The sequence below is a fragment of the Paenibacillus sp. JJ-100 genome, assembly GCF_948329825.1.
In the GTDB taxonomy this organism is placed as follows: Bacteria; Bacillota; Bacilli; order Paenibacillales; family Paenibacillaceae; genus Paenibacillus.
Genome location: NZ_CAOJCM010000002.1, coordinates 865,074 through 922,744, shown reverse-complemented (window position 1 = coordinate 922,744; position 57,671 = coordinate 865,074). Strand labels below are relative to the sequence as shown.

The following is a 57,671-nucleotide window of genomic DNA, read 5'->3' as shown; positions in this document are numbered from 1 at the left end:
TATCTCGTTCACCGGGATCTTGGCGGAATCGAATTACGATTTCATTCTCATAAAAATGACTGGCATTAGCGTTGTCATGTCCTGTTTTTACTGTAATTTTGTTTAGGGTATCAGGGTGAACGGATTCAATCTTGAATTTTCCTTCACGCGGATAAGGGATCATTCGCAAGTTTTTACGTTGATGTTCCTCAACAGCATTTAATACGCTTTGACTAAACAAAGCGATGATTGCTCGTTTGCCATCCGTAGAAGGCTGACCCACCACAAAGTATTTTTCTGTGCCAAGAGGAAACGAAGCGGATTCAAAAGTCTGACGTTTATTCACCGCTTTTTTCGCTAAATTCAGAGTGTAATTTAATTTTTGCTGCTCCAGTTTATTACCTTGTTTGAATGCACGGTCAAATCTTTTGCTCGAAGACCCGTCAACATTCAGAAGTTGAATGGACCGAATGTGTCCGTGTGAATCTTGAAGTGAATTGATATACCGAGTTAGCTGTGCATCGGTCATCGTATTCGTTTTATCCAGTATAATCCCAAGGTGCTGTTTGGCATCTACGCGTGTAAGCAAATCAGTTGCTTTAATATCTTGAACCTTTAACCGCTGTTTACTTGCGTGTTCCTGATGAGGATTGTCCTGCATTGCACTAGGCTTAGGTTCGGTACGGTTGGATGTTGGAAGCAATAAAGTCAGCGCTAAAGCGCCTGCTCCTGCTGCAAGAGCCCAGTTTATCCATCGTGGTCTGGACATGGACAGAAACCTCCTCGTTCAATTTTAGACCATAATCTACGGCGTGCTGCTCGCATCATCGTAGTCACGAATTGTACTTAGCGTTAGGAGAAGCACCGTTTTTTATGCAAATGAGTCTGAAGTCTTTCGGCAAATCTGCTTTAGATTTTTTGCATGGACCAACAACACGGAAAGCGCAATCAAGGGATACCGCTCGTCAACTTTTTATGATAGGATTATATCTGAGAATTCAAATGTCAAAAAGTGAGCTATATTAACCGAACTATACGTGAATATGTAAGGACTTATCTAAGGGGGAGCTACCTTTATGTCAGCAGCCAATGTACAAAAAATATGTGAGTCAACCAGGGAAAAATTAAAACCGGCAATCGATCGAATCGAGAAGTTTTTGAATGAAAATACTTTACCTGAATTGGATCAGAACCAGACAGATGAATCAACTGCCTTTTACAAAGGATTTCTTTCTGATCTACGTCATTTGCTCGTTTTTTCTGAAGTTTCTTACGAAAAACTTGGCGTTGTGCTGCGTCGTGCCAACTTTGATGTCGAATTTGCCGAAAAGGCTCTTTATAATACGTATCACCAAAGTGTAAACAGCTTTTTCTATCCCAAAAATGAGTGTTATTCCGAAGACGGAAGATATGCTTACACAGGTCAGGATGCAATTCGTTTCCGTGACAAACCAATTCGTTCCGTTCGTGATGTGATTCTAGAGATATCCAAAACGTATGAAGAACTGCGCGATGATCTGGCATACTACGAGAGTGATTACCTTACTCAGCGCCGTATGCAAAACCAACGTAATCATGCTTAATTATACGTAAAACATTAACCGCCCAAGTGGCGGTTTTTTTTATCTTAAAATCAGAATGACCGTTGTACAGGGGTTCAAAAGGGACATGTTATCATCTGGCATTTAAGCGGAGAATATCGGATTTGTGCAGGGGTAACAATAGGTATCGAGGTGATAAAAAATGAGCCATGACAAACCAATTGTCAAATGCAGCATCTCCAACTGTCACTTTTGGGGAGAAAACAACTTTTGCCAAGCCGATGCTATCATGATTGACATTGACCAACACGCTACCCGTCGTTTGCATGAGGAGTTTGCCGGTGAGACGTTTGACTCCGATCATCGTGATCATGCCCGCACCTCTTCTGCCACTTGCTGCCACACATTTAGACCTAAATAAGCAGTCATCCAATTATTAACGGAGGTGCTTTCACATGAAAAATGATGATATTCAAGACAAAGGGTTGGACCGTTATAACACAGAGGCCAAGGAAGATCACCAACGCCAGCGTGTAGATTATCCGAGAAAAGCATACCGTGAAGAGTATGGAGCTGAGGTGGCGCCACAAGCAACTGTTCGGAGCAGGGAGACGGAGCGTACAAGTTCCCGGGAAATTCCTGAGAAACACGAGGCAGATAGTGTAATGGGCTCTACAGGTCGTGTTGCAGGTTATACGGGGCTTGCTTTTGGTATCGCTTCCTTGTTCATGTGGTCCATCGTGCTTGGTCCGGCTGCGGCAGTGCTAGGTTATTATGCTTATGTAAATGGCCGTAAAACGGCAGGGGCCTGGGCGATTGGTCTTGGTATTGTTGCTACACTTAGTTACTTTTTTATGCTCCCCTTTGCACGTTAAAAATAAAAGAATGTAAAATGATGTGAAACCCTTCTCATTTTGATGCAACCTTCTGTGCTCACCAGACCGTGGTGATAACAGGAGGTTTTTTTTCGCATTAACGAATATTGGAATGTCTATTCAGCTATTTTTTATGAAAATGATGGAACCTGCGTGTAAAACAATGTAGAATAAAGTCATCAAGGTTGAATGAAACGGGAGTGAGCGTAGCACATGCAGATAGATCCAAATAGTTCGCGGCAGTTACTGGAGCTGCAGTTATCCAATATTAACAACCAAACGAGTGGTTCGAGTGTACAAGCTGGCTCGACGACTGGCTTTTCAGAAGTCATTGATGGGCTGTTAAACAGCAACGGTACATCAAGTCCAAATGAAGCAGTAAATCAATATCCTATCTCCAAAAGATCAAACGATGGCTTATTGTGGTTACAGCTCGGTAGTACCTACAGCCCGGATTTGACTTCGGTGAGCTCTTCTGAAGCAGATCGTCTGACATCTTTGCAGTCTCTGACAAGTACGGTACAAGCTGATTCGGGCACGACGTTACCTACGGATTATGATTCATTAATCTCGCAAGCCAGCATTAAATATGGCGTACCGGAATCTTTAATCAAAGCGGTTATTGATACCGAATCCGGTTTTAATCCCAAAGTTGTCTCTTCAGCAGGAGCCAAGGGTCTGATGCAGTTAATGGATGGTACAGCGGCAGGACTTGGTGTGAGCGATTCTTTTGACCCAGCTCAGAATATTGACGCAGGAACCAAATATTTGGCGCTCCAACTCCAGCGTTTTGGTGGACAGGAAAAGATGGCTTTGGCTGCATATAATGCCGGCCCAGGACGGGTATCCAGACTCGGTGTAACAAGTGATCATGAGCTGATGAGCATGCTGCATCTGCTACCTGTTGAAACACAGAACTATATTGCTAAAGTGGAACGTGCTCGTTCCAAATATGCAATTTAAGAAGATAGCTGATATAGCCACTTCATAATAATGTGTTTATTAGGTCAAGTATAAGCATTCTTTAGTTTCATTCCGTTAAAAAGTTCATATCTATTAGTGGGCAAAGAGATCCAATGCAAATGCAGGGTATGTACGTACTGCTTTTGATTGGTCTTTTTGTGTTGTACATAGATCGTGGTACAATGCTCTTTATAGTGTTAATGAACGAACAGATAAGGAAGGTGCACCTCGTTTTGAAATATTTTGATTATGCAGCAACGACACCTCCGTATCCGGATGTGATTCGCACAATGGCAGAGATTATGGAAACCCAATTCGGAAATGCTTCGTCCATTCATGGATATGGTGAACGTGCGAATCAGTTACTTCGCCGGGCCCGAGCAGGCTGTGCTACTGCCATCGGTGTGAAGCCGGATGAGATCGTATTCACATCCGGTGCAACAGAGAGTAACAATCTTGCGATTAAGGGGACCGTACTCCGATATTGCTCACGAGGGAAACACATCATAACCACGGCGGCAGAGCATGCTTCTGTGTATGAAAGTGTATTGCAGCTACAACAGTGGGGATGGGATGTAACCTGGATCCCTGTCGATTCGAGAGGTGTTGTTTCTGTTGATCAGGTAATCAGTGCTGTCCGCTCGGATACCGTGCTTGTCAGTCTAATGCATGTAAACAACGAGACTGGGGCTGTCAATCCGGTAGGTGAGATTGGCAAGCAGCTTAAACAAAAGGCACCGCGTGTCCTTTTCCACGTTGATGGTGTTCAGGGTTTCGGAAAATTACCCGTCTCACCAGCTCAATGGAGAGCGGATTTATACAGTTTGTCTGCTCATAAGATCAGGGGACCTAAAGGAGCAGGGTTACTTTATGTACGAAGCGGCGTAGAGATTACCCCGCTTCTGTCAGGAGGTTCGCAAGAACACAATTTTAGGGCGGGTACCGAGAATGTGGCTTTGATCGTTGGCATGGCTAAGGCGATGCGCATTGCGGGAGAGAGACAGAGTGATTTTACAAAGAGTATACGTATACTCCGAGACCGAGTCATGGATACAATTTCTTCTATTCCTGAGCTACAACTTAACAGCACCAAAGAAGGAGCACCACATATTGTGCATTTTTCCTATCCAGGCATGAAAGCTGAAGTGGCACTGCATACACTGGAACAACTTGGGTGTACCGTATCAACCCAGTCTGCTTGTTCTTCGCGTTCGGCTGAACCCAGCCGGGTGTTACTAGCCATGGGGAGAGATGAAGCTTGTGCTGCTGGAGGTTTGCGAATAAGTTTTGGTGATGAACATACAGAAGAAGACGTAGCGATATTGGAAAAAGCGCTTCAACAGATGGTGGCACAGCTACGGCCACTCGAAAGGCGGATGTAAACTAAATGTTGAAATATGATATGCTTCTGCTCCGTTTCGGAGAGTTTATGTTAAAAGGAAAAAACCGAGCACGTTTTGAGAAAACCATTATTACTCAAGTTAAAGCGCTGATTAAGCCCTATCCAGGGGCAAGCTTGCGTAAAGAATATGGCCGGGTCTACGTAGATCTTGGTGGTGAATCCCATACACAGCTGATTCCCGTATTGAAACGTGTATTTGGTGTAATGTCTATCAGTCCAGTAAAAGTAACGCCGTCCGAGATAGATGAGATTGTACAAACAGCGGTTGCGTTCATGGATGAACGTGCCGGCGAATTTGGTGAGATGACGACCTTCAAGGTTAATGCACGCCGGGTCTGGAAGGCGTTTCCGCATTCCTCTCATGAAACGAATCATTTGGTCGGCTCACCTATACTGCGCAAGTTCCAACAACTGAAAGTAGACGTGCGTGAGCCTGATATCGAATTGCGTGTAGAAATACGCGAACAAGGCACTTATATTTTTAGTGAGGTTATTCCTGCCGTAGGTGGATTCCCACTGGGGACAAATGGCAAGGCGATGGTACTCTTATCTGGAGGGATAGACAGTCCGGTAGCCGCATGGTCCTCCATGCGCCGCGGATTGGAAGTAGAGTGTGTTCATTTTTACAGTTATCCGTTTACAAGTCAGCGTGCAAAAGAGAAGGTGATTGATCTAGCCCGTGCTCTTGCTGATCATGCGGGTACCATTAAGTTACATCTTGTTCCATTTACAGAGATTCAGACTGCATTCACTCAGTTAGGGCAAGACAATCTGATCATTACACTGATGCGGCGTTCCATGTTACGGATAGCGACCAAACTGGCAGAACGCGAGCGTGCACTTGCACTGATTACGGGAGATAGTTTGGGTCAGGTCGCAAGTCAGACCCTGCCAAGTATGAATGTCATTGGGAGAGCCACAGATCTACCGTTGCTCAGACCATTGGTGATGATGGACAAGCAGGAAATTATTTCGATTTCCAAGCAGATTGGTACGTATGATATCTCCATTTTGCCTTATGAAGACTGTTGTACTTTGTTTGTTCCCAAATCACCGTCAACCAACCCAAATCTGCGAATTGTAGATAAAATTGAAGCGACGATGAGTCATCTGCCGGTATGGCTGGAGAAGGCGGTAGAGCAAACTGAAACGATCATATTGCACGCTGGAGAAGCATCCATCCGGACAGGACAGTCAGAAGATAGTGTGATGAAGGATGATTGGTTCTAACTTGCAATTGCAGTGGTAGACATAACAAATGGAATGTTAATAAAACATAAAAACAGGACTGACCGCTGTAAAGGCGGCCAGTCCTGTTCTTTTTGTATTTACATGTGAAAGATGGCTATGTCCGAATTCATTACGAATAGGAGTGTTGCGGTTTATTCTGCTTTTTACTACTAGAACGTTTACGATAACCCGCAAAGACAATACCGCAAATCACCACAGCGATAAAAAGAATGCGCACGGCTGGATGCTCATTGAAAAAGGGCATGATCCGTTGTTCTTCGGTAATCATGTTCGAAGCGGTGTAACCTAGTACAATCGCTCCAATATAGATAATCCAGGGAAACCGATTAATGAGTTTGATAAACAAGGTGCTGCCCCAGACAATAATAGGGACGCTAATCAATAGGCCGAGAATGACAAGTACCAAATGTTGCTGCGCAGCTCCGGCTACGGCAATTACATTATCGAGCCCCATGGCTGCATCTGCGATGATGATCGTGCGGACGGCGGTCCACAGCGACGATCCAGCCTGAATATCATTATGCTCATCTTCCTGATCAGCTAACAGTTTGTAGGCAATCCAGATCAGGAGTAGACCGCCTGCAAGTAGGAGCCAAGGTACTTTTAGCAGCCATAATACAATGATGGTAGCCACAATTCGAATGAGAAGAGCACCGCCTGTACCATATAGAATAGCTTTTTTTTGTACAGCAGGGTGTAAGTTTCTGGCGGCAAGGCCAATGACAATTGCGTTATCTCCAGCCAGGATCAGATCGATAAAAACAATGTTCAATAAAGCCAGCCAAAATGTGGGACTAAACGGCTCCATGGCGTTATGTCACTCCTTATATATTCTTCAATCATTAAGAATAGCATGTACATCTTTTACATACAAGTTAGAATGAGGGGGATGAGGAGATGGATACGCTATGGCTATTAACGCAAATTTTAATGATTAATCTGGTACTAAGTGGGGATAATGCCGTCGTTATCGCATTGGCGAGCAAGGATCTACCTCCGGCTCAACGTCAAAAGGCAGTCTGGTGGGGCGCTTTCGGTGCAGTGATTTTACGCTGTATCCTTACTTTTGTGGCGGTGTTACTACTGGGTATTCCGTATATTCAAGCGGCGGGTGGACTTTTATTATTCTGGATCGCAATGAAATTACTGCTTCAAAATGACGATGAAGTACAAGTTCGAAATGCGTCTACCACCTGGAGAGCGATTCAAACGATATTGGTTGCGGACTTTGTAATGAGTCTGGACAATGTGTTAGCGATTGCTGCGTTGGCGGATGGAGATTTGGCTTTGATTGTCATTGGTATTGCAATTAGTATACCCATCGTTGTATGGGGCAGTGGCCTTATTGTAGGTCTGCTGAAGCGTTTTCCCATTCTGGTGTTTGTTGGATCAGGCATCCTGGCTTTTACCGCAGGAGAGATGTTAATGAAAGATCCCAAGCTCGGGGAATGGCTGGGAGGAATGGCAACGGAAGCGCACGTGATGCTACCCATAGCTATGGCTGGCTTGGTCATTGCAGCAGGAGGAGCGCACAGGTTCGTTCGCCGGAATGCTTAAATGAGATGTGAACTCTGCGATATAAAATAATCGAGGGGTGTCATTAAGGCACCCTATCTCACAATTGGTTTTGCAGCGTTCCACCGATCGGTGCGGACTTTTTTGACATATGAAAATCCATTGTGGGATCCATCTGCTATTGCCTCAATTATATCTATTCTCATTCATGGAAATACAGGATAATGCAGGAGGTGAGGTATTGTTCTACTCGAGTAAAGAAGCGCTGATTTTCGACATCAAGTATAGTTTTTTGGAGGAACATCAGATACACTAGAAGAAATAGTAGTAAAAGCTCGATTTTGTATCAAAAATTCGTATAATGCTTGAGTCAGCACATACTTTGGAAGTTACATAGCTGAGAAAACAAGAGGTGACTAGGATGAAAAATGAGAGAGCTATCGGACTATTTATTGTAGTTGCAGGTTTTGTGATTTTACTTGGAAAATCAGGGGTTTTTGGATTTATTGGCCGGAACTTCTGGCCGCTTCTGCTTTTGCTACCGGGTATTGCTCTTTATGCACTGTTTTATGCTCGGACTGCCCCGTCCTGGTCTTTAGTACCGGCGGGCATACTCACCGTATATGGGGTGTTGTTCAGCATAACGAACATATGGGGAGCTGGACTCATGAGGAACTTGTGGCCACTTCTTCTGTTAGGTATCGCCGCAGGTTTATTAGGGTATGGTATGGTTGAGCGCCGAAGACCGGAATTTGTCTATCCTGCCGCACTCATCCTGGGGGCTGTGTCCATCGTATTGTTGGCGTTTACTCTGCTCCAGACAGGAATCATCTACGTGCTCGCTGTACTCCTCATTCTGGGTGGCATCTGGTTGCTTACCGGGCAAGCTCGTCCAGGCCGAGGAAAGAGATGGTAAATATCTCTGCAACTGGCTTGAGCTATTTCGAACGAAATATCTTGATTTTTACCTATGATAAACTATAATATAGGGGATATAGACATGCGTCGGGATATCACCGACGCTTATTTTGTGAGTAAACTGCGAAATTGCGGGATGTTCAGTAGATATGAATTTTGAAATTGGAAAGGATATGGATACAAACCATGCATTCAAGAGAACACATTCGCAATATTGCGATTATTGCCCACGTCGACCACGGTAAAACAACACTCGTCGACAAGTTGCTCCAGCAATCCGGTACTTACCGTGATCACGAAACGGTACAGGAGCGCGTAATGGACTCGAACGATTTAGAACGTGAACGCGGTATTACAATTTTGGCCAAAAACACGGCTATAACTTATAAAGACTATTTGATTAACATCGTGGATACACCAGGACACGCCGACTTCGGTGGAGAAGTAGAACGTATCATGAAAATGGTTGACGGCGTAGTTCTCGTAGTTGATGCTTATGAAGGCTGTATGCCACAAACGAAGTTCGTACTTCGTAAAGCGCTAGAGTATAATCTGACACCAATTGTTGTTGTAAATAAGATCGACCGTCCTTCGGCTCGTCCGGCTGAGGTTATTGACGAAGTGCTTGATCTTTTCATCGAACTGGGTGCAAATGATGAACAACTTGACTTCCCAGTCGTTTATGCTTCCGCATTAAATGGTACGTCCAGCATGGAAGATGACCCGGCTAAACAAGATGACAACATGATGGCAATCTACGATACAATTGTAAGTCACATTCCTCATCCAACAGAGAACGTGGAAGAGCCACTTCAGTTCCTCGTTACCCTGATGGACTACAATGAATACCTCGGACGTATCGCAATCGGTCGTGTGAACCGTGGCGTAATTCGTCAAGGCCAATCCGTTACTGTTATTATGCGTGATGGCAAAAGCAAAACTGCTCGTATCGAGAAACTGTTTGGTTTCCAAGGTCTGAAACGTATCGAGACCGAAGAAGCTGGAGCAGGTGACATCGTTGCGATTGCAGGGATTAAGGATATCAACATCGGTGAAACGATCGCTGATCCGAACAATCCTGAAGCTTTGCCGGTTCTGAAAATTGATGAGCCAACACTGCAAATGACATTCCTCGTAAACAATAGTCCATTCGCAGGTCGTGAAGGTAAATGGGTTACTTCCCGTAAAATTCGTGAGCGTCTGATGAAAGAGCTTGAAACAGATGTATCTCTTCGTGTAGATGAAACGGATAGTCCAGATGCATTTATCGTTTCTGGTCGTGGTGAGCTTCACCTTAGTATCTTGATCGAGAACATGCGTCGTGAAGGATATGAGCTTCAAGTATCCAAACCTGAAGTTATCGTAAAAGAGATTGACGGTAAAAGAATGGAACCCGTTGAGCGTTTGATGATCGATATCCCGGAAGAGAGCATGGGCGCAGTTATGGAAAGCTTGGGCGCGCGCAAAGCAGAAATGGTGAACATGGTTAACTCAGGTAGCGGACAAGTGCGCTTGGAGTTCCTGATCCCTGCACGCGGTCTCATCGGTTACAGTACAAACTTCCTGACATTGACTCGTGGATACGGTACAATGAACCACGCTTTCGACAGCTATGCTCCAGTCGTATCCGGTCAAGTAGGTGGACGTCACCAAGGGGTACTGATCTCAACTGAAACGGGTACATCTACGTTTTATGGAATGATGGGTGTTGAAGATCGTGGCACGCTCTTCCTTGAGCCTGGAACAGAAATTTACGAAGGTATGATCGTGGGTGAGCATACACGAGACAATGATATTGTTGTCAACATCTGTAAAGAAAAGCAACTCTCTAACGTTCGTTCTTCAGGTAAAGATGATACGGTTAAAATCAAAACGCCGATTATCTTCTCGCTGGAACAGGCCCTTGAATATCTGAACGACGATGAATACTGTGAGATCACGCCGAAATCTATTCGTCTTCGTAAGAAGCTCCTGAATAAATCCGAGCGTGAGCGTGCAGAAAAGCAACGCAAAATGGCTCAGAATAACGCGTAAAAACTCACTACCCTAAGAACTACAACAGTTAATGTTTGAAGGGGATGTATTTGCACGATTGAACGATTCCGCTCTCTCGCCAGAGGTAGTGGAGGGAGAGGAATCGATTCTGCAGAAGCGAAGCGCTCGCCTTTGTCACCGAATTTCAACACTTGATAGAGTGTTCACAGAAATTCGGGGATAACAGCGATCAAAAGAATGATCCGAACCCGGAACGGTCGAACGAGCGACTTAGAATCTCATTGTGCATAATTGATTCCCATCAATGAATTAAATGTTGTACAGCATGATCATGAAAGGAGATGCCTTAACATGCAAGCATGGTTTGCATCACACCCGATCATCGCCTATATCGTCATCTTTGTACTCATTACTTACGTGTATAACAAGGTCTTCCGGGTACGTCAGAAATTGCCGATCGGTAAGGAAATTGTGTTGTATATTTTGATGGCGATGGGCACGTTCATGCTTCTTATTTTTCAGATCGACAAGCTGCCTATCATTCAATGTTTGTTAGTAGCTGTAGGTCTGATGTTGTTAGTGCGCGTTCGTTATTATGTTGAAGGTCGTCAAAAGAAAAAAGCGGAAGCTGCCGCTCGGAATTCATGATGCAGTCTATGCACCCACACATCCGTTTTCCTTTGGGAAAGCGGTTGTGTTATATATAGACTAAACAGAAGTGATAAAGGTGTTGAGAACATGAGCTCAAATTCAAACGGATTGCCTCCACGCAGACAAGTTTCTAATTCATCCATCCATTCAGGCAAAAAGAGTAGCAAGGGAAAGCAGCCGAAGAAAAAGAAACGTATGCGTGGGTTGGTTAAAATGTTCCTTAGTCTGCTTGTGATTGGTATTCTGGTAGGTGGAGGATATTTGTACTGGATATATAATCAAGTCGCGAATACGGGAATAGACAAGCCTGTTCCTCCAGGTATGTCGGCTTCAACCAAACCACTTACAATGTTGCTGCTCGGTACGGATAATCGTCCCGAAACAGGTACATTTCTATCGGATGTCGTGATGGTTGCGGCACTTAATCCGAACACAAAGACTGCAACAGTGGTATCATTGCCACGTGACACACGTATTCAACTAGATGGATATAAGTCGAATAAATTAAATGCGTATTATCCACGATTCAAAACACAAGAAAAGACTTCTGGCAAAAAGGCAGAGGACCAGATGAAGGAAATGATGGGCAAGTATCTGGGTGTAGATATCAATTATACTACAGTGATCAACTTCCAAGCCTTTCGTGACGCAATTAATGCCGTGGGCGGAGTTGACGTTACGGTGGATAAGAACATGTGTTACCGAGATACGGCTGACAATACAGATATCAATCTGAAGGCGGGTCCACAACATCTGGACGGGAAAGAAGCCCTTGATTTTGTTCGTTATCGCAAGTCCAATTGTAAACCCAAAACGGATGAGTCCAACGATTTCGATCGAAATAAAAGGCAGAGCCAAGTGATGAATGCAATGCTGGATCAGATGAAATCGCTCGGTGGAATTACCAAGATTGGCAAAGTAATAAGTGCGGTAGATAAAAACATGATCACAGATGTGGAATCCGAGCAAATGAAAAATTTTATCGCAACCTATTGGAATATTTCCACGGAAGATGTTCACTTTACTCCGGTTACAGGGGAGTGGAGAAGTCCTTATGTATATATTAATGAGACAGAGCTTGCTAATGCCAAGCAAGCGTTGCAAGATACACTGGCAGGCAAGGTAACAGCTTCGTCCCCGACACCGTGAAGTTTATTTTGGGGATTGGATGCAGGCATGACAGTATGATATAATCACATCGACTAGAATCACATAAAGTAGGTTAGGGGGCTCGTTGAATGTCCGAAGCCGTCATACAATTAACAGAAACTCTCCTACAACAATTCAAAAGGCAGATGAAGATTGAAGCGTTTAAGAATGCGTTGCTATATGGCGCTCAATTGTCTTTCGTGCCTCAATTTGTCAAAATATATGATCAACGTGCTGCGGAGAAGCTCGATGAGCAAGTCTTTTCAGCCATGAAAAAAAGCCTAGTGAGAGATCACTGGGCTTTTTGTTGTCTTTTTTCGGATGTATGTTGTTGCATGTATTGATCCTGAGCTGGTTCATTCGGGTTCTGGCGAACTTTGACGTCTTTCGGAAGCTGTGGAATGATTCTGCCTACCATGTCTGCGAGTTCTGAAGCGAATCCGGATATTGGGTGTCCTTGGCGAATATGCTCACCAATTTCTTTAATACGTTCGGAGACGTCTGCATCAGCGGTAACGATGGAATCTACGCCCTCAGGATCTTTGCGTAAGGCTTCTGCAACGGAGTATTTAATGATGCCAACACGTGCCCGTTCCAGATTTCCATCTACATCGATACCAACGATAGCAGTGTTTCCGAGGATGATGCAATTAGCATCTTCTACACCTTCAACATGCTTAGCAAGGGCTTTGAGATGACTCACTCGTTTTTCATTGGACATTCTACCGTGATCCGTACCATTCGCAACATCCTGTACTTCGCCCGTATTTTCGTTGAATTGGTCGATACGCGAAGCATTCATTCGATCATCTTGCTGAGTTGCCATGTTTCCTCCGTAACTTCTAGGATGCATCTGATGCGGTTCCTGTGAAGCGTTACGTGTAGAGGTATTACAGCCAGTAAGTATGCAGATTAGAAGCAATGTACATATCATCTTTTTCAAAAGTATTCATCCTTTCTTGGGGTTTTTCAGAATGGTTGACAATTATTTTGCCCTAGTCGAATACATTTATGTATGGGAGCATGATTGTCCATGCCACTGCTGAACATTGCACGATTTAGATGAACTCGGGAATGGTAGGAAACGGAATGCTTACACAGAGCACCTTCGTCATTCCCGAGACCACGTTCCAGCCCATGCCTTTAACGACGCCGCTTTGGAGGGGATTGAATGAAAAAGATTTTTGTATTGGATACCAACGTGCTTCTGCATGACCCCAATGCCATATTTGCCTTTGAAGAACATGAGGTGATCATTCCCGCGGTTGTACTGGAGGAAATTGACTCTAAAAAAAGAAATGCCGATGAGATCGGCCGAAACGCGCGTAATGTTTCTAGGTTGCTAGATGGACTCAGAGAACTGGGGCATCTGCACAGTGGTGTCCCCCTTGCCAATGGAGGTAATCTGAAAGTTGAACTCAATCACCGTAGCTTTGTTAAGGTTCAGGAGATGTTTGGAGAAGTATCTAACGACAATCGTATTCTGGCGGTCGCCCTGAACTACCAAATTGAAGAGAACGAAAAAGAAGTGGTGAATCGGCAAGTTGTTCTTGTTAGTAAAGACGTTCTCGTACGAATTAAGGCGGATGTACTCGGACTGAACACACAGGATTACTTATCGGATCGCACGGCAGGACTCAGTGAGCTATACCCTGGATATACTGCGCTGAAAGTTCATCCGTCAGTCATCGATGAGTTTTACACATATCGTTTTTTACCGATCAAACCTTTACAGCTGTCCTACTCGCTCTATCCCAATGAGTTTGTCATTCTAAAAGACGAAATGGGTACGAACAAATCGGCTTTGCTCAAAGTGAATATGGAAGGTACGAAGCTGGAGCCGCTGTTCCTCAGTAATGATAATGTCTGGGGGATAAGCGCCCGTAATGCACAACAACGAATGGCGCTGGAACTTTTGCTGAACGATGATATTCCGCTTGTAACGATAACAGGCAAGGCAGGCACAGGCAAAACACTTCTTGCTCTCGCAGCAGGACTGTTGAAAGTTGAAGACGACCACAAATATAAAAAGCTATTGATTGCGCGGCCTGTTGTACCAATGGGCAAGGATATCGGGTATTTGCCGGGTGAGAAGGAAGAAAAGCTTCGACCATGGATGCAACCCATCTATGATAATCTTGAATTTTTATTCGATACAAAAAAGGCTGGAGATATTGATAAAATATTAATGGGTCTTGGTAGCATTCAAGTGGAAGCACTGACCTATATCCGTGGAAGATCCATCCCAGGTCAATTCATCATTATTGACGAAGCTCAAAACTTGTCGCGTCATGAAGTGAAAACGATCGTATCCCGAGTAGGGGAAGGCAGTAAAATTATTCTGATGGGAGATCCCGAACAGATTGACCACCCGTATCTGGACTCTGCAAGTAATGGATTAACGTATATTGTGGAGCGTTTCAAACGGGAGGGAATCAGTGGACACATTATGCTTGAAAAAGGAGAACGATCCAAGTTGGCACAGCTTGCAGCAGACTTGTTGTAATAAGGCTTTTAACCTGATGATGCAAGACTTATTTCCCGGAAAATGATTGTATGAAAGCCGACTGAAAAAGTCGGCTTTTTTTGCTGAAAAAATAAAAACACGTTATTATACATAACTAGATATGCTCTTAGTATGCAAAATACAAGAAAAGTGTTTTTTAGCAAGGTAGGACAGGAGCACTATATATTTGTTACAATGATTGCTACGGGAAAATACCATTTCATAGTCATAGGAGGAGTGTGAATGAAGCGTAGACATCAGATTGTTCTATTTGCAGTGCTGCTGCTTTCGCTAACGATCCTTTCTCCCAGTTTTGATTTTAGAGGTTCGCAGTATACTCAAGAGCGGAATCCAGAAAAAGATACATATCCCGGAGCCTCTTCTCTTAGCCATGAGAGACGGGCTCCTTTAGATGTGACAGTGTCTATGTCAAAAGAGGAGTTTGATTCGTTCCATAAATTAGCCGAAGAAGTGGCCGCATCCCGTTATATTCAAGTGAAGTTGCGAAATGTAGAATCAGAAGAGTACAAAAAGGTGTTGGATCAGGAGTTTGCATTGGGAGAGAATGGCGATATTATTTTATTGAATAGTGATGACGTGCAGTATTATGCCAAAAAGGGATATTTGGTACCTTTGAATGGCACCGCGCTCTCTAAGTCGTTGGGAGATACAATAATTGAACTGCGTGGCATGACAGAATGGAATGGATACCAATGGGGTATGCCCTTTGATTTTGATCCTTATATTATGGGGGCAACAGCTTCCTTTTTGAATAAGGCAGATTTGCAAGGTTTGCCTCAAAATAAAGATCAATGGTCTAAAGTGATCAAGGTATCCCAAATGGAGGGTCTCTCACTTATTTCGATGAATATAGAGGATATATTCGGAGCAAGTGCATGGATGGGTAGTCTACCTTTAGGAATGAGTCCCGACCAGATTATAACATTACAGCCCACATCGCTGGTTAACGAACTTCAGCAAGGGATCACTTTGCTGAACCAGCTTCAACCTCAGATCAAGACATTGTCTGAAGATCCCGTTGGGTTTGCATCCAATGTTAAAATGAGCACCCCAATGTTTGTATCCACGTTGTCTCGTATCCTTCAAGAAGATGAGGCTGCTGGGGATCAGAGGAATCAGAATAGGTTTGTATCGGACAACCTTATGGAGCCACTGCATGCAGTAGAGTCCAGAAGTCTTGTCATTACATCAGGATCTGTGGAGGCAGATGCGGCAAGTCGATGGATTGAGGGAATGCTGTCTGCTTCAACTCGAAAAAAATGGTTTGACGAGACGAAGCGCTTGTCTGCAAGGAAAGCGGAAACGAAGCAGGTAGCTGAAGATAGTGGAATTCTATATGAAAAGTTCAAAAATCAATCCTGGTTCTCCAAAGATTACGATCCAGTTCAAACAGCGAAGAGTAGGGAAATCGTCATGCGTTTTGAAAAGCAGGTAAAGCAGTTTCTGAGAGGACAAATAAATGCTGCCCAGTATGTGAGCAGCATTAGAAAAGCGACGAATCGCTAGAATGAGATAGCCAGTTTAACTTCCAAGATTCCTTCATCTGTAGAAACATCAGTAGCTTTCACAAAAGATATAATTTTTTGAGGATAAAAACCGAGATCAAATTCCTTTTCCAGCATGTTACGGGTTGTATCTGGTAGTTCAAGTTGATTAAAAACGAGCTTATCTACGTGAAAACGAATGGCATTTTGCGGTTCATTCTCTACCGTATAATGTCCTTCAATGCTCAATTGCAGCTGATCGCGCTGACCCGAGGCTGTAATTTTGTCCTGATCAAATGTAAATGCAAAGTCTTCAAAGAGTACATTCTGTGAACGCAAGAAGGTATTTAATTCGTCCTGGCCAATGCGAATCGTATATGTGGTTCCTGTGGTAGCTATCGTGCCGTTTTGCTTTTGAATGAAATCAGGCAGATTTTGCATGGCTGATGCTAGCGCTTTGAAGTAACGTTTTACCTCATAAATTCCAATGTTCTCCCAGTACAGGGTTAATTCATTCATTAATTTTTGAATAGCTGCCGCGTTTCCGCTGGCAGTTATTTGTTCATCCATTTCCTTTTGCAGTGATGCGACTCGTGTTCGCTGATTCTGCAGGTTGGTTTTCATCTCCGTAAGTTCAATGGAGGTTTTGCGAATTTGATCAGACGTCCGCTGCAATTCATCATAGCGAGTCTGGTACTTGTCCAGAACAGCCTGGTCTTTGCCAATAATGATCTGATAGTAGTCATACAGAATAAACAAGTCTTTGAATGATCTTGCTCCAAGAACGGACATGAGCAGACTGTCACGCTCTCCTGTGTAATAAGATCTTACAACAGCTCCGGCCCGATCTTGCTGGATATGTATCTCCTTTTCCTGCTGCAGAAGTTGAGCGGATAATGTCTCATATTGTTTGGTGAGTTCTTTTTGTCTTGCAGTAATTCGTTCAATCTCATGATCAATCTCTACAATAGATAACGTTTTTTGCAAAATGGCCTGTGTATCCTCGGGCGAAGGCTCTCCGTAAATGTAGGATGATGCAGGCTGGACGAACAGTAATACTATGAACAAGATGGCTGTTAAGCCATATCGATGTTTCACATCCATTCTCCTTTCTCTCTTCCTTAAATAATCATATAGATTAGTACTCGTCCAGACAATATATGAAAATGATAGGTGAAATATCCTTAGTGGTTAAATAAACCCGATTTCTTCATATGTAAACTAAGAAACAAAAAAGCAATCCGACAAGAGCCGGATTGCTTTGATGCTACTAGCGGATTAAAGCGGCAGTCCCATTTGAAATACAGTCCAGTAACTGAATCCTGTGAACGTCACGATCATATAGCCCCAGAAGAGCAATATATACGTGCGTTCTGTAAACTTCAAGTATCCCAAAAGAACAAAAAACGCAGTCTGCAGGAAGAAAAGCAAAGCCATTTCGACCAAATCTCCTGCAAAAGCCATCAGGCCGATCGCAAGCGTGAAGAACCCGAGTACTCGAAACATGCGTGCCACGGTAAATCCTCCTCTCCTATGTACGTTCATAGATTGTCTACACAACATTATACCGAGAAAGGAAAAAGGTGTAAACAAATTTGGATATGAAAGCGAATTCTTTTTTAGGGATTAGGGTTACAGTGGGGATATTTATAAATGTTACGTATGAGGGAACTTGAATGTGGAAATACATTTTAGTATGAAATCAATTCTATGAACTCTATGAGAGGCATAAGAATGAGTAAAGCAACTTTTATACCTAATTCACATAACGGCTTACCGGTTATGGGGACGGTTATTTTAGGATGGTGTTAGGAGGGTATTATAGCATGACTGCAGTGAGACAGGATGCTTGGAGTACAGAGGACGATTTGATTTTGGCTGAGGTTACATTGCGTCATATTCGGGAAGGTAGTACACAACTGGCTGCTTTTGAAGAGGTAGGAGAAAAAATAGGCAGAACTTCAGCCGCATGTGGATTCCGATGGAATAGCTGTGTACGCAAAAAGTATGAATCAGCAATTAGCAATGCTAAAGCTCAGAGACAGAAGCGGAGTTATCTCAGAAAGCAACCGGCTATGCTTGGTCCACAGGTTGCTGCACTAACAACACTGGATGCAGAAGAAGGGATTTTCAAGAACGATGGTGTGACGGATGAGTCCTTATCAATGGATGCAGTGATTCGCTTTCTGCGGCAATGGAAAGGTTCAGTGCAGGAGAGTAATCGTCAACTTAAAATGTTGGAAAAGGAATTGCGTGAGAAAGAAGATGAATTGCTGGAGCTGCGTTGTGAGAACGACCGACTATCCAAGGAAGTCAATGAGGTCCAAACCGATTATCGTGTTGTGAACGATGATTACAAAGCATTGATCCAGATTATGGATCGGGCTCGCAGGCTTGCCTTTTTATCTGAGGAAGAAGAAGAACTTAAGACTAGGTTCAAAATGGATGCTAACGGAAATTTGGAACGTATTGAGTAGTAAATGTGAATCTAAATGTTACATTCTAAAGCATGCCCGCCACACCTCCGTTTTATTTGCGGCTGGTATGACGGGTTTTTAGTTGTGTTCATTTGTTCTATTATAGAAGAGAAAGATCTATAGCAGAGAATAATCGTGGACAACGTATTCGGATAGACATTGAACTTGAAAGCAGGGATGAAGATGATTATAGATATTGTGGGGGCGGGCTCGTTAGGGCTATTGTTTGGAGGAAAGCTACAAGCAGCTGGCCAACGTGTTCGATTCTGGACTAGAACTTCCGAGCAGGCTAATCAACTCAAGAAAAACGGTATTATCATGATCGACAATTTATGCGAGATACATATCAAGCCAGATGAGATTGATGCTCGGCCGACAACGGAACTGACAGATACTTGGAACAAAGCACCTGGAGACTGGATACTGCTTACTATTAAGCAAACCCATATGAAGGAGTTTATCGACCAGATCAATACTTTGAACAATCGTCATCTAAAAATAGCTTGTTTTCAAAATGGTATAGGACACTTGGAGAAGTTAAAGGAAGCTTTGCCATATTCACTGATATATAGTGCCATTACAACCGAGGGAGCGAAACGTACACAGGAGGCTCAAGTGCAACGGGCGGGTTCGGGAGAAACAAGTCTGGGTATTAGCGAGACGTTGGCCGTAACCACGGATGGGGAAAATTGTGAGGAACAAATAATTGCTTTAGCGAAGGTTATGCAACAGGCAGGATTTGACTGTACAGTGTCGAATGAAATCGATAAGCTGGTATACAGGAAATTGCTGATTAATGGGGTCATTAACCCACTTACAGCTCTATGGAGAATCCCTAATGGTGAATTACTTAACAAGAAGGAACGAGTTAGGGTCATGCGCCAGTTATACGATGAGACGTTAACCGTATATAAGGCTATGGGTATACAATTGGAAGGAGATTCGTGGGAACAGGTCATAGGAGTATGTCGTGATACTGCTTCCAATACATCTTCGATGCTTGCAGATGTTCTACATAAACGCACAACAGAGGTTGAATCAATTAATGGATCAATGATAAGAATGGCGCAGCAGTTCAATCTGGAGGTACCTACACATGAAGTGATTCTTCATTTGATCCAAGGTATGCAATCAGAAGGAGTGAGTTAATGGGATTTTTTATCGTATTAAGTATATTACCGTTTTTTCCATTTGTACTTGTGTATTGGGGCATGATGGTATGGAAGAAAAATAAATCAGTCGCACTGACAACAGCGATGGACGTTACTACATTTTTTCTGGTATTCTCCGTATCAGCTTTATTCAACTTAACATTTGATTCGAACTTTGGATTTTATTTAACATTAATACTCATACTAATAGCGCTTGGTTTTATCGGAGGTGCGCAAAATCGACTAAAAGGAAAGATCGACGGAGGAAGAATGTTCCGCGCTGTATGGCGCATGTCATTTATGATCATGAGTTTTGGGTATATTTTGTTTACTTTATTTGGATTATTTAGATACATATTGAATCATATGTGAGGTTACATGACGTAAAACACTTAAAATATGTGACCTTTTTGTCGAAAACTGAAAAAAACATTACTTTCTGAAAAAGTAATGTAGATTTTTTTGACCGGTGGTTGTATAATCTATAAACATAAACCACATCAATTTAGGGGGAAAAGCTAGATGAAAAGGAAAAGTCTATTAGTCCTTTTGACGCTGATCTTGGCGTTCGGTACCGTACTTGCAGCGTGCGGATCGAAAAATGAAGGCACAGGTACCACAACAGATAACGGTTCTGCAAGCGGAGAAAAAGGTCTTGCCAAAGATCAAGTTTTGAAAATCAACTTAACGGCTGAACCTCCTACGTTTGACCCAGCTCAAGCAAAAGACAGCCAAACGAACACAGTTCTGAAGTTCTTGTATGAAGGTCTTGTACGCATCGACGAGAATGGTAAAGAAGCTCCAGGTGTGGCTACAAATTGGGAAGTTTCTGAAGATGGTTTGAAATATGTTTTCACCCTGAACCCAGAAGCAAAATGGAGCAACGGTGACCCAATTACAGCTGAGGATTTTGTTCGTTCTTGGGAACGTGCTTTGAAACCGGAAACAGCTTCTCCTTATGCGTACCAATTGTACTACATCAAGGGCGCTGAAGGCTTTAACATGAGCAAAGATCCGAAGTTCAAAGGTACTAAAATTACTGACTTCTCTCAAGTGGGTGTAGTAGCTAAAGATGAGCACACACTTGAAGTAACACTGGAGAACCCTACTCCTTACTTCTTGGGACTGACTGCATTCTACACGTACTACCCAGTACACAAGTCTGCTGACACGAATGATAAGTTTTTCGCTGACCACAAAAACATGATCGTTAACGGACCATTTGTAATGGATCAATATGCTAAAGGTCAAAAAATTGTTGTGAAGAAAAACGAAGGTTACCATGCAGCATCTGATATCAAGTTGTCAGAAATTAACATGTCCCTGACAAGCAGCAGTGCTTCTGAGCTGCAAGCTTACAAATCAGGACAATTGGACTACACTGGTGCACCTAACGGTGAAATTCCAACAGACCAAATTCCTTCTTTGAAAGCTGAGTTGCCAAACGAGTTTAAAGCTACTGGTATTGCTAGTACGTACTACTACCAGTTCAACGTAAATGAAGCACCATTTAACAACGCTAAAATCCGTAAAGCATTTGCAATGTCCATTCAACGTCAATTGATCGTTGATAAAGTTACACAAGGTGGACAAATTCCAGCATTCGGCTTTGTACCACCAGGTATTCGTGGTGAAAAGGAAGAATTCCGTACAGAACACAAAGATGATTACTTCACTGAAAATGTGGATGAAGCAAAAAAACTGCTTGCTGAAGGTATGAAAGAAGAAGGTTACACAACATTGCCAGAAATTACTTTGATCTACAACACTAGTGATGCTCACGCGAAAGTTGCATTGGCAATTGCTGATATGTGGAAAAACAATCTTGGTGTAGACGTGAAAACGGAAAACCAAGAGTGGAAAGTATTCCTGGATAACCGTCAAAAACAAAACTTCCAAATCGCTCGTGCGGGCTGGTCTGCTGACTATAACGATCCGTTCAACTTCTTGGAAATGTGGAAAACTGGCAACACAAACAACGACTCCAAATTTAGCAATGCACAGTACGATAAAAATCTAGAAGAAACTGTAAAAACAGCGGATGCCGCTGCACGTATGGCTGCATTTGCTGATGCAGAGAAAATTCTGATTCAAGATGAAATGGGCGTATTGCCAATCTACTACTACACTAACGTTTCCTTGACGAAGCCTTACCTGAAAGGCGTACAACTGGATTTCAGTGGAGCAATTGACTTCACTCGTGCATATCTGGAAGAGAAGTAAGTTGTTCTGAAGTCTAATATGATTTGCTTCGGGATATATATGTGGAACTCCATATATATCCCGATTTTTTTGTTTGCGCATCGATTTTCCTTATAATTCTGAAATTTCCGATAAATGGATTGGACTTTATTGCGGTCTAATTCTACAATCGATTTGTATACAAAATATTGTTTGTGGAGGTGTGCAAGGGTTGTTAAAGTACGTTTTGAAAAAACTGCTATTTATGCTGCTATCGCTTTTCATACTCGCATCGATGACGTTCTTCTTGATGAAGGCCATTCCTGGTGACCCTTTTACATCTGAAAAAAGAGTATCACCTGAAATTCGGGCTCTTCTTGAAGAGAAGTACGGCTTGGATAAGCCGATGTATGTACAATATTTCAAATACATTGGAGATATTGTAAGAGGTGATTTTGGAGTTTCGATGAACTATCTGAACCAAGGCGTTACAGACATGATTGTGAGTACATTCACGGCTTCTTTAAAAATTGGTATTTTCGCAATCATTATCTCGGTGATCGTGGGGGTATTACTAGGTTTGCTCGCAGCGGTATATCACCGAAAACTGATTGATGATGTCACGATGGTGCTTGCTGTTATCGGAATTGCGGTACCAAGTTTCTTGCTGGCATCTTTGTTACAATATGTGTTCGCGTTTAAACTGGGATGGTTTAACGTTATGGGCTTTGATGGACCCCTTGACTATGTCCTTCCTGTTGCAGCATTATCTGCATCCCCAATTGCATTTATAGCACGTCTAACGCGTTCAAGCATGCTGGAAGTTTTACATGCAGACTATATCAAAACGGCGAAAGCTAAAGGTTTGAAATGGCCTGCCATCATGTTTAAGCACGTTGTACGGAATGGTATTTTGCCAGTTGTTACGTATGTAGGACCAATGACTGCTAATATCATCACTGGTTCTGTTGTTATTGAGCAGATCTTTAACATTGGCGGAATTGGTAAAGTGTTTGTCGAGAGTATTACGAACCGGGATTACACGATGATCATGGGAATCACAATTTTCTATGGTATTCTCCTGATGTTGGCGCGTTTCCTTACAGATATCGCTTACGTATTGATTGATCCTAGAATTAAGTTAGAAAGCCGGAAGGGGGCATAACGTTGTCTGGCACGAATAATAACAATAATGGAACGGCGAACACTGACCTGAACAGTCAGGCAGCGGTTAAGCCGCAAGAAAGTGTATCCCTTTTTAGAGATGCGATGTACAGACTTGCAACGAACAAAGCCGCGATGATCAGTCTTGGTGTGCTTATACTTGTTGTACTCTTTGCTATCATAGGTCCAACTTCTTTGTTTACAAGTTATAATTATTATTCCAATGACTTGCTTAATGCTAACGCTGCTCCAAGCGCAGAGCACTGGTTTGGTACAGACGACCTGGGTCGTGATGTATGGGTAAGAACATGGGTTGGCGCACGTGTATCGTTGACCGTAGGTTTGGCTGCGGCTTTGATCGACCTTGTTATCGGTGTTATTTATGGAGCTATCATGGGTTACTATGGTGGACGAGTTGACGGATTTATGAACAAGTTCTCTGAAATTTTGTATTCTTTGCCTTATATGCTTGTTGTTATCCTGTTGCTGGTTGTACTTGAGCCAAGCCTTACAACAATTATTATTGCACTCACCATTACAGGCTGGATCAGCATGGCCTGGATTGTGCGCGGTGAGATTATGCAACTCAAGAATAGAGATTTTATCCTTGCCGCTCGTTCTATGGGTGCCGGTACGGGACGTCAACTGTTCCGCCACTTGCTTCCAAATGCAGTCGGTCCGATTATTGTCACACTGACGCTGTCTATTCCAAATGCGATCTTTGCTGAGGCATTCCTGAGCTTCCTTGGTTTGGGGGTATCTGCACCAAGATCATCTCTTGGATCCATGATTAATGATGCACTTACAGGCTGGACTCTGTATCCATGGCGGATGTGGTTCCCGGCAGGTTTGATGGTTGTTACTATGCTTGCATTTAACTTACTCGGCGATGGATTGCGCGATGCACTAGATCCGAAATTACGTAAATAGAAACAGGAGGTGGGATTATGGAGCCGATTTTAACAGTCAAAGACTTAAGCGTATCGTTTAAGACACGTTCTGGTGAATTTGATGCCGTTAAAAATGTGAGTTTTGAAATTGGCAAAGGAGAAACGCTGGGAATCGTAGGTGAATCGGGTAGTGGTAAAAGTGTTACTGCCCAAACCATCATGAAATTGATTCCCTCCCCGCCTTCGAAGGTTAAGAGCGGAGATATTACGTTTCACGGTCAGGATCTGTTGAATAAATCAGATAAACAAATGGAAGCTATACGTGGTAAAGATATCGGTATGATCTTCCAGGATCCGATGACTTCTCTGAATCCAACGATTAAAGTTGGTAAACAAATTACAGAAGTATTACGTAAACACCAAAATATGTCCAAGCAAGCAGCGAACAAAGCTGCACTGGAAATGCTGGAGCTTGTTGGTATTAAAAATGCAGCAATTCGTATGAATCATTACCCGCACCAGTTCTCTGGTGGTATGCGTCAGCGTGCCATGATTGCGATTGCTCTTGCTTGTCGTCCTTCCTTACTAATTGCGGACGAGCCAACAACAGCACTCGACGTAACCATTCAAGCTCAAATTCTGGATGTTATGAAAGATATGCAGAAAAAGCTTGGAACTTCAATCATGCTGATTACGCATGACCTTGGTGTAGTAGCGGGAATGTGTGACCGTGTAGTTGTCATGAAGGAAGGCGAAGTTGTTGAAACAGGAACAACCGCCGAGATCTTCAGAAATCCTCAGCACCCCTACACCATTAAATTGCTGAACGCTCTTCCTCGTCTGGACGAGCCGAAAAAGGAAAAACCAACTCCGGTAGGTATTGTCAAAGGCAGTAACAAACCTTTGGTTCAAGTGAAAAACTTGAAGCAGTACTTTAACCTTGGTAAAGGTAACATCCTTAAAGCTGTAAATGACGTTAGCTTTGATATCTTTGAAGGAGAAACACTTGGGGTTGTAGGTGAGTCAGGTTGTGGTAAATCAACAACTGGACGTACTATTCTACGTCTTTATGAACCAACAGGTGGAAGTGTTAACTTCAATGGTACGGATATCTATAAATTGTCTCCGCGCAAGATGAAAGAGATGCGTAAAGACATGCAGATGATTTTCCAAGACCCTTATGCCTCACTGAATCCACGTTTTAACGTTATGGATATTATCGGGGAGTCTCTGGATATTCACGGTCTGGCTAAAAGCTCTAAAGAGCGTAAGAGACGCGTAGAAGAACTACTAGATCTAGTAGGGCTTAACTCTAGTCACGCTCTGCGTTATCCGCATGAATTCTCGGGTGGACAAAGACAGCGGATCGGAATTGCGCGTGCGCTTGCCGTTGATCCTAAGTTTATTATATGTGATGAGCCGCTTTCTGCACTCGATGTATCTATTCAAGCTCAGGTCGTTAAATTGCTTGAAGAGCTGCAGCAGCGTCTTGGATTGACATATCTCTTTATCGCCCACGATTTGTCCATGGTAAAACATATCAGTGACCGTGTAGCGGTTATGTATATGGGTAAAGTGGTGGAGCTGGCTGAGAGTGAAGAACTGTACTCTAATCCGATTCATCCATATACTAAAACATTGCTTTCTGCTATCCCTGTTCCAGACCCAGAGGTTGAAGCAAATAAACGCCGCATTCTGTTGCCAGAAGAACAGTCTGGTCCAATTCAGAATGCAGCGGGCGGTCCTGTGAATGATCCTTACAATTTGGAAAATGCTAAATTGATTGAGGTATCCAAAGGACACTGGGTTGCAGAACCATACGTATAATCGTTACGAAAAACGAATATGCTATTATATACATCATAACCGCCGATTTAGATCGGCGGTTTTTTTATATTATTTGTGACTTTGCTTTGACGAAGCGCTACTGAATTCGGTACAATCAAGAAAGGCTCTTTTGAAGCAAAATAAGGAGGCAGACCTCATGGAAGGAATTACTGAGGCGCTCCGTAGCGGATCACAGCTTGCAGAGGATTATATCTGTACGAGAGATGCTGCGCGAAGCCTTTATGAATATGATATTAGCTGGGAAAACGGCCTCCACGCGCGTGCAGAATGGCTGAACCAATCGGAGCATACACGTGTAGACCGTCATAAACTGGCGGCGTATTTACGTTTATATAATAAGCGAGTAAATGATCATGATCAGGTTCATGCTTCAATTACACGCCTTGTTGAAGAGAATGCAATGGTCGTTACTGGAGGGCAACAGAGTGGCCTGCTCAGCGGACCGTTGTTCGTGATATACAAAGCAGCCAGTGTAGTCGCTGCTGCACGTGAAGCGGAAAAGCATCTGAAGCATCCAGTTGTTCCTGTATTTTGGATTGCAGGTGAGGACCATGACTGGGATGAGGTGAATCATACGTATTTACCTGATTCGTTAGGCGATATCCAAAAAGTCAAACTGCAAGGTCACTTTAAGGGTAAAGATTCGGTAAGTTATGTGCAAGTGAAATGGGAACAGTGGGAGACCGTGCTGGGACAGGTGCAGCATGTATTACCTGATACAGTCCATAAACCGGATCTGATCAAGCTGATTACTGAGATTCATCAATCCAGCACGAATCTGAGTGATGCATTTGCAAGGTTGATATCCGCCTTGTTTGCCAAAACCGGGCTGGTACTTATGGATGCTGCTGACCCCGAATTGCGCAAGTTGGAGAAACCGGTTTTTGAACGTTTGATTCGGGATAATCATGCGTTACGCACAGCTTATTTGCAAGGTGCATCGCATGTACAACAAGCAGGTTATGCTATGCCAGCAGAAGTGGCAGAAGATGGGGCGAATCTCTTTTATATTCATGAAGGTTCCCGTTTGCTGTTGATGCAAAAAGATAACTTGTACCAGGACCGCAAGGGGCTAGTATCTTTTACGGAAGAGCGTTTGTTACAAGAATTGAACGATCACCCTGAGCGTTTCAGCAATAATGTATTGACTCGTCCATTAATGCAAGATGCATTGCTACCAGTGGCAGCTGTTATTTTAGGTAATGGTGAAATTGCATATTGGGGTCTTACACGCGAAGCATTCCGTACATTTGGATTACAGATGCCGATCATACTACCGCGTCTTTCTTTCACGATTTTGGAGGATGTACACCTCAAACACATGAAGCAATATGGACTTTCCTTCCAGGATGTACAGTACCGAATGGATGAAAAAAAGGAGAAATGGCTGACTGAGCAGGAAACATTCCAGGTCGAGGAACGATTTGCACAGATTCGTGAGCAGTTTATGGCTCTCTATCAACCTCTGCTAAATGAAGTGGCTGAAGTGCATCCGGGACTTAAACGGATCGGAGAAGCCAATTTGGGTAAAATGAACGAGCAAATTCAATATCTGGAGCGGCAGACTCGCAAAGCTATTGAAGATAAACATCAAGTGAGTCTAAGACATTGGAATGGTATTCAGAATGCCTTGTTCCCGATGGGCAAACCGCAGGAGCGAGTACATAATGCACTCTTTTACCTGAATCGTTATGGAACGGATTGGATTGAAGACATGATAGAGGCATCTACTGCATTCGCGGGACAGCACCAGGTTATTCAATTGTGAACATCGGCATTATGATAGTTTGATTTTAATAGAAGAAACATATTTGAGGAGGAATTAGATTGACCACATCTGCATTACAAAACAGCATTGTCAAAGATATGGGGCTTGCTCCAGAAGGCCACTTGAAAATTGATTGGGTAGAGGCGCATATGCCTGTGCTAAACCGAATTCGTCGTCAATTTGAGCAAGATCAGCCCTTTAAAGGGTTGAAGGTTTCGATATGTCTTCATCTGGAAGCTAAAACGGCATATCTGGCAAAAGTGATCCAGGCTGGCGGGGCTGATGTGACAATTACACACAGTAATCCGCTTTCTACACAAGATGATGTTTGTGCGGCTTTGGTAGAAGATGGTGTTACTGTCTATGCTAAATATAATCCCGAGCCAGCTGAATTCAAAGCATTACAACTTCGTGCTCTAGAAGCCAAGCCAGATCTCATTATTGATGATGGTGGGGATTTTGCAACCATTATTGCTTCTGAGCGCCCTGAACTTGCAGCTACCATTCGCGGAGGTGCAGAAGAAACGACAACAGGTATTATTCGATTGAAAGCTTTGGCGAAAGAAGGAAAACTGAAATTTCCAATGGTTGCTGTAAATGACGCTTATTGCAAATACTTGTTTGATAATCGTTATGGAACAGGCCAGTCTGCCTTTGACGGTATTATTCGTACAACCAACCTCGTTGTTGCAGGGAAAAACGTTGTTGTTGCGGGTTATGGCTGGTGTGGTAAGGGTGTCGCAATGCGTGCGAAAGGCTTGGGTGCCAATGTAATTGTAACGGAAATTGACCCGATCAAAGCAGTTGAAGCTCATATGGACGGTTTCCGGGTTATGACAATGCTGGAAGCAGCCAAGATCGGTGATTTCTTTATTGCGGTGACTGGTAACAAGGATGTCATTACAGGAGAACATTATGACATCATGAAAGATGGGGCTATTTTGAGTAATGCGGGTCATTTCGATGTTGAGGTTAACAAACCAGAACTTGCCAAACGTTCCGAGTCTATTCGTACGGTTCGCCGCAACATTGAAGAGTATCGTTTCAAAGATGGTCGTAAAATGTATCTTCTCGCAGAAGGACGCCTGGTCAATCTGGGAGCTGCTGATGGGCACCCGGCCGAAATTATGGACACCACATTTGCACTTCAAGCGCTTGGCCTGCGTTATGTTAGTGAAAACTATGAAAATCTTGGAAAAAACGTAGTTAATGTCCCTTACGAGATCGATCAACAAGTGGCAAGCTACAAGCTGGAAAGCCTGAATATTGCCATTGATTCTTTGTCACCTGAACAGGAAAAGTACTTGGATAGCTGGAAATTCTAAAAGGCCATCCAATAATTACAAGCTGATATTCGGTTTCAAAAGATTTAAAATGGTGTCTTGATGATATGGCTCATGCACGGGTGCACATACGGTCGCCCGTAACGGGAAACGTCTCTAATCCTGAATGACAGGATCAGAGACGTTTTTTTTGGGATGGAATGAAATAAAAAAAGAATGTCAAGAAGGGTTTTGATTTTTTTAACCGAATCTATTATGCTTAGGTGGTGGAAAGTGGGGCAAAGTGGGGGAAATGGGTGAGGAGTGAGTGGGCCAATGTTTATGGGCGAATTTCAACATAGCATTGATGACAAGGGTCGGGTTATTATTCCGGCTAAATTCCGCGAATCTCTAGGGCCCTCATTTGTTGTCACACGAGGTTTGGACCAATGTCTTTTCGTATACCCCATGGAGGAGTGGGGAGTCATGGAACAGAAGCTCAAAGCATTGCCACTGATGAAATCCGACGCACGTGCATTTACTCGGTTTTTTTTCTCGGGTGCAACTGAATGTGAACTGGATAAACAGGGCAGGGTAAATCTGCCGGGCAACTTGAGAGAGTACGCCAAACTGGACAAGGATTGTGTTGTCCTTGGTGTGTCGAACCGGGTAGAAATTTGGAGTAAAGGCATTTGGGAGAGTTATTTCAATCAATCCGAGGAAGCATTCAACGACATTGCCGAAAAGCTAGTCGATTTTAATTTTGATTTATAACGTAAGGAGGGGTGCAGGTTGTTTCACCACATAACCGTACTCAAAGAAGAGGCAACAGAGGGGTTAAACATCAAGCAGGACGGTATATACGTGGACTGCACTTTAGGCGGCGCGGGACACAGCTCTGTGATTGCTTCCAAATTAGGCCCGAACGGACGTCTGATCGCATTGGATCAGGATGATTGGGCTCTGGATAATGCAAAAGAGAAGCTCGCCGCTTATAAAAACCAAGTAACATTGGTGAAAACCAATTTTAGGGATTTGGAACAGGTTCTTAAGGACCTCGATGTTCCCATGAAAGATGGTATACCTCAGGTGGATGGAATTCTGTATGACCTAGGTGTGTCATCGCCGCAGTTCGATGAAGGGGAACGAGGATTCAGTTACAATCACGATGCTCCGCTGGATATGCGCATGGATCAGGATGCACTATTAACAGCCAGAGAGATTGTAAATGAATGGCCTGAAGAAGAGATTGCTCGTATTCTCTACCGCTATGGGGAAGAGAAATTTTCTAAACGAATCGCTCGTGTCATTGTGGATAGACGCAGTCAGGCTGAGATCGAAACGACAGGTGAACTGGTAGAGTTGATCAAGGAAGGTATTCCTGCAGCAGCCCGCCGTACTGGTGGGCATCCTGCGAAGCGAAGTTTTCAGGCGTTGCGTATTGCTGTTAATGATGAACTGGGCGCTTTTGAAGAAGGACTGCATCAAGCTGTTCGTTGTCTTGCGCCAGGGGGGCGCGTATCTGTTATAACCTTCCACTCCCTCGAGGACCGGATATGTAAACAGATCTTCAGCAGCTATCTTGAAAAATGTACATGTCCACCTGACTTTCCGTTATGTGTATGCGGCGGTAAAGGTACCTTGCGTTTAGTCAACCGGAAACCGCTGGTTCCTACGGAAGAGGAATTGACGGAGAACTCTCGTGCGCGATCAGCTAAACTGCGCGTAGCTGAGAAATTGTAGAAGAAAAGTGGAGGAGGAGCCTTCGAATGGCATACACACGTGGTAATCTAGCGGTCAAAGAAAAAGCCCAGGAACGTGTAACGCAACAGAGGTACAAGGAAACAACTAAAGTAGTGACACGTCGCACCGGGCTACCGGCTCGTGAGAAGTTTCTATATCTGATTACGCTCATAGCAGTCATTATTGTTGCTGGTGCTCTGATGTCTCGTTACGCTCATATTTACGAACTGAACAAGCAGGCTGAAGCAACCATAGTAGACATTAAAAAAGGTCAGAAAGCTATCGCCGATCTGCAAGTGGAGAAAGAAAGATTGAACAATCAGGTGATAGAGAATGCCAAAAGTCTGGGCTACGTTGAAGCAACAGATAAGGATGTCATTTTTGTACCTCGTACATCAACGAAAAACACATCAACAGGTGCTGAATCATCCTCAACTGAAGCAAGCAGCAAATAAAGAGGTGTTTTAATGGTAAAAAGAATAAAGATGCGCACGTTGCTAATAGGGGGATGTATTACCCTCTTTTTTCTTGTACTCGTAATCCGTATATTTTTCATTCAGGTAGTTAATGGGGATAAATGGCAGGATGAAGCAGCTGGTCTGATCGATAGACAACAGACGATTAAGGCTTCTCGAGGTACCATTATGGATCGCAACGGGAATGTGCTTGCTACAGACTCGCCAGCGTACACCGTCTCCGTTAACCCGCTGCTGATTAATCAATTTGGTTTAGAAGATGAAGTGACGAAGAAACTGTCCGTACTGCTCAAAAAAAATGAGAGTGAAATGCGTGCTTTAGTCACTGCAAAGAAAAAAAATGGAGAGTTTTTTCAGCAACGTGAAGTCCGCACAGAAGGATATAAAATCAGTCCTGAACTGGCTGGAAAAGTCGAGGAACTGCGTGAAGAACTTAAGGACAAATATAAAGCACAAAATGCTATTGTCTTGACCCAAGAATCCAAAAGGTTCTATCCGAAAGAAACACTGGCCTCTCATGTGCTGGGCTACATGAGTCGTGACGGCAAAGCTGTCAATGGTCTTGAGGTCTCATACGATGATGTATTGACTGGGACAGACGGCTTCCTGAATTATCAGAAGGATGCTAAAGGCACCAAGCTTCCGGACTCTCAGGATAATTACCTGCCTCCGAAAAATGGGAAGAACCTCAAGCTGACGATTGATGATACGATCCAATTTTACATTGAGGATGCCATGAAAGAAGCCGTTGCTAAGTATAATCCACTCAGTATGACTGTTATAGCAGCTGATCCAAATACGATGGAAATTCTCGGCATGGCGAACTGGCCAACGTTTGATCCAAATACGTATGCGGATACGCCGGATCAGAGGAACTTTATCAATCATGCAACGCAGTCAATCTACGAACCAGGTTCTACGTTCAAAATTGTGACGCTTGCAGGGGCGGTTGAAGAAAAACTATTTGATCCGAATGCAACGTTTGAATCCAAACCAGTACGTATCGGTGGATACACAATAGGTGATAATGGTCATTCTTATGGAGAAATCTCCTATCTTGAAGGCGTGAAACGCTCTAGTAACATTGCGTTTGTTAACCTCGGCTATAGCATGCTGGGGGGAGAGCGGCTACGCCACTACATTGATGAGTTCGGTTTCGGCAAAAAGACGGGGATTGATCTGCCAAGTGAAGTTGCATCACCAATCAAACCGTTGGTGTATAAATCAGAGATTGCTACGGCAGCTTATGGCCACGGTCTCGTTCAGGTGACGCCGATTCAGCAACTTGCTGCCATTTCAGCTGTTGCCAACGGCGGAAAATTGATTCAACCGCATCTCGTGAAAGAGATTATCAATCCGAATGACGGTTCAACGGAAGTCGTTAAACCCAAAGTAGTCCGTCAGGTCATCTCCAAAGAATCCTCCAAGCTAGTAAGCGGATATCTGGAACAGGTTGTTGCAGACCAAACCAAAGGTACTGGCCGCAACGCCTATATCGAAGGATACCGTGTTGCGGGCAAGACAGGAACAGCGAGAAAGGTTATTAACGGGGAATACAGCAAAAATAAGGATGTCGTTTCTTTTATTGGCTTTGCACCAGTAAACGATCCCAAAATTGCTATGTTAATCGTTATTGACCAGCCTGATGGAGGAAATGTAGGGGGGGGAACTGCAGCAGCTCCTGTATTTAAAAAGGTTGTAAGCCAAACACTGCAATATATGGGTGTTCCAAAGGATACTGTCAAAACGGCGGATGATAAAACAAAACCAGTAGTACAAGCTAAAGCACCGGATCTGAGTGGTAAAACGGCTAAGCAGGCCAGAAGTCAGCTTCTAAGCTCCGGTATTGCCTATGTAACGCTTGGTCAGGGTGAAAATGTGATTAGGCAGTATCCACAGGCGGGTGCTCTGATGAATTTCGGTCAGCGAATCTATATACTCACAGAAGAGAGTAGCAAAATGAAGATTCCAGATCTAACAGGTGAATCTCTCCGGGATGCTTTGGAGGTACTTTCGCTTATGAAGGTTGGAGTGAAGGTCAAAGGCGAAGGCTTTGTCGTGAAACAGAAGGAGCAGGTGTCGGGAGAGGAACGAACTGTGCAACTGACGTTACAGACGGCCAGAGCCGCCGTAACGGGTATTGCAGATGAGGCTCCAGATGCATCTGAACCAGATAAGAAGCAAGGAAAAGGTGCGGCATCTGGTGATGAGGTTACAACGGAGGGGAAAGATTCCTCAGGAACTACCCCGAAGAGTCAGACTAAAACTGAGAATAATCAAAGCGAAAGGTCTGATGGAACTACCCGTGAAGGGACCTCCCTGCCATAAGCTTCATAGACAGCTTGTTCTAACCCCCGGTTGTCCTGAATATTCATGAATGAGAAGGTTCATGATTTTGGGACGAGTGGGGGGATCTTTTCGTGAAGGGATCAAGTGTGAATCTGCGGCGCAGACTGCTGTGGAGTTTATGCATTCTAGTTATTTTATTTTCGGCCTTGGTGATCAGGCTTGCTTATGTACAGTTGGGAAAAGGACCGGAGTTATCGGCAAAAGCGGAAGAATCCTGGCGCCGTAACATTCCATATACGGCGAAAAGAGGAGAGATTCTGGATCGAAACGGAACATCTCTTGCTTACAATGTGACAACCCCAACAATTATGGCAATTCCTGCTCAGGTGAAGGACGCCGAGACAACGGCTAATTCACTTGCACCATTGCTAGGCATGACGGAAGAGAAATTGCTGGCAACCATCAAGAAACGAGAATTAATCGTAAGACTACAACCCGGCGGCCGCAAAATTACGATGGAGAAAGCTCAGCGCATCCGTGATTTGAAGCTCCCGGGTATCGTTGTTGCTGAGGATAACAAACGATTCTACCCATATGATGATCTTGCTGCACACATCCTCGGATTTACAGGTATCGATAATCAAGGTTTAACTGGCGTTGAGAAAAGATATGATGACAAGCTGAACGGTTTGAATGGCAGCGTATCCTACTTGTCCGATGCGGCCGGAAGGCTCATGCCCGGCTCATCTGAGAAGTATGTGGAACCGAAGGACGGGCTTAATCTCAAGCTAACCATTGACAAATCAATTCAGTCGATTATGGAACGGGAACTGGATCAAGCGATGGTGAAATTCCAAGCTAATTCCGCTTTGGCCATTGCGATGAATCCCAAAACAGGTGAGATTCTGGCTATGTCCAGCAGACCAGGCTACGAGCCAGCAGATTACCAACAGTACCCTTCCGAGATCTATAACCGGAACCTGCCCATCTGGATGACTTACGAACCAGGTTCAACCTTCAAAATCATTACACTGGCTGCTGCGTTGGAAGAAAAAAAGGTGAATTTGCAACAGGATCAATTTTTCGATCCCGGATTCGTAGAAGTGGGCGGTGCACGTTTGCGCTGTTGGAAGAAGGGTGGACATGGAAGTCAGACCTTCCTTCAAGTCGTGGAAAATTCATGTAACCCGGGCTTTGTCGCTCTAGGACAAAAGCTGGGGAAAGAATCTTTATTTTCATACATTCGGAATTTCGGTTTTGGTACCAAGACAGGGATTGATCTAAGCGGAGAGGCAAGCGGTATTCTTTTCAAATTAGAGAATGTAGGTCCTGTTGAACTTGCAACGACTGCCTTTGGTCAAGGGGTATCTGTAACGCCAATTCAGCAAGTCGCAGCAGTATCTGCTGCTATCAATGGCGGCAAACTCTATAAACCTTATGTCACCAAAGCTTGGGTTCATCCAGAAACTGGGGAGTTGCTGGAAGAAGTTAAACCTCAGTTGGTTCGCCAAGTGATCTCGGAAGAGACGTCAAAACAAGTACGAGAAGCGCTGGAGAGTGTCGTTGCCAAAGGCACAGGGCGACCAGCATTTATTGATGGATACCGGGTTGGAGGCAAAACAGGTACGGCTCAGAAAGTCATTAATGGACGTTACTCCTCAACCGAGCATATTGTGTCTTTTATTGGGTTTGCTCCGGCTGATGATCCACAAATTGTCGTATACACGGCTGTAGACAACCCAAAAGGAATTCAGTTTGGGGGTGTGGTTGCCGCTCCAATCGTACAAAACATCCTGGAGGATTCGCTGCATTATATGAATGTGCCTGTTCGCAAGGATCAGCTCGCCAAAGAATATAAATATGGTGAGACTAAAATTGTGACAGTTCCTGATCTTACGGGGGCTACCGTGGAAGATTTGTACGAAGATCTGAATATGAACTTTATGCTAGCAAAGTCCGGCAGTGGCAAATACGTGATTAATCAAGCGCCTAAAGCAGGAGCGAGGGTAGAACAAGGCTCGACAATCCGGATTTATATGGGTGATGTCCTGAAGGATGAGCATGATCATTCGAAACAGGAATGAGATCAGCTAAGCGGTCTTTTGAAGTCTACCGCAACAAATTTTGCAAGCATGCGTTTCATTATTTGGTGATATGGCCGATATTATTAACACAGGTTCCTGTGTGACAAAGAAGTATATTTGGAAAAGTGAGGTTATTCATGTGCTTTTAAAACAGTTTGAGTCCAAATTGATCACCGCCCGTCTTGTGGGCGACCCCCATACAGAATGTCACAACCTTCAGACAGATTCCCGGCAAGTCAAACCGGGGGATCTGTTTATCTGTCTTCCGGGATATACGGTTGATGGACATGATTTTGCAGAAAAGGCAGTACAGGCCGGCGCGGCAGCTCTGGTTGTGGAACGGGAGCTTGATTTGCCTGTACCACAGCTGATTGTCAAAGACAGTCGCTTTGCAATGGCTGTTCTGTCAGATTTCTTTTTCGATTCGCCAAGTCACAAGATGAAAATGATTGGTGTAACGGGAACCAACGGGAAAACAACAACGACCTATCTGATTGAGAAAATTATGAGCGATTATGGTCAAAAAACCGGACTCATCGGTACCATTCAGATGCGTTATGATGGACGGACTTATCCCATGTCGGGAACAACGCCAGAGGCGCTTGAGCTGCAACGCAGTCTTCATAACATGGTTCAAGCTGGAACGAATTGCTGTGTGATGGAAGTTTCATCGCATGCGCTGGAACAGGGTAGAGTCAAAGGTACGGATTTCCGTACAGCCGTATTCACAAACTTGACGCAAGACCATCTGGACTACCATCATTCGATGGAGGAATATCGCGGAGCAAAAGGGCTGTTCTTCGCTAGGCTAGGTAACGGATTTGCTGAAGATGATGCTCAACGTAAGTATGCAGTAATTAATGCAGACGATCCTGCTGCTGATTATTTTATTTCCGTAACGGCTGCTGAGGTTATTACATACGGCATGGGAGAAACGGCAGATGTTCGTGCTTCTAACATCTCTATCAACGCTCAGGGGACCTCTTTCCATGTGGATACCTTTGCTGGCAGCACGGACATTGAGCTTCGTATGGTGGGCAAGTTCAATGTGTATAATGCGATGGCTGCGATCTCGGCTACACTCGTGGAAGGTGTTCCACTGGAAGAGATTAAGCGTAGTCTTGAAACTGTACCAGGCGTTGATGGCAGGGTAGAGGCAGTCAATGAAGGTCAGGCATTTGCTGTCATTGTTGATTATGCCCACACACCGGATGGGCTTGAGAATGTGTTACGGACAGTTCAAGAATTTGCGGAGGGACGTGTCATCTGTGTGTTTGGGTGCGGTGGTGACCGAGATCGGACCAAACGACCATTGATGGGCAAAATTGCTGCCAAATACAGTGATTTTGTATTGATTACTTCCGATAATCCTCGGACTGAAGATCCTGATTTGATTTTGAAAGACATTGAGCAAGGTTTGCTGGAAGAGGCAATTCCATCCGACCGTTATACCATGATTGTGGATCGGCGCCAGGCTATTCATGAAGCTATTGAAATGGCAAGCCCGACCGATGTAGTATTGATTGCGGGCAAGGGTCACGAGACTTATCAGATTATCGGAACAACCAAAACAGATTTCGATGATCGGATCATAGCCAAAGAAGCGATAAGGGGCAAATCCAATTGATAAAACGAACATTGGCCCAAATGGCCGACATGTGCGGCGGCACATTGAGTGACGCTGCACTTTATAGTGAAGTTATAGCTGAGGGAGTATTTACCGATTCACGCAAACCGTTGGCAGGTAGCCTGTTTATCCCCTTGGTGGGTGAACGTTTTGATGGGCATGAATTCGTCCAGACCTGTTTGGAGCAGGGAGCCGCGGGGGCAATGTGGCAAAAGGATCATGGTGTTCCACCGCAAGGCGCTGTCATTTTAGTGGAGGATACCCTAGTTGCCCTGCAGAAGCTTGCATCGGCTTACCTTAGCGAGAACAAGGCATCTGTAGTTGGTATAACAGGCAGCAACGGTAAAACAACCACAAAGGATATTGTGGACGCTCTACTTTCGACTACATTCAACGTGCATAAAACGCAGGGCAACTTCAATAATCATATTGGTCTGCCATTAACAGTGTTGAGCATGGCTCCAGATACAGAGATTATCATTTTGGAGATGGGGATGAGTGGTCGCGGTGAAATCCATGATCTCTCGGTCATCGCTCAGCCGGATGTAGCGATCATCACTAACATTGGGGAATCACACTTGCTTCAGCTTGGCTCCAGACATGAGATTGCCAGAGCGAAGGCTGAAATCTCGGCTGGTATGAAACCTGGCGGTTTACTCATCTACAACGGAGACGAGCCTTTAATCGCTCAGGTGCTTGAAGAGCCTGCTACGAAGCAACCAGAGGGTATGAAGCGGTTTACGTTTGGACTGGAAGAGGATAATGATGATTATCCAACGGGACTAATGAATACGCCGACTGGAATGGTATTTACGACCAAGCAATCGGGAGACAAAGCGTATACACTTCCCTTGCTGGGTACGCATAATGTGATCAACTGTCTGGCCGCGATGGCTGTCGCACGTCATTTTGGAGTTACTCCGGAACATATGGAGGAAGGCCTGTCACAGTTGAAACTTACAGGTATGCGCATTGAAGTCACACAGGCAGTTAGTGGACTCACTCTGCTGAATGATGCGTATAATGCAAGCCCCACTTCCATGAGAGCTGCTATAGATGTGTTAGAAGGGCTAAAAGGTTATCGAATGAAAGTGGCTGTGCTGGGAGATATGCTGGAGTTAGGGCCGGATGAAGAACAGCTTCATCATGAAGTTGGAACGTATATTACCCCTGCCAAGTTGGATAGAGTGCTGGTATACGGAGCTTTATCCCTGCATATTGCCGAGGGAGCCAAGAAACATATGTCGGCTGAAGCTGTACATGTTTTTGAGAATAAAGAAGAATTAACTCGTTATCTGTTGGAGCACCTTCATCCTAAGGACGTTGTTTTGTTCAAAGCCTCACGAGGCCTGAAATTGGAAGAGGTGGCTCAAGCACTGCAGACAGCACCATTACACAATCGAGTAGACTAGAGGGGTGAACCCATGGATTTTCAGGTATTACTGTTAACAATCGGCGTTTCATTTATTTTGGCGGTGATTGCCGCACCGCTACTCATTCCGCTTCTGCGGCGGATGAAATTTGGACAGCAGGTCAGGGAAGATGGACCTCAAAGTCATTTGAAAAAAAGCGGAACACCAACGATGGGCGGAGTCGTGATTTTACTTGCGTTTACGCTGGCGTTTCTTAAATTTTCCGCTGTCAAGAACACAGACTTTTATGTGTTACTTGTTGCAACGTTAGGGTTTGGCCTCATCGGTTTTCTGGATGACTATATCAAAATTGTATTCAAGCGTTCGCTTGGACTGACGGCTAGACAAAAAATGCTGGGACAGCTGATTTTCAGTGGCCTCATGTGTTATCTGCTTATTCAAAACGGACACAGTACTGCAATTTCTATTCCGGGTACCTCGGTTTCATTCGACTGGACGGGTTGGTTCTATTATCCGTTTGTTGTGTTTATGATGCTGGCGATTACCAACGCAGTTAATTTTACGGATGGTCTTGATGGTCTTCTTTCTGGTGTTAGTGCGATTGCGTTTGGCGCATTTGCTATTGTGGCGATGCAAGCAACGTCGATGCCAGCGGCTGTATGTGCAGCTGCGATGATTGGAGCTGTTCTTGGATTTCTGGTTTACAATGCTCACCCAGCAAAGGTGTTCATGGGCGATACGGGTTCACTTGGAATCGGTGGGGCAATTGGTGCAATTGCGATCGTTACGAAGACAGAGCTACTTTTCCTTGTCATCGGCGGTATTTTTGTCATCGAAGTCCTTTCGGTTGTGATTCAAGTCGTATCCTTCAAAACTCGTGGTAAGCGTGTATTCAAAATGAGCCCGATCCACCATCACTTTGAACTCAGTGGCTGGTCTGAATGGCGGGTTGTCATCACCTTTTGGGCGGTAGGCGCAATTTTAGCTGCTCTTGGACTTTATCTCAACAAGGGGTTGTAAATTATGAACCATCCAGAAACATATCGCGGACAACAAGTCGTTGTGCTTGGCCTTGCCAAGAGCGGCGTACAAGTTGCGAAGGTGCTGCATCGTGCCGGGGCTAATGTTACAGTAAACGATAAAAAAGACAGGGAACAGTGTCCCGAAGCTTCCGAATTGGAGGCTTTGGGAATTTCTGTTGTATGCGGAGGTCATCCGGATGATCTGATTCACAGTGATGTGAAACTGGTCGTGAAAAACCCGGGTATCCCTTATCATGCTGCTCCTGTGCAACAAGCACTTGAGCTCGGCATTGAAGTGGTGACAGAGGTAGAGGTGGCTTACCACCTTTGTGCCGCACCTATAATCGGTATTACCGGTTCGAACGGAAAAACAACAACTACAACATGGGTGGGAAACATGCTGAATCAAGCAGGTTTGAATCCCATTGTTGCCGGAAATATTGGAACACCTCTCTGCGAAGCGGCAGAACAGGCTAAAACCGATAACTGGATGGTGGTAGAGTTAAGTAGCTTCCAACTAAAAGGCACGGTGGAATTCCGTCCACGGATCGCTGCGCTACTTAACGTCGCAGAGACTCATTTGGATTATCACGGAAGTATGGAAGATTATGTGGCCTCCAAAGCAAAACTGTTTGCTAACCAGCATTCAGATGACATCGCCATCCTTAATTGGGATGATGCGGTGTGTCGTGAACTTGTGCCTTACATTAAGGCCAGATTAATCCCGTTCTCGTTAACGGAACAGTTAGAAACAGGGGTGTATGCGGATCCGCCTTACGTAGAAGGGGAAGAGGATGACGTACGGCGTCAGGTGATCTATGCTGATGGCCAGGGCAATCAGAAGATGATCATCGATGTGGAGGATATCGGCATACCAGGTCGCTTCAACGTGGGCAACGCACTGGCTGCGGTAGCTATTGCAATAGGTGCAGGAGCTGATCCCTCAAAACTGGCTGCCCCACTTGCCGAATTCAAAGGTGTTGAACATCGTCTGGAGTATGTACTGAAGCATAATGATTCGGTATACTACAACAATTCCAAAGCTACCAATTCCAAAGCAACGGTGATGGCGCTGAATTCCTTCAAGGAACCTGTCGTTCTGATCGCAGGCGGGCTGGATCGCGGTTCGGATATGATGGAGCTGCTGCCTGTATTTGAAGAGCGTGTCAAAGCCCTGGTAGTCCTTGGTGAAAACCGTGCTAAAATCGCTAAAGTTGCAGAACTTGCGGGATTAAAGCAAATTAGGGTCGTCGATAATGAGGAGGACGCTGCCCGTACGTTGACGGTTGCCGTTCAGGAAGCAGCAAAACTGGCTGATCCGGGGGATGTGGTTTTATTATCACCTGCGTGTGCAAGCTGGGACATGTTTGCCTCCTATGAAGAACGGGGACGCATTTTTAAAGAGGCGGCGCATAACTTGTAAGTAGGGGGGTGGAAAAGCCCCTACTTCTCATGCAAGGGGTGGCCTCCTGATGAAACAGACGCGACCGGCGCCGGATATTTGGCTCCTGATTTGTATTTTGGCTCTGCTTGCCATCGGTATCATTATGGTGTACAGTGCAGGCTCAGTGCTCGCCTTCCGCAATTATGGTGATTCGTTTTATTTTGTGAAAAGACAGATTTTATTCGCCGTGCTGGGGCTTGTAGCTATGTTCGTAACAGCTAACGTGGATTATAGGGTATGGCGGAAATATGCCAAGCCGATTTTAATTGTCTGTTTTATTATGCTCATTGCTGTATTAATTCCGGGAATTGGTGTTGTTCGTGGCGGTGCACGAAGCTGGTTGGGGATTGGGTCTTTCGGTATCCAGCCATCCGAGTTTATGAAGCTGGGGATGATCTTGTTTTTGGCTCACTGGCTAAGCAAAGACCCAGGCAAAATCAAAACTTTTACAACAGGGCTACTGCCTCCGCTTGGTCTAATGGGTTTGGCCTTTGGGATTATCATGTTGCAGCCCGATTTAGGTACAGGCACCGTGATGATGGGAGCGTCTATGCTCATTGTTTTCACAACCGGTGCGCGTATGAAACACCTTGCACTGCTTGCGCTTGGGGGAGTTGCTGGCTTCGCGGCACTGATCGCAGCGGCGCCATATCGCTTGCAACGAATTACAGCCTTTCTAGACCCTTGGTCTGATCCGCTTGGTGCAGGTTATCAGATTATTCAATCGCTCTATGCCATTGGTCCTGGTGGACTTGCTGGTTTGGGTCTTGGAATGAGTAGGCAAAAGTACAGTTATGTACCAGAGCCGCAGACGGATTTTATTTTTAGTATTTTAGCAGAAGAACTCGGTTTTATTGGTGGCATGATTGTCTTATTATTGTTTCTAGTGCTTGTTTGGAGAGGGATGCGTGTAGCGATGACCGTTCCGGATGCCTTTGGCAGTCTGCTAGGTGTAGGGATTATCGGCATGGTTGCTGTGCAGGTGATTATTAACATCGGTGTAGTCATTGGACTGATGCCTGTTACGGGGATTACGTTACCACTGATCAGTTATGGTGGTTCGTCATTGACCCTCATGCTCACAGCACTGGGCATATTATTAAATTTATCCCGTTATGCGAGGTGACTTAACGATGCGAGTCGTTCTTAGCGGCGGCGGTACGGGTGGACATATCTACCCGGCTGTTGCTATAGCAAGGCAATGCGAGGCGGAACATCCCGACTCGACGTTTTTATATATTGGTGGAACACGAGGACTTGAGAGTAAGCTAGTTCCTCAGGAAAATATTCCATTCAAATCTATTGATATTACAGGTTTTCGGCGCAAGATATCTTTTGAAAATGTGAAGACCATCATGCGATTCGTTCAAGGGGTACGGCATTCTAAAAAAATGCTGAAGGAATTCAAGCCTGATGTTGTCATCGGCACAGGTGGTTATGTCTGTGGGCCTGTTGTATATGCAGCTGCCAAACTCGGGATTCCAAGCGTGATTCATGAACAAAACGCAATACCGGGTCTGACAAACAAATTTTTGATGCGTTACGTAGACATGGTTGCTGTGAGCTTTGAAGGTTCTGAGAAGTCATTCTCCGGAGCTAAAAAGGTGATTTATACCGGTAATCCGCGTGCGACAACGGTTGCCCAGGCCAGTCGGAATCGCGGGTTTGCTACGTTAGGAGTTCCGATGGACAGCCGTGTTGTTCTTGTCGTTGGCGGCAGCAGAGGGGCAAAAGCGATTAATCAGGCGATGATTGAGATGGCTCCGATGCTGGAACAGCTGAATGATGTGCATGTCGTGTACGTTACAGGCGAGACCTATTTTGATGAAACTCGTGAAGCGATTCGCAGTTCTCTGGGAACGATGCCTAATCATCTGCATGTACTGCCATACGTACATAACATGCCTGAAGTGCTGGCTTGTACTTCGTTGATTGTAAATCGTGCAGGAGCTTCGTTCCTGGCTGAGATTACATCACTCGGTATTCCTTCGATTCTGATTCCGTCACCTAACGTGACAAACAATCATCAGGAAGCTAACGCGCGCACCCTTGAAAAGGGAGGCGCATCAGTGACTATGTTGGAAAAAGAGCTTACTGGTAAAGGTTTATATGAAGCGATCGCTGGAATCATGAATAATGAATCTGATCGTAAACGGATGGCAGAAGCCTCACGTAAACTAGGTAAACCGGATGCCGCAGAAGTGCTAGTGAATGAAATTAAACGTCTTGTTTCAGGACGTTAAAGTGTGTTAGTGGGCGATTGTCACACACCAGACGGGACTGACATAAGATACCGTATAAATCGTGACAATCGTTCCATGATACGCAGCACAGCATTCGTGCTGGAAAAGATGTATCTTGGGGGAGCCCTAGGCATCTCCGGTTATTGCTCGGCGGAACTGGAGTATAGACTGCAGGCGCTCATGGATCGGATGTGTCACGGATATTTCAATTCGCTGAGATTGTACTGAAACAATGGGGAGCTTTGCTTTTCATTGTTAACAGGCAAGCGACAGTAGAGGACGTCATCACCCTTTCGCAGTCTTTTCAGAGCAGTAGATCCTCTCATGGCGGTATGATCCTGATACCGTGTGTCTTCGCAGTGGGTGAGCGTATAACCCCGGAGGTGATACATTGGACAAATTGGTGATTGAAGGTGGGAAACCCCTATCAGGATCCATACGCATCCATGGAGCAAAAAATGCCGCTTTACCGATTATGGCCGCAAGTTTGCTCGCAGACGGAGAAATTACGCTGCACAACGTTCCACACTTGCTGGACATCGAAGTAATGCTGTATATCCTGGAACGGCTTGGATGCACATGTCGGCATGAAGAAGGAACAGTGACGATCGATACTTCGCTGGTCCGGTCACATGATGTGCCAGAAGATCTCATGAAGCAAATGCGCTCTTCCATTTTTTTGATGGGGCCTTTGCTCGCAAGGTTTGGTAGAGTATCTGTATATCAGCCGGGCGGCTGTGCAATCGGAGAACGCAAAATTGATCTTCACCTCCGGGGGCTGGAAGCGCTCGGAGCACAGATTGAAGAGCAGGATCAGCAAATTATCTGCCATGGAGCCCATCTGACCGGTTCGGATATTCATTTGGATTTTCCAAGTGTTGGAGCAACCGAGAACATTATGATGGCCGCTGTGCTTGCTGAGGGTACAACTACAATCTTCAACGCAGCGAGGGAGCCCGAGATTCAAGATTTGCAGCATTTTTTAAATGCAATGGGAGCACGTATCATGGGTGCGGGCACGGATACGATTACGATAAACGGCGTGGAGAGACTGGTACCGTGCACTTATGAGATTATACCGGATCGAATTGTCGCTGGGACGGTCATGATCGCAGCTGCTGCAACTCGAGGAAATGTTACGCTCACACACTGTAACCCGGCACATCTTACTTCGCTTATTCATGTGTTAAAGCGTACTGGTGTTCAAATCACAGTCTGCAATGATATAATGACTGTGAGTTGTATGGTCCGCCCCAAATCAGTGGATCGTATCGTGACTTCTCCATATCCTTCGTTTCCCACCGATCTTCAATCTCAGATCATGGTGCTGCTCAGTTTAGCAGATGGTTTCAGTGTAATGAAGGAGACTGTATTCGAAGGCCGTTTCAAACATGTGGATGAACTGAACGTGATGGGAGCCGATATATCGGTTGATCTGAACGCTGCGTTTATCCGTGGTGTTCCCAGGCTGTATGGAGCTACTGTCGAGGCAACGGATCTTCGTGCCGGAGCAGCCTTGGTTATTGCAGGACTGGCGGCTCAAGGTAAAACCGTTGTGGAGCAAGTGCATCACATCGATAGGGGATATGATCAAATCGAAAAGTTATTTCAGAGTCTTGGAGCCTCGGTGGAGAGACAGTCAACTGTTCGGAAACAGTTGGATTTTGCCAATTAACTTCCTTGGCGTCCCCTTCTTGGAAGAGAAGGGGACCTGAGGCTTTGTGGAGCGTTATTATGCCTAAAAGTCAAATTCCGGTTCTCAAGCAGAACCGCCCAAAAGGAAACACAAGCCGCAAAATTGTAATTATTTTATTATTACTATTTATTGCACTGCTCGCTGTATTATTCTTTCGTTCTTCTGTGAGCCGTATTTCTGCCATTGAAATTACGGGAAATGTGTACACGACGACTTCGGAACTGTTGGAAAAGAGTGGCTTGAAAAAAGGCGACCAATTTTTTGGCACAAGTGCTGCTGAAGTTATTGAACGCCTAAAAACAATCAAAGCTGTTTCAACCGTTACGGTGGACAAGCAATTCCCTGGCACGATTCTTATCACTGTCAAGGAATTTCCCACAGTTGCTTATGAACTTGACTCAAGTGGGGTACTTAAAGCAATATTGTCCAATGGGACAAGTCTGAATGTTCCACCAACGATTGGTGTTGCAGTAGAGAAGCCGATTCTAACGCAATGGAAACCAGATGATCCGCTAAAAGCAAAACTAAGTGAGAAGCTGGCTCAAATTCCGAATGAGCTGACAACGGATATTTCGGAAATTATTCCAACTCCGACGCCTTCTTTTCCGGATCAGATTCGCATGTACACTAAATCTCAGTTTGAAGTGATTACAACGGTCTCGTTGTTGACGGATAAAGTAGAGTATTTGAATCAAGTAATCGAGACGGAGCGTCCTGGCAAAATTACGATGCTTGAAGCCGATACGTATGTCCCTTTTATCCCGGATAATCCAGAGGATGGAGCTGAGCCGGGTGCATCGCAATGATGCTTCCAGCTGAATGGAAGCATCTTACGCAAAAGTGCAGGTAGTAAGGGGTTTAGCCCTGGTTGATGTATGAAACTTGTTCTTTCTGAGATGAAGAAAAAATGGTACACTTGAACTTATGGCAAATGAGTTACCTCCTTCTTTTTTCTTCAAGGTTTTATGTCACACATCCAGAACTTGGCACCCAAAAAAATTGTAGAAAAAAGAGGGAAAGCCTAAACTGTGTTGAATATGTTTAAAGAGTGTTTGAACCCGAACGTATTTTACTATTGGAGTCAGGAGGTGCCACAGACTTGAGCAACAATGACATCATTGTTAGTTTGGACATCGGTACATCCAAAATTCGCGCTATTATTGGGGAAATTAATAATGGAACCTTTAATATTATTGGAGTTGGATCTGCCGACTCGGAAGGAATTCGCAAAGGTGTAATCGTAGATATCGATCAGACGGTTCAGTCGATTCGCAATGCAGTGGATCATGCAGAACGTATGGTAGGTATTCAAATATCCGAAGTATATGTTGGAATCTCGGGCAATCATATTGGACTGATGAGCAGTCATGGTGTGGTGGCAGTATCGAACGAGGATCGTGAGATCGGAGAAGAAGACATGGAGCGGGTGTTGAAAGCAGCCGAAGTCATTGCAATTCCGCCGGAACGAGAAATTATTGACGTTGTCGCCAAGCAATATGTTGTAGATGGCTTGGAAGGCATACAAGACCCGCGTGGTATGATTGGTGTTCGCCTGGAAGTTGAAGCAACCATCATTACGGGAGCGAAAACCGCGATACATAATCTTTTGCGCTGCGTTGAAAAAGCGGGATTAAAAGTGAGCGATCTGGTTCTCATGTCTTTGGGAGCTGGACAGCTGGCTCTGTCCAAGGATGAGAAAACTATGGGATCCGTGCTGGTGGATATTGGTGCCGGTGCTACGACCATTGCGATCTTTGAAGAGGACAGTCTGGTTGCGACTTCAACATTGCCAATTGGCGGCGAGTTTGTAACCAATGATATCGCTTATGGTTTACGTACTTTGACTGACCAAGCGGAGAAAGTAAAGTTGAAATATGGCTGTGCATGGCTAGATGATGCTGCCGCAGATGTGATGTTCAAAGTTACACGCATCGGCAGCAACGTAGACAAGGAGTTCTCTCAAGAAGATCTAGCGGCTATTATTGAACCGAGGGTTCAAGAAATATTCCAGATGATTGGACAAGAAGTCCGACGCCTTGGTTACAACGAGCTTCCTGGAGGTTATATACTAACGGGAGGAACGGTCTCTATGCCTGGTGTTCTGCAAGTGGCTCAGCATGAGCTTGCTGCTTCAGTACGTGTCGCCGTACCGGATTACATTGGTGTGCGTGATCCTGGTTATACCAGCGGTGTTGGTATCTTGCATAATGTTATTCGCGGTTTGCGCATTAGGCCCTCGAGTAGCAACGGCGGTAATAGCAACAATAACACAAATAGCAAGAAACCGACGAACCGTCCGAAGCCAAATGCGGCACAGGAATCGGAGCAAAAACCGGGTCTGTTCGAGCGACTGAAAAATATGTTCAGTGAATTTATATAACAGGTTGGATCCATTTCATACATTCTTAAAGCCGTCTGAATGCGCTGGTATTAAAATAAACGCTTTCGTTCGTCGATATATGAAATTGATTCGGTTCAATCAAAAATTGGACGGGCCATCCATGCACATTGAGGGGGAGATGGAATAATATGTTGGAATTTGATTTTGAGATGGAGAGCTTGGCTCAGATTAAAGTCATCGGGGTAGGCGGCGGCGGAAGCAACGCTGTTAACCGAATGATTGAAAATGGTGTACAAGGTGTAGAATTTATTACGGTAAATACGGATGCGCAGGCACTACACTTGGCAAAATCCGAGCATAAATTGCAAATCGGTGATAAATTGACTCGCGGTCTTGGTGCTGGTGCCAACCCGGAAGTAGGTAAAAAAGCTGCGGAAGAGTCTCGCGATCTAATTATGAATACCTTGAAAGGTGCAGACATGGTATTTGTTACAGCAGGTATGGGCGGCGGTACAGGAACTGGAGCAGCTCCAGTCATCGCTGAAATTGCCAAAGAGTGTGGCGCACTTACCGTAGGGGTTGTAACACGTCCTTTTACTTTTGAAGGCCGTAAGCGTTCCAGTCATGCAGAACAAGGAATTGAAGCACTCAAGGAAAAAGTGGACACGCTGATTGTGATTCCAAACGACCGTTTGCTTGAAATCGTAGATAAAAAGACGCCGATGCTGGAAGCATTCCGCCAAGCTGATAACGTATTGCGTCAAGCAGTACAAGGTATCTCCGATTTGATTGCGGTACCGGGTCTGATCAACCTTGACTTTGCAGATGTTAAGACGATTATGCACGAGCGTGGATCTGCTCTCATGGGTATCGGTGAAGCGACTGGTGAGAACCGTGCAGCAGAAGCGGCACGCAAAGCCATCATGAGTCCTTTGCTTGAAACATCCATTGAAGGCGCACGTGGTGTAATTATGAACATTACAGGTGGAATTAATCTGTCTCTGTATGAAGTGAACGAAGCAGCAGAGATCGTTACATCCGCTTCCGATCCTGAGGTAAATATGATCTTTGGTGCAATCATTGACGAAGATCTAAAAGAGGAGATCAAGGTTACCGTTATCGCTACTGGCTTCGAAGACAAGCCTGCGGCTCCGCCAGTGCGCAAACCATCTCCGGCAGCAGAAACGGCAGAGACACGTTCACCGAATCTTCGCCCATTCGGAAACCAACCAAGTAATGATCAGTTGGACATTCCGACGTTTTTGCGCAATCGTTCCCGTAACAATAATAACGAATAATTACGTATATTTATGTTGTAGAAACCCGGCATTGCTTCCAAAGCAGCCGGGTTTTTTGCTGTTTTTTTATACATAAAGTTTGACTACAGGAATGAACAAGATCTGAACAACTCATCTCCGCATTCCGACAAAAAAAGTTGGAAACAAGCTCCCATGTTTAGACAGACTTTGAATAGCAGGCTCCGTATACTTGTGAATATGCTCATGAATATCGAGATATTTGTTATTTCGATATGTTGGACTCAGGCAGGTGAAGAGCGTGGTTGTGTATGTCGATTTGATCTTTTTGACAAACCTTTGCATCGATGGAACGCTCATTGGATTGACGGCCTGGATGCGCCAAACGAAACTGGTCTGGTGGAGATGGCTGTTGTCAGCCGTCGTTGGTGCGTTATATGTTGTGATGATGTTTGTACCGGAGTTTGATTTTCTGTTCACGTTTCTAATCAAGTTTGCCTTTTCTCTTGTGATGCTTAGTGTCGCATTTGGATATAAGGGGCTGCAGGCTTTTATGAGGACGTTGGGCACATTTTACGTCATTAATTTTGTCGCGGCTGGAGGTATTTTGGGTGTCCACTATATGCTTCAAAGTTCAGGAGAGTTGTTCAATGGAATCTGGTTCACAGCTTCCGGCGGCATGTCGTTTGATCTGAAGATTGCATTCTGGTTTACATTCATTGTATTCTTCGCGGTCCTCTTATTATTCAAAATTGTGCAAAGTGCCAAACGTAAAACAAATCGCCTGACCAATTACCTGGGCAAAGTGGAGGTCTGCATTGATGAGATCGTGGTCTCTTGTACAGGCCTTCTGGATACGGGCAATCAGCTCACTGACCCTTTGTCTCGTATGCCGGTAATGGTTATGGAGGTTTCGCTATGGCAAGAGATGTTGCCTGATTCATGGAAGAACAGACTGAAGAATGAAGCGCCAGACAGCCTGATTCTGGAACTGGATCGGGAGCAGTTTGAGTGGCAGAATCGACTGCGCTTAGTTCCGTATCGAGGGGTAAACAAAGGAACGGCATTTATGCTGGCGATCAAGCCAGATCGGGTAAAAGTGTCGATGGATGGAACAACTTATGAGACGACAAAGGTTCTGATTGGACTGGACGGAAGGGCTTTATCCTCGGACGGAAAATATCAGGCCATCATTCATCCTGAACTTGTGCAAGAAGCTGCTTCTGCTCCGTCTAAGGCTCCGTCTGCGGAAGCTACAGAAAAGCCGCTGAATGTGGTATAGGAGGAACCTACATGCTTGTGAAATGGAAACTGGTTGCCCAGCTGCAATATTATCGTCTGTTGTTTCTGTTTGGGCTGAAAAGTGAAGAGATTTATTATATCGGGGGAAGTGAGGCACTTCCACCTCCATTGACAAGGGAAGAGGAAGAGTACCTGCTGCAGAAGTTATCATCCGGAGATTCAGCCATTCGAGCGATGCTGATTGAACGAAATCTGCGCCTCGTCGTGTATATTGCGCGCAAGTTCGAGAACACCGGCATCAACATTGAAGATCTGGTATCCATTGGAGCGATCGGACTGATCAAGGCCGTTAATACGTTTGACCCGGAAAAGAAAATCAAACTCGCTACTTATGCTTCACGCTGTATCGAAAATGAGATATTGATGTATTTACGTCGCAACAGTAAAATCCGAACCGAGGTTTCTTTTGATGAACCGCTTAACATTGATTGGGATGGAAATGAACTATTATTATCGGATGTACTTGGTACGGAGAACGATACAATCTATCGAAATATTGAAGAACAGGTAGATCGCAAGTTACTGCACAAAGCTTTGGAGAAATTAACGGATCGTGAGCGAATGATTATGGAGCTTCGTTTTGGCTTGACTGATGGTGAGGAAAAGACACAAAAAGATGTAGCCGACTTGCTCGGAATCTCCCAATCCTATATCTCCAGGCTTGAAAAGAGAATCATTAAAAGACTTAGAAAAGAGTTCAATAAGATGGTCTGACCCTATGAAAAAAGAAGAATGGGTATTACTGGCAAGGGTACCAACGACGAATAAAAAAGCCTGCCTCGGAGATAATGTACATTAATGTTTCTCCTTGGGAGGTAAATCACGATGACTCGAAACAAAGTCGAGATTTGTGGTGTGGACACCGCAAAATTGCCTGTTCTCACCAACACTGAAATGCGGGAATTATTTCATTCCCTTCAGCAGCACCATGATCGCTCAGCAAGAGAGAAATTAGTGAATGGCAATCTACGTCTGGTTCTTAGTGTCATTCAGCGCTTTAACAATCGGGGGGAGTTTGTCGATGATCTGTTCCAGGTTGGATGTATAGGCCTGATGAAAGCCATTGATAATTTTGATTTATCCCAGAATGTCAAATTTTCAACATATGCGGTCCCGATGATCATCGGTGAGATTCGCAGATATCTGCGTGATAACAACCCGATCCGTGTATCTCGATCACTAAGGGATATTGCCTATAAGGCACTGCAGGTTCGTGACAGCTTGACGAATAAAAATTCACGTGAACCGACGATATTCGAAATTTCAGAGGCACTGAATGTGCCAAAGGAAGACGTGGTTTTTGCGCTGGATGCCATTCAGGACCCGGTATCTCTGTTTGAACCGATATATCACGACGGCGGAGACCCGATCTATGTGATGGATCAGATCAGTGATGACAAAAACAAAGATGTATCCTGGATTGAAGAGATCGCACTGCGGGAAGCGATGCATCGATTGGGACAACGGGAAAAAATGATTTTATCCATGCGCTTCTTTGAAGGAAAAACTCAGATGGAAGTAGCGGATGAGATCGGCATATCTCAGGCTCAGGTTTCACGTCTCGAAAAGTCCGCTATACAGCAGATGCAAAAACATGTGAAAACGTAGTACGATATAAAGCAAAAAGACGATCGTCGGACGACAACGCCAATGATCGTCTTTTTTGTGCGGTACCGAAGGAAAGGGATAGGAATGGAAGCTGGGGTTGTCGAGTAAGGTTTTGCATCATTCAATCAAAAAGAGGACATTTTTCGCCTACAGGACATATATTAATATAGAAGCATGAAGATCGGGCAGATGAGCGTTAACAGGGGGCGGAAGGATGAGAACGAGCACAGGTGATTCCATATCACGCGGTATGAAAATTTCTGATTTTCAAACGAAGGATGTCATCAATATTACAGATGGTAAACGGCTCGGCCAGATCAGTGATCTGGAGCTAGACCTTAAGCAGGGGCGGATCGAAGCGATTGTTGTGCCGGGTTATAGCCGTTTTATGGGGTTATTTGGTGGGGGAACTGATCTAATCATTCCTTGGAGAAATATTGTGAAGATTGGTTCAGATGTTATTCTGGTTAAAATGGATGAAGTTAAGGAACATGGATACGACGAGCGGGAACGGGAAGCAAGATTGTATGATGAGCAGCAGCAGAGCCGCAGTGAACGCACGGAACGATTGGAACGGATGAATCGCAATCAACGAAGAACGATATAAATGAGACAGAATGCGTCTGTATTTGGTACACTGGAAGATGTGAGGTGAGGGAATGGAACCATTTGTATTGGACAAAAATAGAAGTAAGGAATTAGTGGGCCAAATGGATCCTAATCATCATGACCCGTTACTTTTAAATATTGAACCATGGAAACGTTCGTTTGAAGGCATGACGGCAGGATTCACAACGAGACACGGCGGTGTAGGTCAAGAACCTTATGCTACGCTTAATTGTGCATATCATGTTGGGGATGATCCCGAAGCGGTATTGAGGAATCGCCGACTTGTTACCGGGAAGATTTCTTTTCCACTGGAAGCATGGACTTGTGGAGAACAGGTGCATGGTAAACATGTGGCTGTGATTACAGCACAAGATCGGGGCAGAGGATTGATGGATCGGCAATCAGCGTTACAGGGAACGGATGGGTTAGTGACCAACGTACCTGGTGTGCTGTTAACATCATTTTACGCTGACTGTGTTCCTTTGTATTTTTATGATCCAGTGAAGCAAGCGGTTGGTCTTGCACATGCCGGCTGGAAAGGCACCGTTGCAGGTATTGCCGTCGCTATAGTGGAGACAATGGAACGAGAGTATGGAAGCCGGAGAGAAGATATCCATGCAGCTATTGGTCCGTCCATTGGGGATTGCTGCTATGAGGTGGATGAGGCTGTTATGCAGCATGTACGGGTTTGGCTCGATGAACGTGAGGGTAATGATGAATACGAGTATGCTGTTTCCAGCAACAATATATATACCCCTGCTGCAAATGGTAAATCGATGTTAAACTTGAAAGAATGTAATCGACACATTATGATGAAAGCAGGAATATTGCCGGATCATATCGAATGTACAACATGGTGTACAAGTTGTCATCCCGAACTTTTTTTCTCCTATCGTAAGGAGAATGGAGTAACCGGAAGGATGGCAAGCTGGATTGGGCTGGAAGAGAGGTGACCTCTTTGTCATTGGAGGAGCGTGTACAACAGGTTAATCAGAAGATTGAAGACGCGTGTAAGCGCAGTAATCGTCGTTTTGAGGATGTGAATGTGATTGCGGTCACGAAATATGTTTCATTGCAAACGACGGGGGCTGTGCTGGATCACGGTCTTGAGCATATTGGAGAAAACCGCTGGCAAGATGCACAGGCCAAATGGGAAGCATTTGGACAAAAAGGCATCTGGCATTTTATCGGCCATTTGCAGACAAACAAGGTAAAAGACGTCATTGGTAAGTTCGCATATATACACTCACTGGATCGTCTGTCACTGGCCAAAGAACTGAACAAAAAGGCTGCTTCACTTGGAATTAAGGTGAACACGTTTATGCAAGTGAATATTTCTGGTGAAGAGAGCAAATATGGTTTGCAGCCTGAACAGGCGAGTTCTTTTCTGAAAGATATTCAATCGTTTGACAACCTTAAGGTCATTGGTCTAATGACGATGGCACCTTATGAAGAAGATCCTGAAATGACGCGTCCTGTATTTCGGGGGTTGCGTGAGCTCAGAGATGAGTTGAATGGACAAGCACTAACTACAGAGCCGATAACTGAACTGTCCATGGGCATGTCCAATGATTTCGAAGTCGCCATTGAAGAAGGGGCAACTTGGGTTCGTCTTGGATCAATTCTCGTAGGAAAAGAGGAGAGCACACGATGGGTGTAATGAATAAATTTATGAATTTTCTGGGTCTTCAGGAAGAGGAAGAGGTTGTGGAGCGGGAACGACTTGCTGCACAGGAAGAACAAGAGCCTGAACAGCAAGAAAATGAAACGTCGCCATTTGATAAACGTAAAAACCAAAGGGGTAATAATGTGGTTAGCATTCATTCCCAGAAAAATGTGAAAGTTGTCCTTTATGAGCCTCGTTCCTATGATGAAGCACAGGAGATTGCTGACCATCTGCGTTCACATCGCACCGTCGTGGTGAATCTTCAGCGGATCCGGCAGGATCAGGCTTTACGTGTGATTGATTTTCTTAGCGGTACGGTGTATGCATTAGGTGGTGGTATATCTAAAATCGGCGGCAATATTTTTCTCTGTACGCCAGATACAGTTGAAATTCAGGGAACGATTACGGAAATACTGGCTGACAGCGAGCAAGATTATAACAGAATGAGGTGAGCCGCTTTTGTATCAGATGATTGAAGGCATATTGTTAACGGTATACCAGATTTATTTTTACATGGTCATTGTCTACATATTGATGTCATGGCTTCCCAACGCACGGGAAAGCTTCATCGGTGAATTGTTAGGCAAATTTGTGGAACCCTATTTAAGTCCTTTCCGCCGATTTATCCCGCCTTTATTCGGTGTACTGGATATTTCCCCGATTGTTGCGCTATTAGTTCTTCGACTCGCGCTTGTAGGGTTACTCTCTATCGTTCAGTATTTTTTATTATAGGATAGGGTGGCATAGATGAGCGGTGATATTTACGAACATTTTAGTCATGATGAGCGAGACTTTGTAGATAAAGCTTCCGATTGGGTGGAGCGGGCGAGCAAGTATCATGATACCAAGCTCACCGATTTTCTTGATCCAAGACAGGTGTTTATTCTGCAATCCTTGGTCAATCGCAGCCAAGACGTCCAGCTTCGTCTGGATGGCGGATACGAGGCTGCTGAACGCAAGCGTGCATTGATTGCACCCGATTATCGTTATCTCGACGAAGAGGACATGGGGATGCAAGTGCTCAGTATTACGTCTGACGATCAGAAAATCTCGGAACTCGAGCATGGGGACTATATGGGTTCCCTGCTTGGACTCGGGATGAAAAGAGGCAAGATCGGAGATATACAAGTGCTGGAAGATGGTTGCCATACGGTAGTGGCAGCGGAAACCGGCGCTTTTTTATCGCTTCAGTTAAATCAGGTTCATCGTCTGCATGTGTTCACAGAGCTGTTACCACTGGACCAGATGAAATGGACTGACACCAAACTGGATACGGTTGATATCACTGTTGCTTCAATGCGGTTGGATGGGATCTGTGCGGATGTGTATCGACTTAGCCGGAGTAAGGTACTGAATCCGATTAAGGCGGGGCGTTGCAAAGTGAACTGGAAATTGGTGGAAGATCCTTCAAAAGCATTAAAAGCGGGCGATGTAGTATCTATCCAGGGTTTTGGCCGTTTTAAAGTGTTGGAACAAGATGGAACGACCAAAAAAGGCCGCTGCCGCGTGAAAATAGGGAAATTTGCTTGAGGTTGATGCAGGATATTCCGAATTCTTGTCGAATGTTAAACGTAAAGGGTAAAAAAATACTCGGTCCTTCCGATATACATTAAAGTACAAGATGTGAGATGGATCTCTGACAATGCGAAGGCAGGTCCATTCCGTACAAGTTGCTCCACTTGGCAGCTGATTACGGCCCTTTGGGTGGAACCCAAGTGCTGCAAACCTTCTCTAAGAGCGAGAAGGAATTTTTACAGGAGGTGGACAGCATGCCATTAACGCCGCTGGACATACATAACAAGGAATTCTCCCGACGTTTGCGCGGGTATGACGAGGATGAAGTCAATGAATTTCTGGATCAAGTCATCAAAGATTACGAAGGCGTCATTCGCGAGAATAAAGAGCTGAGTAATCAGTTGCTGTCCGTTCAGGAGAAGCTGGATCATTTTGCTACCATTGAGGAAACTCTAAGCAAAACGATCATCATTGCACAGGAAGCTGCTGACGATGTCAAAAATAATGCGAAGAAGGAAGCTCAGTTAATCGTGAAGGAAGCAGAGAAAAATGCTGACCGGATTGTTAACGAAGCCCTTGGTAAATCACGTAAGATTGCCCTGGAGGTGGAAGAGCTTAAGAAACAAGCTTCCATCTATCGTGCGCGTTTCCGTACGCTTGTTGAAGCTCAGCTGGAACTGTTGACACAGGATGGTTGGGAAGCACTGGAGAGCCGTGAACAGGAAGTACGTGATCGTGAGCGGGAGATGAAAGAAATTTATTAGTCTACCGCCCGGTTGACTTTTGCGGGCAAAGAAGCTATAACTATATTCATATTGAATAGTGATTCCATGACGGGCTCAGTACGTTATGATCTCATCCCTCAGAGAGTTGGTGTCTGGTGAAAACCAACGGATGAGTTATAGCCGAATATCTTCCCGGAGAAGTGATGCTGAAGCGGTGGACGTATCGCCGTGTGTAAGCTGAACCGTAAGCCGTACGTTATAACGGTACCTCGTATTAGTTTAGCGGGGGCTTAAGCGCTGTTGATGACAGAGCATACTCAGGGTAACTGAATGTGGTTTGTGATGAACAGAATTAGGGTGGTAACGCGAGCAGAACCTCGTCCCTTTCCAGGGAGGAGGTTTTTTTGTGTTCCAAAACGGTGATTGGTGAGGCGTGTTGTGGACGTTTTACAAGGGTTTCATTAAATATAAGGAAGGATGTTGAGCAGCATGCAACGAGTTGATGTCAAAGAAAAAGCACGTGCAAGAGAATTGCGTGTACTAAATAAATGGAAAACGGAGAATACCTTTAAACGCTCGATCGAGAACCGGGAAGGTAAGCCTAATTTCGTGTTTTATGAAGGCCCGCCTACAGCGAACGGTAAACCGCATATCGGCCACGTTCTTGGGCGAGTAATCAAAGACTTTGTAGGACGTTACAATACGATGAAGGGATATCGTGTTGTGCGTAAAGCCGGCTGGGATACACATGGTTTGCCCGTAGAGCTTGGAGTACAGAAAAAATTAGGCATCTCGCACAAATGGGAAATTGAAGATTATGGTGTAGAGAAATTTATAAACGAATGCAAAGCGAGCGTGTTCGAATATGAACAGCAGTGGCGCGACCTGACTGAAGGTATCGGGTACTGGACGGATATGGATAACCCTTACATCACACTTGACAACAACTACATCGAGAGTGTGTGGAACATCCTTGCAACGATCCATGAGAAAGGACTGCTGTATCGCGGTCACCGCGTAAGTCCCTACTGTCCTTCTTGTCAAACCACACTAAGCTCGCATGAAGTAGCACAAGGGTACAAAGATGTTAAAGATCTGAGTGCAACAGCCAAATTCAAGCTGGATGACAGCGGAGAATTCATTCTGGCGTGGACGACAACGCCTTGGACACTTCCTTCTCACGTGGCTTTGGCTGTCAATCCGGAAATGGATTACTCCCGTGTACGTCAGAATGATGAAGTGTACATCATGGCAACCAATCTTGTAGAAAAAGTGATGAAGGATAGTAAAGGTGAATATGAGATCATCGGGGCACTAAAAGGTGCAGATCTGGTCGGTAAAACATATAGCCCGCCATTTAACTATGTTAAGGCAGAGAAAACAAACATGGTCTTGGGTGCAGGATTTGTTACGGATGCAAGTGGTACGGGGATCGTACACATGGCGCCAGCACATGGTGAGGACGACTATCGTGTATGCCGTGAGAATGGCATCAGTTTTGTGAACATGGTCGATCTGGAAGGTAAGTTTGTAGAACAAGTGACGGATTTTGCGGGTCGTTTCGTGAAGGATTGCGACATCGATATCGTTAGATATCTGTCTGAGAATGGACGTTTGTTCAGCAAAGAGAAGTATGAGCACAGCTATCCGTTCTGCTGGCG

At 44.7% G+C, this 57,671-nt stretch carries 53 protein-coding genes and 1 other annotated feature (2 of these 54 cut by a window edge); of the genes, 48 read left to right on the top strand and 5 right to left on the bottom strand.

What is annotated here, in order from left to right; all coding sequences use genetic code 11:
* Window positions 1-748, bottom strand: the 5' portion of a protein-coding gene (locus PQG66_RS10775; RefSeq protein ID WP_272037669.1) for a S8 family peptidase. It extends 1,127 nt beyond the left edge of the window; only the first 748 of its 1,875 coding nucleotides appear in the window; the start codon lies at window positions 746-748; the stop codon falls past the left edge of the window.
* Window positions 749-1,055: 307 nt separating this feature from the next.
* Between PQG66_RS10775 and PQG66_RS10770 the strand changes: the two genes are divergently transcribed.
* From PQG66_RS10770 to thiI, 6 genes are all read left to right on the top strand, one after another.
* Complete coding sequence (locus tag PQG66_RS10770) at window positions 1,056-1,562, top strand: YpuI family protein (RefSeq protein ID WP_272037668.1); 507 nt, start codon at window positions 1,056-1,058, stop codon at window positions 1,560-1,562.
* Between the two features lie 160 nt (window positions 1,563-1,722).
* Entirely contained in the window at window positions 1,723-1,941 is a 219-nt protein-coding gene (locus PQG66_RS10765) for a DUF1540 domain-containing protein (protein WP_272037667.1), read from the top strand.
* Window positions 1,942-1,975: 34 nt separating this feature from the next.
* Window positions 1,976-2,395, top strand: coding sequence for a hypothetical protein (locus PQG66_RS10760; RefSeq protein WP_272037666.1), 420 nt, complete (start codon window positions 1,976-1,978; stop codon window positions 2,393-2,395).
* A gap of 213 nt (window positions 2,396-2,608) precedes the next feature.
* A complete protein-coding gene (locus PQG66_RS10755; protein WP_272037665.1) occupies window positions 2,609-3,358 on the top strand; it encodes a lytic transglycosylase domain-containing protein in 750 nt (249 codons plus the stop codon).
* Window positions 3,359-3,591: 233 nt separating this feature from the next.
* Complete coding sequence (locus tag PQG66_RS10750) at window positions 3,592-4,740, top strand: cysteine desulfurase family protein (RefSeq protein WP_272037664.1); 1,149 nt, start codon at window positions 3,592-3,594, stop codon at window positions 4,738-4,740.
* A gap of 8 nt (window positions 4,741-4,748) precedes the next feature.
* Window positions 4,749-5,990: a tRNA uracil 4-sulfurtransferase ThiI gene (gene thiI / locus PQG66_RS10745; protein WP_272038141.1), complete on the top strand. Its 1,242-nt coding sequence runs from the start codon at window positions 4,749-4,751 to the stop codon at window positions 5,988-5,990.
* Window positions 5,991-6,120: 130 nt separating this feature from the next.
* Here thiI and PQG66_RS10740 read toward each other — a convergent pair whose 3' ends face one another.
* Window positions 6,121-6,819 (bottom strand): TerC family protein, encoded by a 699-nt coding sequence (locus PQG66_RS10740; RefSeq protein ID WP_272037663.1) that lies wholly within the window; start codon window positions 6,817-6,819, stop codon window positions 6,121-6,123.
* 89 nt (window positions 6,820-6,908) lie between these two features.
* Between PQG66_RS10740 and PQG66_RS10735 the strand changes: the two genes are divergently transcribed.
* The 5 genes from PQG66_RS10735 (at window position 6,909) to PQG66_RS10715 (ending at window position 12,239) form a co-directional block, all read left to right on the top strand.
* Entirely contained in the window at window positions 6,909-7,568 is a 660-nt protein-coding gene (locus PQG66_RS10735; protein WP_272037662.1) for a TerC family protein, read from the top strand.
* Window positions 7,569-7,947: 379 nt separating this feature from the next.
* The gene (locus tag PQG66_RS10730) at window positions 7,948-8,442 is read left to right on the top strand and encodes a hypothetical protein (RefSeq protein WP_272037661.1); all 495 of its coding nucleotides are present in this window, start codon (window positions 7,948-7,950) and stop codon (window positions 8,440-8,442) included.
* A gap of 188 nt (window positions 8,443-8,630) precedes the next feature.
* Window positions 8,631-10,478: a translational GTPase TypA gene (typA, locus tag PQG66_RS10725; RefSeq protein WP_272037660.1), complete on the top strand. Its 1,848-nt coding sequence runs from the start codon at window positions 8,631-8,633 to the stop codon at window positions 10,476-10,478.
* Between the two features lie 312 nt (window positions 10,479-10,790).
* The gene (locus tag PQG66_RS10720) at window positions 10,791-11,087 is read left to right on the top strand and encodes a YlaH-like family protein (protein WP_272037659.1); all 297 of its coding nucleotides are present in this window, start codon (window positions 10,791-10,793) and stop codon (window positions 11,085-11,087) included.
* A gap of 90 nt (window positions 11,088-11,177) precedes the next feature.
* The gene (locus PQG66_RS10715; protein ID WP_272037658.1) at window positions 11,178-12,239 is read left to right on the top strand and encodes an LCP family protein; all 1,062 of its coding nucleotides are present in this window, start codon (window positions 11,178-11,180) and stop codon (window positions 12,237-12,239) included.
* 292 nt (window positions 12,240-12,531) lie between these two features.
* On the opposite strand, the gene PQG66_RS10710 is transcribed toward PQG66_RS10715, so the two are convergent.
* Window positions 12,532-13,173 carry a YhcN/YlaJ family sporulation lipoprotein gene (locus tag PQG66_RS10710; protein WP_272038140.1) on the bottom strand — a complete coding sequence of 214 codons (642 nt, stop codon included), beginning with the start codon at window positions 13,171-13,173 and terminating at the stop codon, window positions 12,532-12,534.
* 237 nt (window positions 13,174-13,410) lie between these two features.
* On the opposite strand from PQG66_RS10710, the gene PQG66_RS10705 reads away from it, so the two are divergent.
* Together PQG66_RS10705 and PQG66_RS10700 are read left to right on the top strand one after the other, a co-directional pair.
* Window positions 13,411-14,745, top strand: a complete 1,335-nt coding sequence (locus PQG66_RS10705; RefSeq protein WP_272037657.1) for a PhoH family protein — start codon at window positions 13,411-13,413, stop codon at window positions 14,743-14,745.
* A 243-nt stretch (window positions 14,746-14,988) separates the two neighbouring features.
* A complete protein-coding gene (locus tag PQG66_RS10700; RefSeq protein WP_272037656.1) occupies window positions 14,989-16,272 on the top strand; it encodes an extracellular solute-binding protein in 1,284 nt (427 codons plus the stop codon).
* Here PQG66_RS10700 and PQG66_RS10695 read toward each other — a convergent pair.
* Both PQG66_RS10695 and PQG66_RS10690 read right to left on the bottom strand, forming a co-directional pair.
* Entirely contained in the window at window positions 16,269-17,348 is a 1,080-nt protein-coding gene (locus PQG66_RS10695; RefSeq protein ID WP_442955075.1) for a hypothetical protein, read from the bottom strand. The genes PQG66_RS10700 and PQG66_RS10695 overlap by 4 nt on opposite strands.
* 180 nt (window positions 17,349-17,528) lie before the next feature.
* Window positions 17,529-17,765 carry a DUF2626 domain-containing protein gene (locus PQG66_RS10690; RefSeq protein ID WP_090923772.1) on the bottom strand — a complete coding sequence of 79 codons (237 nt, stop codon included), beginning with the start codon at window positions 17,763-17,765 and terminating at the stop codon, window positions 17,529-17,531.
* A 311-nt stretch (window positions 17,766-18,076) separates the two neighbouring features.
* Between PQG66_RS10690 and PQG66_RS10685 the strand changes: the two genes are divergently transcribed.
* The 35 genes from PQG66_RS10685 to ileS all read left to right on the top strand — a co-directional run.
* Window positions 18,077-18,727, top strand: a complete 651-nt coding sequence (locus PQG66_RS10685) for an RsfA family transcriptional regulator (protein WP_272037654.1) — start codon at window positions 18,077-18,079, stop codon at window positions 18,725-18,727.
* A gap of 159 nt (window positions 18,728-18,886) precedes the next feature.
* Window positions 18,887-19,876 (top strand): ketopantoate reductase family protein, encoded by a 990-nt coding sequence (locus tag PQG66_RS10680; RefSeq protein ID WP_272037653.1) that lies wholly within the window; start codon window positions 18,887-18,889, stop codon window positions 19,874-19,876.
* Window positions 19,876-20,250, top strand: a complete 375-nt coding sequence (locus PQG66_RS10675) for a DUF3397 domain-containing protein (protein WP_272037652.1) — start codon at window positions 19,876-19,878, stop codon at window positions 20,248-20,250. Before PQG66_RS10680 ends, PQG66_RS10675 begins: the two co-directional genes overlap by 1 nt.
* Before the next feature lie 150 nt (window positions 20,251-20,400).
* Entirely contained in the window at window positions 20,401-22,101 is a 1,701-nt protein-coding gene (locus tag PQG66_RS10670) for a peptide ABC transporter substrate-binding protein (protein WP_272037651.1), read from the top strand.
* Window positions 22,102-22,291: 190 nt separating this feature from the next.
* A complete protein-coding gene (locus PQG66_RS10665; RefSeq protein WP_272037650.1) occupies window positions 22,292-23,224 on the top strand; it encodes an ABC transporter permease in 933 nt (310 codons plus the stop codon).
* A gap of 47 nt (window positions 23,225-23,271) precedes the next feature.
* Entirely contained in the window at window positions 23,272-24,153 is an 882-nt protein-coding gene (locus tag PQG66_RS10660) for an ABC transporter permease (RefSeq protein WP_442955094.1), read from the top strand.
* A gap of 17 nt (window positions 24,154-24,170) precedes the next feature.
* Window positions 24,171-25,940: an ABC transporter ATP-binding protein gene (locus PQG66_RS10655; RefSeq protein ID WP_272037648.1), complete on the top strand. Its 1,770-nt coding sequence runs from the start codon at window positions 24,171-24,173 to the stop codon at window positions 25,938-25,940.
* 157 nt (window positions 25,941-26,097) lie between these two features.
* Window positions 26,098-27,729 (top strand): bacillithiol biosynthesis cysteine-adding enzyme BshC, encoded by a 1,632-nt coding sequence (gene bshC / locus PQG66_RS10650; RefSeq protein ID WP_272037647.1) that lies wholly within the window; start codon window positions 26,098-26,100, stop codon window positions 27,727-27,729.
* Window positions 27,730-27,788: 59 nt separating this feature from the next.
* Window positions 27,789-29,054 carry an adenosylhomocysteinase gene (locus PQG66_RS10645; protein WP_272037646.1) on the top strand — a complete coding sequence of 422 codons (1,266 nt, stop codon included), beginning with the start codon at window positions 27,789-27,791 and terminating at the stop codon, window positions 29,052-29,054.
* A gap of 273 nt (window positions 29,055-29,327) precedes the next feature.
* Complete coding sequence (mraZ, locus tag PQG66_RS10640) at window positions 29,328-29,765, top strand: division/cell wall cluster transcriptional repressor MraZ (RefSeq protein WP_017687291.1); 438 nt, start codon at window positions 29,328-29,330, stop codon at window positions 29,763-29,765.
* An 18-nt stretch (window positions 29,766-29,783) separates the two neighbouring features.
* Entirely contained in the window at window positions 29,784-30,734 is a 951-nt protein-coding gene (gene rsmH / locus PQG66_RS10635) for a 16S rRNA (cytosine(1402)-N(4))-methyltransferase RsmH (protein WP_272037645.1), read from the top strand.
* A 26-nt stretch (window positions 30,735-30,760) separates the two neighbouring features.
* Window positions 30,761-31,189, top strand: a complete 429-nt coding sequence (locus tag PQG66_RS10630) for a hypothetical protein (protein WP_272037644.1) — start codon at window positions 30,761-30,763, stop codon at window positions 31,187-31,189.
* A gap of 12 nt (window positions 31,190-31,201) precedes the next feature.
* Window positions 31,202-33,538 (top strand): penicillin-binding transpeptidase domain-containing protein, encoded by a 2,337-nt coding sequence (locus tag PQG66_RS10625; RefSeq protein ID WP_272037643.1) that lies wholly within the window; start codon window positions 31,202-31,204, stop codon window positions 33,536-33,538.
* 92 nt (window positions 33,539-33,630) lie between these two features.
* Window positions 33,631-35,583, top strand: coding sequence for a stage V sporulation protein D (locus tag PQG66_RS10620; RefSeq protein WP_272037642.1), 1,953 nt, complete (start codon window positions 33,631-33,633; stop codon window positions 35,581-35,583).
* A 139-nt stretch (window positions 35,584-35,722) separates the two neighbouring features.
* Window positions 35,723-37,210, top strand: coding sequence for a UDP-N-acetylmuramoyl-L-alanyl-D-glutamate--2,6-diaminopimelate ligase (locus tag PQG66_RS10615; RefSeq protein WP_272038139.1), 1,488 nt, complete (start codon window positions 35,723-35,725; stop codon window positions 37,208-37,210).
* On the top strand, window positions 37,210-38,622 hold the full coding sequence (locus PQG66_RS10610; protein WP_272038138.1) for a UDP-N-acetylmuramoyl-tripeptide--D-alanyl-D-alanine ligase: 1,413 nt from the start codon (window positions 37,210-37,212) through the stop codon (window positions 38,620-38,622). The genes PQG66_RS10615 and PQG66_RS10610 overlap by 1 nt, the downstream gene beginning before the upstream one ends.
* Before the next feature lie 12 nt (window positions 38,623-38,634).
* A complete protein-coding gene (gene mraY / locus PQG66_RS10605; protein ID WP_272037641.1) occupies window positions 38,635-39,603 on the top strand; it encodes a phospho-N-acetylmuramoyl-pentapeptide-transferase in 969 nt (322 codons plus the stop codon).
* Between the two features lie 3 nt (window positions 39,604-39,606).
* Window positions 39,607-41,028, top strand: a complete 1,422-nt coding sequence (gene murD / locus PQG66_RS10600) for a UDP-N-acetylmuramoyl-L-alanine--D-glutamate ligase (RefSeq protein WP_272037640.1) — start codon at window positions 39,607-39,609, stop codon at window positions 41,026-41,028.
* A 49-nt stretch (window positions 41,029-41,077) separates the two neighbouring features.
* Window positions 41,078-42,175, top strand: coding sequence for a stage V sporulation protein E (gene spoVE, locus PQG66_RS10595; protein WP_272037639.1), 1,098 nt, complete (start codon window positions 41,078-41,080; stop codon window positions 42,173-42,175).
* 7 nt (window positions 42,176-42,182) lie between these two features.
* A complete protein-coding gene (gene murG / locus PQG66_RS10590; protein ID WP_272037638.1) occupies window positions 42,183-43,292 on the top strand; it encodes an undecaprenyldiphospho-muramoylpentapeptide beta-N-acetylglucosaminyltransferase in 1,110 nt (369 codons plus the stop codon).
* A gap of 391 nt (window positions 43,293-43,683) precedes the next feature.
* Complete coding sequence (gene murA, locus PQG66_RS10585; protein ID WP_272037637.1) at window positions 43,684-44,967, top strand: UDP-N-acetylglucosamine 1-carboxyvinyltransferase; 1,284 nt, start codon at window positions 43,684-43,686, stop codon at window positions 44,965-44,967.
* A 59-nt stretch (window positions 44,968-45,026) separates the two neighbouring features.
* Complete coding sequence (locus PQG66_RS10580; protein ID WP_272037636.1) at window positions 45,027-45,794, top strand: cell division protein FtsQ/DivIB; 768 nt, start codon at window positions 45,027-45,029, stop codon at window positions 45,792-45,794.
* Window positions 45,795-46,087: 293 nt separating this feature from the next.
* Entirely contained in the window at window positions 46,088-47,368 is a 1,281-nt protein-coding gene (gene ftsA, locus PQG66_RS10575) for a cell division protein FtsA (protein WP_272037635.1), read from the top strand.
* Window positions 47,369-47,517: 149 nt separating this feature from the next.
* Window positions 47,518-48,627, top strand: a complete 1,110-nt coding sequence (ftsZ, locus tag PQG66_RS10570) for a cell division protein FtsZ (protein WP_272037634.1) — start codon at window positions 47,518-47,520, stop codon at window positions 48,625-48,627.
* Window positions 48,628-48,886: 259 nt separating this feature from the next.
* Entirely contained in the window at window positions 48,887-49,867 is a 981-nt protein-coding gene (gene spoIIGA / locus PQG66_RS10565; protein ID WP_272038137.1) for a sigma-E processing peptidase SpoIIGA, read from the top strand.
* A gap of 11 nt (window positions 49,868-49,878) precedes the next feature.
* Window positions 49,879-50,601, top strand: coding sequence for an RNA polymerase sporulation sigma factor SigE (gene sigE / locus PQG66_RS10560; RefSeq protein ID WP_090923750.1), 723 nt, complete (start codon window positions 49,879-49,881; stop codon window positions 50,599-50,601).
* Window positions 50,602-50,712: 111 nt separating this feature from the next.
* On the top strand, window positions 50,713-51,495 hold the full coding sequence (gene sigG / locus PQG66_RS10555; protein ID WP_095289985.1) for an RNA polymerase sporulation sigma factor SigG: 783 nt from the start codon (window positions 50,713-50,715) through the stop codon (window positions 51,493-51,495).
* Between the two features lie 214 nt (window positions 51,496-51,709).
* On the top strand, window positions 51,710-52,102 hold the full coding sequence (locus tag PQG66_RS10550; protein WP_334220767.1) for a YlmC/YmxH family sporulation protein: 393 nt from the start codon (window positions 51,710-51,712) through the stop codon (window positions 52,100-52,102).
* A 52-nt stretch (window positions 52,103-52,154) separates the two neighbouring features.
* Window positions 52,155-53,057, top strand: a complete 903-nt coding sequence (gene pgeF / locus PQG66_RS10545; protein ID WP_272037633.1) for a peptidoglycan editing factor PgeF — start codon at window positions 52,155-52,157, stop codon at window positions 53,055-53,057.
* A 5-nt stretch (window positions 53,058-53,062) separates the two neighbouring features.
* On the top strand, window positions 53,063-53,764 hold the full coding sequence (locus PQG66_RS10540; protein WP_272037632.1) for a YggS family pyridoxal phosphate-dependent enzyme: 702 nt from the start codon (window positions 53,063-53,065) through the stop codon (window positions 53,762-53,764).
* Window positions 53,755-54,222, top strand: coding sequence for a cell division protein SepF (locus PQG66_RS10535; RefSeq protein WP_272037631.1), 468 nt, complete (start codon window positions 53,755-53,757; stop codon window positions 54,220-54,222). Before PQG66_RS10540 ends, PQG66_RS10535 begins: the two co-directional genes overlap by 10 nt.
* Before the next feature lie 16 nt (window positions 54,223-54,238).
* On the top strand, window positions 54,239-54,502 hold the full coding sequence (locus PQG66_RS10530; protein WP_272038135.1) for a YggT family protein: 264 nt from the start codon (window positions 54,239-54,241) through the stop codon (window positions 54,500-54,502).
* A 15-nt stretch (window positions 54,503-54,517) separates the two neighbouring features.
* Complete coding sequence (locus PQG66_RS10525; protein WP_272037630.1) at window positions 54,518-55,300, top strand: YlmH family RNA-binding protein; 783 nt, start codon at window positions 54,518-54,520, stop codon at window positions 55,298-55,300.
* A gap of 239 nt (window positions 55,301-55,539) precedes the next feature.
* Window positions 55,540-56,049 carry a DivIVA domain-containing protein gene (locus PQG66_RS10520; RefSeq protein WP_090923744.1) on the top strand — a complete coding sequence of 170 codons (510 nt, stop codon included), beginning with the start codon at window positions 55,540-55,542 and terminating at the stop codon, window positions 56,047-56,049.
* Between the two features lie 57 nt (window positions 56,050-56,106).
* Window positions 56,107-56,398, top strand: a binding site (T-box leader).
* Between the two features lie 101 nt (window positions 56,399-56,499).
* A protein-coding gene (gene ileS, locus PQG66_RS10515; protein WP_272037629.1) for an isoleucine--tRNA ligase crosses the window boundary here: on the top strand, window positions 56,500-57,671 show its 5' portion. It continues 1,927 nt past the right edge of the window; the window shows 1,172 of its 3,099 coding nt (coding positions 1-1,172); its start codon is at window positions 56,500-56,502; its stop codon lies off the right edge, out of view.

Coding starts and splice junctions, on each gene's coding strand:
- PQG66_RS10770 (WP_272037668.1), top strand. CDS start 1,056: ATGTCAGCAGCCAATGTACAAAAAATATGTGAGTCAACCAGGGAAAAA.
- PQG66_RS10765 (WP_272037667.1), top strand. CDS start 1,723: ATGAGCCATGACAAACCAATTGTCAAATGCAGCATCTCCAACTGTCAC.
- PQG66_RS10760 (WP_272037666.1), top strand. CDS start 1,976: ATGAAAAATGATGATATTCAAGACAAAGGGTTGGACCGTTATAACACA.
- PQG66_RS10755 (WP_272037665.1), top strand. CDS start 2,609: ATGCAGATAGATCCAAATAGTTCGCGGCAGTTACTGGAGCTGCAGTTA.
- PQG66_RS10740 (WP_272037663.1), bottom strand. CDS start 6,819: ATGGAGCCGTTTAGTCCCACATTTTGGCTGGCTTTATTGAACATTGTT.
- PQG66_RS10735 (WP_272037662.1), top strand. CDS start 6,909: ATGGATACGCTATGGCTATTAACGCAAATTTTAATGATTAATCTGGTA.
- PQG66_RS10730 (WP_272037661.1), top strand. CDS start 7,948: ATGAAAAATGAGAGAGCTATCGGACTATTTATTGTAGTTGCAGGTTTT.
- typA (WP_272037660.1), top strand. CDS start 8,631: ATGCATTCAAGAGAACACATTCGCAATATTGCGATTATTGCCCACGTC.
- PQG66_RS10720 (WP_272037659.1), top strand. CDS start 10,791: ATGCAAGCATGGTTTGCATCACACCCGATCATCGCCTATATCGTCATC.
- PQG66_RS10715 (WP_272037658.1), top strand. CDS start 11,178: ATGAGCTCAAATTCAAACGGATTGCCTCCACGCAGACAAGTTTCTAAT.
- PQG66_RS10710 (WP_272038140.1), bottom strand. CDS start 13,173: ATGATATGTACATTGCTTCTAATCTGCATACTTACTGGCTGTAATACC.
- PQG66_RS10705 (WP_272037657.1), top strand. CDS start 13,411: ATGAAAAAGATTTTTGTATTGGATACCAACGTGCTTCTGCATGACCCC.
- PQG66_RS10700 (WP_272037656.1), top strand. CDS start 14,989: ATGAAGCGTAGACATCAGATTGTTCTATTTGCAGTGCTGCTGCTTTCG.
- PQG66_RS10685 (WP_272037654.1), top strand. CDS start 18,077: ATGACTGCAGTGAGACAGGATGCTTGGAGTACAGAGGACGATTTGATT.
- PQG66_RS10675 (WP_272037652.1), top strand. CDS start 19,876: ATGGGATTTTTTATCGTATTAAGTATATTACCGTTTTTTCCATTTGTA.
- PQG66_RS10670 (WP_272037651.1), top strand. CDS start 20,401: ATGAAAAGGAAAAGTCTATTAGTCCTTTTGACGCTGATCTTGGCGTTC.
- PQG66_RS10655 (WP_272037648.1), top strand. CDS start 24,171: ATGGAGCCGATTTTAACAGTCAAAGACTTAAGCGTATCGTTTAAGACA.
- bshC (WP_272037647.1), top strand. CDS start 26,098: ATGGAAGGAATTACTGAGGCGCTCCGTAGCGGATCACAGCTTGCAGAG.
- mraZ (WP_017687291.1), top strand. CDS start 29,328: ATGTTTATGGGCGAATTTCAACATAGCATTGATGACAAGGGTCGGGTT.
- PQG66_RS10630 (WP_272037644.1), top strand. CDS start 30,761: ATGGCATACACACGTGGTAATCTAGCGGTCAAAGAAAAAGCCCAGGAA.
- PQG66_RS10625 (WP_272037643.1), top strand. CDS start 31,202: ATGGTAAAAAGAATAAAGATGCGCACGTTGCTAATAGGGGGATGTATT.
- mraY (WP_272037641.1), top strand. CDS start 38,635: ATGGATTTTCAGGTATTACTGTTAACAATCGGCGTTTCATTTATTTTG.
- murD (WP_272037640.1), top strand. CDS start 39,607: ATGAACCATCCAGAAACATATCGCGGACAACAAGTCGTTGTGCTTGGC.
- spoVE (WP_272037639.1), top strand. CDS start 41,078: ATGAAACAGACGCGACCGGCGCCGGATATTTGGCTCCTGATTTGTATT.
- murG (WP_272037638.1), top strand. CDS start 42,183: ATGCGAGTCGTTCTTAGCGGCGGCGGTACGGGTGGACATATCTACCCG.
- PQG66_RS10580 (WP_272037636.1), top strand. CDS start 45,027: ATGCCTAAAAGTCAAATTCCGGTTCTCAAGCAGAACCGCCCAAAAGGA.
- ftsZ (WP_272037634.1), top strand. CDS start 47,518: ATGTTGGAATTTGATTTTGAGATGGAGAGCTTGGCTCAGATTAAAGTC.
- sigE (WP_090923750.1), top strand. CDS start 49,879: ATGCTTGTGAAATGGAAACTGGTTGCCCAGCTGCAATATTATCGTCTG.
- sigG (WP_095289985.1), top strand. CDS start 50,713: ATGACTCGAAACAAAGTCGAGATTTGTGGTGTGGACACCGCAAAATTG.
- PQG66_RS10550 (WP_334220767.1), top strand. CDS start 51,710: ATGAGAACGAGCACAGGTGATTCCATATCACGCGGTATGAAAATTTCT.
- pgeF (WP_272037633.1), top strand. CDS start 52,155: ATGGAACCATTTGTATTGGACAAAAATAGAAGTAAGGAATTAGTGGGC.
- PQG66_RS10535 (WP_272037631.1), top strand. CDS start 53,755: ATGGGTGTAATGAATAAATTTATGAATTTTCTGGGTCTTCAGGAAGAG.
- PQG66_RS10530 (WP_272038135.1), top strand. CDS start 54,239: ATGATTGAAGGCATATTGTTAACGGTATACCAGATTTATTTTTACATG.
- PQG66_RS10525 (WP_272037630.1), top strand. CDS start 54,518: ATGAGCGGTGATATTTACGAACATTTTAGTCATGATGAGCGAGACTTT.
- PQG66_RS10520 (WP_090923744.1), top strand. CDS start 55,540: ATGCCATTAACGCCGCTGGACATACATAACAAGGAATTCTCCCGACGT.